We start from the raw sequence: 57154 nt of genomic DNA on the forward strand, positions 1-57154 counted from the left end.
TCGTCACCGACTCTCCGAGCGAGTTGAACCAATCTATACCCGTGAGCGAAGACAGCGCAGTGCCTATATCGCCAAGACGATTTTCCAGCGCCACGATAATGAATGCGCCGAGCAAAGGCCCGAACATGGTGCTCATGCCGCCCACCAGGGTCATTAGTACGACCAGGCCGGACATGGTCCAGTAGGCGTCACCGAGTGTCTCGAAGCCGAGCACCAGCGTTTGAAGCGCGCCGGCCAGCCCCGCCAATCCCGCCGACAACACAAACGCCAGCAGCTTGAAACGTGACGTGTCGTACCCCAGCGAGATCGCGCGCGGCTCATTCTCCTTGATCGCGATCAGCACTTGCCCGAACGGCGAATGCACCACGCGCACGATAAAACCAAACGCCAGCACCATCACCACGAGCACGACGTAATAGAGCGTCAGGTCGGAACTGAGGCTGATTGCGCCGAACAGTTTGCCGCGCGGCACGCCTTGCATACCGTCTTCGCCGTGTGTGAACGGCGCCTGAAGGAACACGAAATAGACCATCTGCGCGAGCGCCAGCGTGACCATTGCGAAGTAGATGCCTTGGCGCCGGATCGCGAACAAGCCGACCACGAGGCCCAATAACGTCGCTATCGCCGTGCCCGCAATCACGCCGAGTTCCGGCGTAAAACCGAGCGTCTGGATCGCATAACCAGCGGAATAACCGGCACTGGCGAGGAACATTGCGTGGCCGAACGAAAGCAGGCCCGTATAGCCGATCAACAAATTGAAGGCGGCCGCCAGCAGCGCGAAACACAGCACTTTCATCATGAAAACCGGGTACACGCCGAGGAACGGCGCCGCGATCAGGCCGGCAAGCAACACGCCGTAGAGCACTTTCCTAACCATCATTTTTCCTTGCCGAAAAGTCCCGCCGGGCGCACGAGCAGCACCAGCGCCATGATCACGAAAACGACGGTCGCAGAGGCTTCGGGATAGAACACGCGCGTCAGGCCTTCAATCACGCCGAGCCCGAGGCCGGTCAGGATCGATCCCATGATCGATCCCATTCCGCCGATAACAACCACCGCGAAAACCGTGATGATCATCGATTGCCCCATCAGCGGCGACACCTGGATCACCGGCGCGGCAAGCACGCCCGCGAATGCCGCGAGCGCCACGCCGAACCCGTAGGTGAGCGTGACCATCAACGGCACGTTGATGCCGAACGCCTCGACCATCTTCGGGTTCTCGGTGCCCGCGCGAAGATACGCCCCCAGCCGCGTTTTCTCGATCACGAACCACGTCGCAAAACACACGACCAGCGACGCCAGCACCACCCAGGCGCGATAATTCGGCAGGTACATGAAGCCGAGATTCGTTGCGCCGGACAGCAGTTCGGGGACGTCGTAGGGCTGGCCGGATGAACCATAGATAGAGCGGAACACGCCTTCAATCACAAGCGTCAAGCCGAACGTCAGCAGCAAGCCATACAGATGATCGAGCTTGTAGAGCCAGCGCAACATCGTCCGTTCGATCACGATGCCGAACACGCCCACGATCAGCGGCGCGAGCACGAGCATGGCCCAGTACGGCACATTGAAATACGAAAAACCCATCCATGTGAGCATCGCGCCCAGCATGAACAACGCGCCGTGGGCGAAGTTGATCACGTTGAGCAGGCCGAAAATCACCGCGAGGCCAAGGCTCAGGATGGCGTAGAACGATCCGTTCACCAGCCCGAGCAGCAACTGGCTCATCATCGCCGCGAGCGGAATGCCGAAAATTTCCATTGAATCTGCCGTCAGAGTAGTTTCGACGCATGCCGCCTGGCTCAAGATGAGCAAGCCGTCATGCGTCGATCGATCATGCGGATCGTGTAGCGACGGGGAAGTCTCGAACCCGCGGCGTCACGCGCGCATCCGCTGTGCCGCTGTCAACCCGTCGCTTACTTCCACAACGCGCAGCGCGATTCAGCCTTGGTGGCGAAAGCCTGATCACCCGGGATGGTCGCCGTGATCTTGTAGTAGTCCCAAGGTTCCTTCGATTCCGCCGGCGTCTTCACCTGCATCAGGTACATGTCGTGGATCATGCTTCCGTCCGCACGGATGTAGCCATTTTGCGTGTAGAAGTCGTTGATCTTGATCTTGTGCAACTGGTCCATCACCTTGTCGCTATCCGTCGTGCCGGCCGCTTGTACCGCCTTCAGGTACGTGGTGACCGCGGAGTAATCAGCCGCGTGAAGACTCGTTGGCATCTTCTTCGTCTTGGCGAAGAAGCGCTGTGCCCAGGCGCGCGTTGTAGCGTCCTTGTTCCAGTACCAGCTATCGGTTGCGACCAGGCCTTGCGCGGTTTCGAGGCCGAGGCTGTGGATGTCCGAGAGGAAGATCAGGAGCGCCGCGACCTTCATCGTCTTGGTGATGCCGAATTCCTTCGCGGCCTTGATCGAGTTGATCGTGTCGCCGCCAGCGTTCGCCAGACCGAGCACCTGCGCTTTCGACGATTGCGCCTGCAACAGGAAGGACGAGAAGTCAGAGGCCGACAACGGATGACGGACCGCGCCGAGCACCTGGCCGCCGTTCGCCTTCACCACATCCGACGTGTTCTTTTCCAGCGCCTTGCCGAACGCATAATCGGCCGTCAGGAAGAACCACGTCTTGCCGCCCTGCTTCGTCACGGCCGATCCCGTGCCCTTGGCGAGCGCCATGGTGTCGTACGCGTAGTGAACCGTGTACGGCGTGCACTGCTCGTTGGTCAGGTTGTCCGCGCCCGCACCAATGTTGATGTAGGGGATATGCTTTTCGCCCGCGACTTGATTCGTCGACAGCGCGGTTGCCGAATTCGTACCGCCAATGATCACGTTCACGCCATCGCGGTCAATCCATTCACGCGCTCGCGATGCTGCAATATCCGCCTTGTTCTGGTGATCCGCGTAGACGAGTTCGATCGGCTTGCCGTTCACCTTGCCGCCGAAATCCGCAATTGCCATGCGGATGGCTTCGAGGCCACCCTGCCCGTCGATGTCCGCATACAGGCCGGACAAGTCCGTGATATAGCCGATCTTCACCGTGTCGCCCGGGGCCGCCTGGACGTTGCCCGCCATCAGCGAAGCTGTGGCCGTGGCAACCGCAAGGCAGAGTCCCGACAGGCGCGCGAGGGTCTTCTTCTTCATTACAGTCTCCGTTGAGTTGTTGTTCTTGCGGTTGGCCGCATGCTGATGCGTTGAACGTGCGTTGAGTGTGCGTTGAGCGTTTTCAAACCCCGAGCAGCTCGTGCAGCACCGGCATTTTCGTGTCGAGTTCGCCGGAGTCGAAATGCTCGACGATCTTCCCGTGCTCCATGACATAAAAGCGATCGGCGAGTGGTGCGGCAAAACGAAAATTCTGTTCGACCATCACGATGGTGTAGCCGCGCGCCTTCAGCATCATGATCATCCGCGCGAGCGTCTGAACGATGACAGGCGCAAGCCCTTCCGAAATTTCATCGAGCAGCAGCAGGTTCGCGCCGGTACGCAGGATGCGCGCGACCGCCAGCATCTGCTGTTCGCCGCCCGACAACCGCGTGCCCTGGCTGTTGCGACGTTCCTTGAGATTGGGGAACATCGAATAGATTTCATCGATCGACATGGCGTCTTTCGCCGGGCCTACAAGCGGCGGCAGAAGCAGGTTCTCTTCGCACGAGAGGCTTGAAAAGATGCCGCGTTCTTCCGGGCAATACCCCACGCCGTAGTGCGCGATCTTGTGCGTCGACATGCCGACCGTTTCATGTCCGCCGATACGAATCGACCCCGTGCGACGACCGGTCAGGCCCATGATGGCGCGCAGCGTTGTCGTGCGGCCTGCGCCGTTGCGTCCGAGCAGCGTGACAACTTCGCCTCGATGCACGGTCAGGTCCACGCCGTGCAGGATGTGCGATTCACCGTACCAGGCTTGCGTGCCGACGAGCTCCAGCGCCGGCTCCTGAGTCGATGCTTCGCGCGATTGTTCTGCGCGGCGTTCTTCCACGATCGTGCTCATGCGTGCGCTCCGGCGAGCGCTGCGTCGGCGCTGCCCATGTAGGCTTCCATCACCAGCGCGTTCTTCGATACCTCTGCATAGCTGCCCTCGGCCAGCACTTCGCCGCGTTGAAGGACGGTGATGGTGTCCGAGATGCCCGCGATCACGTTCATGTTGTGTTCGACCATGAGGATCGTGCGTCCCGCTGATACTTTCTTGATCAGCGCCGTCACACGGTCGACGTCTTCGTGACCCATGCCTTGCGTGGGTTCATCGAGGAGCATGAGTTCGGGTTCCATCGAAAGCGTGGTGGCGATTTCGAGTGCACGTTTGCGGCCATAGGAAAGTTCGACCGTAGTGGTATCGGCGAAATCGGTCAGGCCGACCTGGGTGAGGAGGTCCATGGCGCGGTCGTTGAGTGCGTCGAGGACGCGTTCGCTTTTCCAGAACTTAAACGATGTACCGAGTGAGCGTTGCAAACCGATGCGTACGTTCTGCATCACTGTCAGATGCGGGAATACAGCGGAAATCTGGAATGAGCGGATGACGCCGCGACGGGCGATTTGCGCGGGGCGTTCGCCGGTGATGTCGATGCCATTGAAGACGATTTGTCCTGCGGTGGGTTCGAGGAACTTGGTGAGCAGGTTGAAGCAGGTTGTTTTGCCCGCGCCGTTGGGGCCGATCAATGCGTGGATGGAGCCGCGCCGCACGCGCAGGTTCACGCCGTTGACGGCGGTGAAGCCTTTGAACTCTTTTGTCAGGCCGCGGGTTTCCAGAATCGTATCGCCGAGAATCATGTCCCCTTCCGTGCTTTGTTTGAGCCTTTGTTTCAGCTTCAGCTCGGCGCGCTTTTGGCGCATGCCCCGTGATTTTGCTGGCGGTATTGGTCTGGGTGATTGCGCTGGTGCTGTTGCACTTCTTGCGTGCTGCACAATGGTGATGCAGACCTGCGGTGCATCAAGCGCGCACGCCTTATTGTCGCGCCAATGATGCAGCGCAATCATCGGGATTTGCACTTAGTTTTAAGGAGGTTTTTTCGTTCGCACGGGGATTTCGTTCGCACCGGTGGACGGTTTTGGCGGTGTTTCGGGTTAGGGGGCCGGGGCGGCCGGGGTTGCTGAGTTAGCGGTTGGGGTTGGTCGGGGTTGGTCGGGGTTGCTGGGTTAGCGGTTGGAGTTGGTGCTGGGGTGCCAGGTTCCGGGGTTAGCGGTCAGGGTCTATGCTGGGTTGGTGCTTTCGGCCTTAGCGGTCTGCGAGAGTCGGATTTTCTCTTTATCACTATTAGCCACTGTGCGTGGCAGCACGTCATTTCTTTGTCCAAAGCGACAAAGAAACGAAGCAAAGAAAGCGCTTTAACCGCGCTACCCTAAGTGTCCACAGCGTGCAGTTTTCATTCATGGGTGCCCCAAAAGCACGGTGCTCGCCAGCACCACGGATGTGTGAAACCCTCCTTCTCGCGAATCCTGACACGAACACGCTTCGCCCCGTACGCTCTCGGGCAAGCACAATTGCCAATGAACCCGCACGGCCTCACACGCATTCGCTGCCGCGTTTCTTGGTGCGTTGGCCGAGCACGCGCTGCTTTTTTTGTGGGCTACACGGGCGAACGCATATTTACGGCTTCACGTCTTGTTGAGTTAGCGGCGCGGTCTGCGCGTTGTCTTCGTGGCTACGGCCCCATGCATCTTTGCGGCCGCGTTTCTTGGCGGGTTGGCGACGTGGTTCGGGGCGCGTACATATTTGGAGGGAGGTCGTCCGCGGATAGCGCGGGGTGCCCCTTGGGCAGGTTCAATCACTGGTGGCGAAGCGTGTGGGTATCCGTGTTCGGAGAAGGAGGGGTTCACACATCCGTGGCTCTGGCGAGCACCGTGCTTTTGGGGCACCTATGAATGAAAACTGCACGCTGTGGACACTTAGGGTAGAGCGGTTAAAGCGTTTTCTTTGCTTCGTTTCTTTGTCGCTTTGGACAAAGAAATGACGTGCCGCCACGCACAGTGGCTAACAGTGATAAAGAGAAAATCCGACTCTCGCAGACCACTAACACCGAAAGCAGCAACCCGGCATTGACCCCGACCGCTAACGCTAGAACCCACCACCCCAGCACTGACCCCGACCGCTAACCCAGCAACCTAACCCAGAAACACCCCAAAACCCCGTCCACCGGCGCGAGCGAAATCAACTAGACTATTCCGTCCACCGGCGCGAGCGAAAACAAAAACCGTCGATCGGCGCGAATCATCTCGCTAGCCCGCTCAGCGATCATCAACGTCGGGGAATTCGTGTTGCCAGAGGTAATCGTCGGCATCACCGATGCATCGACCACCCGCAACCCGCTCACCCCAATCACGCGCAACCGCCCATCAACAACGGCCGCCGGATCGTTATCCGCCCCCATCCGACACGTACCCACCGGATGAAAAATAGTCGTCCCGACTTTCCCCGCCGCAACAGCAAGCTCCGCGTCCGTCTGAAACGCCGTTCCCGGCAAAATCTCCTCCGGCGAATACTTCGCCAACGCCGGCGCGCTCACAATCCGCCGAGTCAAACGCAACGCATTGACCGCAACCTCACGATCACGATCAGTCGACAAATAATTAGGCGCAATCAAAGGCGCATCCCGCGCATCCGGCGTCGCAATATGAACACTCCCCCGCGACGTCGGCCGCAACGGACACACCGAAGCCGTGAACGCATTGAACGAATGCAACGGCTCCCCAAACCGGTCAAGCGACAACGGCTGCACGTGATACTCCACATCCGGCCGCGTAATGGTCAAATCATCCGGATTGGACTTCGCAAACGCCCCCAGTTGCGACGGCGCCATCGACATCGGCCCGCTTCGCGTCAACATGTACTGCAAGCCAATCCACGCCTTACCCCACCAATGCGCCGACAACGTGTTCAACGTCCGCACGCCATGCACTTTGTAAGCCATCCTAAGCTGTAGATGATCCTGCAAATTCTCCCCAACACCCCGCAGGTCCTGCACGACATCGATACCCAGTTGCTGCAGCCGCGCCCCATTCCCAATACCGGACAACTCCAGCAATTGCGGCGAATTCACCGCGCCCGCACTCAGAATCACTTCGCATCGCGACTTGGCCAGATAGTCGGTGTCGCCACCACGATATTCCACGCCCACGCAACGCTTGCCCTCCATCACCAGCCGCTGCGTATGAGCACCCGTGATGATGGTGAGATTGGGCCGCTTCATCGCCGGCCGCAAAAATGCCTTCGATGCATTCCACCGGATCCCGCTGCGCTGGTTCACATCGAAGTAACCAACACCCGTGTTGTCGCCACGATTGAAATCGTCAGTAGCAGGAAGACCGCTCTCCTGAGCCGCCTGCGCGAATGTTTCCAGCACCTTCCACTTCAACCGCTGTTTCTCGACACGCCATTCGCCCCCGGCGCCATGCCATTGATTCCCACCGCCGTGGTGATCTTCACTGCGCTTGAACACCGGCAACACCGAATCCCAGGACCAGTCGCGGTCCCCGGTAACGCGGGCCCAGTCGTCGTAATCCTCGCGCTGCCCACGCATGTAGATCATGCCGTTGATCGACGAACAACCGCCCAGCACGCGGCCTCGCGGATACGAAAGCGATCGCCCATCGAGTCCGGCTTCAGCCTGCGTCTTGTATAGCCAGTCGGTGCGCGGATTGCCAATGCAATACAGATATCCGACCGGCACGTGAATCCAGTGGTAGTTGTCCCTGCCGCCGGCTTCCAGCAGCAGCACACTCACATCGGCGTCTTCGGTCAGCCGATTGGCAAGCACGCACCCCGCCGTTCCCGCACCCACGATGATGTAATCAAATTCGCCTTCAAGCTTGCGCGCATCCTGTTTCATCTGTGTCTCCTGCCCAAGCCGCTTCAAACGGCTTCGCTCTATCCCAAACGCACAAAGTACTGCGGACGCAGTGCAGCAATCCAATCAGATATCTTCAACAGCTTTATAAGCTGGGCTAATATCAGGCATGGACCTGACTCTTCTCCGCGCTTTTGTCACCGTCGCCCGCGAAGGCAATCTCACGCGCGCGGCCGTGTTGTTGCACGTGTCGCAGCCCGCCGTCAGCTTGCAGATCAAGAACCTGCAGGAGACGCTGGGCGTCACGTTGTTCTCGCGAACGTCGCATGGCCTGATCCTCACGCGCGACGGTGAAGCCCTCCTGCCCCACGCGGAGCGAGCCCTGACGGCCGCAAGCGAGGTCCGGCGCGTGGCCGCCGCGCTTCGGCATGAGGTCAGTGGCCGCCTGACCATCGGGACGATCCTCGATCCCGAATTCCTGCGTCTGGGCGGCTTCTTGCGGGCGCTCGTGGAAACGTATCCGCGCATCGAAACCGCTTTGCGGCATGGCATGTCAGGCTGGGTGCTCGAGCGCATCAAGGCGCGCGATCTCGATGTGGGGTTTTATATCGGCGATCCTGCAATCGATGAACCCCGCGATCCGGAGCGCTTTCATGTCGTACAGTTGAAGCCGTATCTGTATCGCGTGCTGGCGCCGGCGGGCTGGAAGGAGCGCGTGAACCGGCCCGATCGCGCAGAAGGTGGGGCAATTGGCTGGGTGGCGCTGGCCCGGCTGCCCTGGATCTGGACGCCGGCGGAATCGGCTCATAACCGCTTGCTCACGCGGATCTTCGACGCCCACGGGGTCCAGCCGGTCAAAGTCGCGGAAGTGGACCAGGAGCCATCAATGCTCGATCTGGTCAAGTCGGGCGTGGGCCTGACACTCGTGCGCGATTCCATCGCGCTGGCTGAAGCGCATGCGCACGCGCTGACTATCGTGGAGGGCGTCACGGTGCCTACCCAGCTTTCGTTCATCGTGCTGGCGGAGCGCCGCGAGGAGCCGAGTATCGCGGCGGCGTTACGTCTGATTGAAGATCAATGGGCGACCTAGTCGCCTGAACAACCGTTATGAACGTCATGACCGGAAGCCGATGAATCTTCCGGTCATCAAATTTTGTTAGTCTGAGGGACGCGCATCTGGCGCCCACGTGAACAGGAAATCCAACATGGCACGCAATATCGAAATCAAGGCTCGCGCGCATCAGTTCGACCAGCTTCTGGCGCGCGCAGCAGCGCTGGCCAGCGAACCGCCGATGATCTACCGCCAGCAGGATTTTTTCTACGATGTGCCAAACGGCCGCCTCAAACTGCGTCAATTCGACGACAACACGCCGGCCGAACTGATTTTCTATCAACGCGACGACCGCGACGGCCCGAAGGTGTCGTATTACTCGCGCAGCCCGGTCACCAACCCCGAAGCTACCCACGCTCTGCTCGCACAGGCGCTGAACACGCGCGGCATCGTGAATAAGGAGCGGCATGTTTATATCGTCGGGCGCACACGGATTCATCTGGACCGCGTGGACGGACTGGGCGATTTCATCGAACTGGAAGTGCTGCTCGCCCAGGATGACGACGAAGCCGGCGGCGAAAAGGAAGCAGAGGAATTGTTTGCGAAGCTTGGCGTGTCGGCGAGCGACCTTGTGCCGGTCGCGTATGTCGATCTGCTGAGCGAGCCGGCTTAATCGGCGGAATCGGGCGGAGTGGCTGCGAGATGTCCCAGCGGCAGCGGCCCGTTGCGCTTGAATGTGGTCAGCACGATATTGGAGCGCACGCTGTCCACTCCAGGAACTCGCATCAGTTTTTTCATGACGAACGTTGACAGCGCGTTCAAATCCGGCGCGACGATTCGCAACAGGTAATCTGCGTCGCCAACCGTCGCATGGCATTCGAGCACTTCGGGCAGCGCCTCGATCTGCTGCTGGAACTGGTCGATAGCGGTATCGCCGTGATGCTTCAGCTTAAGGCTCGTGAAAGCGGTCACGCCGAGGCCGAGTTTTTCGGGACGCAGCACAACCCGGTAACCATCGATCACGCCGGTCGCCTCCAGCCGTTGCAGGCGGCGACCTATCTGCGATGGCGACAGCGGCACTTCCTCGCCGAGTTGTTGATGCGTCGCGCGGCCGAAGCGCTGAAGAACGTCGAGCAGCGCGAGATCAAAGTGATCGAGGTCGACCATGTGGATATCCTGCGTGAAAAGCCGAAAGACGCAAGCTTACCGCGTGTTCTCTTGGCCGCAGGCGTGGTCCTTGCGCCCAGAATAGCCATCGCTAATGCAAAGGCAAAGAGGTCCCGACATGATCAAGAAGCTTACAACCGACGAACTGCCCGAACTTCTTGCAGAGTTAAAGCACTGGCAACTCAGCCCGGACAACGACTCGATTCTCCGAAGTTTCAAGTTCGCTGATTTCAACGAGGCATTCGGTTTCATGACCCGCGTGGCAATAAAAGCGCAGGAAATGGATCACCATCCAGAATGGTCGAATGTGTACAACAAGGTGGAAATCACCCTCTCGACGCATACGGCAAAAGGTCTGACAGAACGCGATATAACGCTCGCGCGATTCATCGATTCCATAACCTGAAGCGCCTGAAATCCGCTTACCAACCTGACTACTGCGACAAATGCGTAACAGCCGTATTACAGACGATGACATTCAAAATCCGCAATAAGCGAGCTGGGAAAAGCCTGTACGGGACCAAAACTCACTTATTCGAAAGCAGAAACAAAGGTGTTTGCAAGTCTGCGGCAATGAAATCTTTCAACGAGAAAGAAAACCGCTCATACAGGCGTAAGCTTTCACAAGGCCTTATGCGTTCTGACGACTCCAGTCCATCGGCGGCACAGACCGACACTGTACAATCAGCAGCGCATACGGTTTGGACAGTCCGTTTATCTCTTTCAACGACCGAATTCGTCGCCACGGGGACCAAGCGGACGTGCTGGAAACCGGCCGCGGGGTGGCGTCCGCGAAGCAGGGAATTCCGGCGTATCCGGCCGCAGGAGAATCGCTGCACAGTGAGGCGCGTGCAGCGTTTGGCGTAAAAAGATTGCTGATATAACTCGGACGGCGCCGCGGTAAAGAAAGGTAGGCAATTCCGGCTGGCGGCCGCGACGCACAATCGAGCCCAACCCATCGTATAAGAGCGACTTCCATGCGAATCCTTCTGATCGAAGACGACCGCCCCATCGCGCGCGGCATTCAAAGTAGCCTTGAACAAGCCGGCTTTACCGTCGATATGGTCCACGACGGCATTTTCGCGGAGCAGGCGCTCACGCAAAATCGCCATGAATTGGTGATTCTCGATCTCGGCTTGCCGGGTATCGACGGCATGACGCTGTTGTCACGTTTCCGCCAGGGCAATCGTCATACGCCAGTGATTATCCTGACCGCGCGTGACGAACTGCATGACCGCGTCCAGGGCCTGAACAGCGGCGCCGACGACTACATGCTCAAACCGTTTGAACCCGCCGAACTCGAAGCGCGCATTCGTGCCGTGATGCGCCGCAGCGGCCCGCATGGCGATGTACCGCGTCCGGAAGTATCGCTGGGCGGCTTGCGCCTGTCGGGTGTGGATCGCCGCATTTTCAACGACGAAAAACCGCTGGAATTGTCGCCGCGTGAATTCGCCGTGCTCGAAATGCTGTTGCTGCGACACGGCCGTGTGGTCAGCAAAGCGCAGTTGCAGGATCACCTGACGCACTTCGGCGGCGATCTCGGCGACACCGCCATTGAAGTCTACGTGCACCGGGTTCGCAAGAAACTCGAAAACTGCCGCGTGGAAATCGTGACGGTGCGAGGTTTCGGCTACTTGCTGCAGGAAATCCGGCAGGCCGCGTAAGCGGTTTGTCGATGGCATAACCAGCCTGACGAGCGGTAACCAGCACCTTGCGATTCCCTCCCCGGCGCACGCCCGACGAACGTTTCGACCGCGCCGACTGGCTGCACCTGGCGCGCTCGGCAACCCCGTCTGCGAGCGTGCCGCCCAGCCTGCGCCGCTCGCTGTTGCGCCGCCTTGCCGCGCCGCTGTCGCTGCTCGCGTTAATGAGCGGATTGATGGCGTACTGGCTTGCGTGGCAATACACGCAGCACGTGGTCGACCGCTCGCTGGCCGATCTCGCCACGGCTATCTCCAAGCAAATCCAGCTAGCGGGCGTCGACGCACCGCTCACGGTGCCGCCGCTCGCCCGCGCGATGTTCTCCGATCCCGTTGAACAACTGATCTACCGGATCAGCGACGGCGATAGCGAGATCGCCGGCGAACCCGATCTGCCGCTGACCGGTACGAACGTGCGCCGGATTCACTACGCCTATGTCTTTGAGACGAACTTCCAGGGCACGAGCGTGCGTGCGGCGCAGGTGCGTGTGGACCAGACGCACGGCAATCCGATCGTTGTGGAAGTGGCGCAGCGCGTGGGCTCGCGGTATCGGATAGCGGTCGAGTTCATGGTCGCGATCATGATGCCGCTGCTGCTCCTGCTGCTGGCCGGCTGGGTGATCGTATGGCGCGTGGTGAACCAGCAGCTCAACCCGCTGACCGATCTCGCCGATACCCTCAACCGGCAGACCCATATGTCGCTGGAACCGGTCGACGAATCTTTTGTTCCCATCGAAATTCGTCCTTTGACGAGCGCGATGAACGCCCTGCTCGACCGCCTGAAAACGGCGCTGGACGGACAGCGCAAATTTATCGCCGATGCCGCCCATCAGTTGCGTACGCCGCTCACCGCCGTGAAGCTGCACGCCGAGCAGGCGGCGAGCGCCAAGGACCCGGCGAAGGTGCTGGAAGCGGTCAAGGAACTGCGGGCATCGGCGGATCGGGCTGTGCGTTTGTCGAATCAGCTGCTCTCGCTCGCCCGCGCCGAGCCGGGTGAACAAGCGGCGCGTTTCACCGACTTCGATTACGCCACGCTCGCGTTCGAAACCGGCGCCGAATGGGTGCCGCGCGCGCTGGCTGTGCGTGTCGACATGGGCTTCCAGCGTCTCGACGATCCCGATAACGAACATCCCCTGATCGTGCGCGGCAATCTCGTGCTGGTGCGCGAGGTGATCGGCAATCTCATCGATAACGCGCTGAAATACGTGCCCACCTCGCGGGCCGAAGGCGCGCGCGTGACCGTTACGGTGACGCAGACTGTCGAAGAAACCGGCCGGAGGATGGGCGAAATCGTGGTGGAAGATAACGGCCCGGGCGTGCCTCTGGAACAGCAGCCGGATCTGTTCAAGCGCTTTTTTCGCGGCGATGGCCACGGCGTGGAAGGCGGCGCCGGACTGGGTCTCGCGATCGTCCACGACATCATGGTCCTGCACAATGGCAGTGTGCATTACGAAGATGCTCCAGCGCCCGAAGGCGGCGCGCGCTTCATCGTACGGATGCCTTTGAAAACGGCATAGAAAAACGCCACGGAGGAAACCTGCCGTGGCGTTTTTTTTGCTGACACGCTCTACGAAAGCCCTACTTTTTCTTCTTCAACGCCAGCATGGTGCCGCGACACTTTTTGGCGCCGCAGCGGCATTCGTATTCCTGCTTGAGCTTCTTCGTGATGCGACCGTCGATGACGAGACCGTAGTCGTAGTACAGCTCTTCATCTTCCTTGATCGCACGCAGCGCGTGGATGAACACGCGCCCTTCCTTCTCTTCGGCTTCGCAATTCGGCGCGCACGAATGGTTGATGTAGCGTGCGCTGTTGCCGTCGACCTTGCCGTCAATCACTTTGCCGTTTTCGAGCGCGAAATAGAACGTATGGTTCGGCTCGTCCGGGTTGTGCGGATGACGGCGCAACGCCTCTTTCCACGAAATGCGTTCGCCTTTGTACTCGATTATCCGTTCGCCTTTGGCGAGCGGCATCGCGGCGAACACGCCCTTGCCGTGTATGCCCGAACGGCGGACGGCGACCCTCCGTGAACTCATCGAATGAATCCTTTAAAACGAATCGGTTTGGCTTAGCAGACGCTTGAACTTCGCCTCGTCCCGGTTTCACGCGAACGGTGACGAACCGGAACGTGGATTAAAAAAACGCGGCGGCCTGAATGCGAGGCGCCGCCGCGTTGCTGTCCTTCTCATTGCGCTGGTTGCTTCGGTTGCTTCATGTGCTGCAATTCACTGTCCTTCGCCGCCCGCGTGAGGGTGAAACCATGCGGGCGAACAACGGCATCGTACACGTTAGGCGCGCACGAGTTCAACCGCTCCATAAATTCGAGCCGCGAGTTTCAGCGCTGACCGAACGAGATATCGCCGAACAACGCTTTTTGTTCGCGCGGCTGCGAGCGCCAGTATTGCGGCGGCGCTTCGACGGTCGCACCCAGTTGCGCGGCCGCGTGCCACGGCCAGCGCGGATTGTAGAGCAGCGCACGCGCCAACGCGACGAGATCCGCCTCGCCCGACTCAATAATTTCTTCGGCATGCTGCGGGTCGGTGATAAGACCCACGCCCATGGTATTCACGCCCGTCGCTTCCTTGATGGCCTTTGCGAACGGCAGCTGATAACCCGGCGACAGCGGAATTTTTTGCAGCGGTGAAACACCACCCGACGACACATCGATCCAGTCCACCTTGTGTTTCTGCAACTCCTTCACGAACACGATGGTCTGCTCGATATCCCAGCCGCCTTCCACCCAATCCGATGCCGACACACGCAGGCCGACGGGTTTATCGGCGGGAAAAGCGGCGCGCACGGCGTCGAAGACTTCGAGCGGAAAACGCATGCGGTTTTCGAGCGAGCCGCCGTATTCATCGGTGCGCTGGTTGGCGAGCGGTGAGAGAAACTGATGCAGCAGATAACCGTGGGCCGCGTGCACTTCGAGTGCGTCCAGGCCCAGGCGCGCGGCGCGCTTCGCTGTCGCCACGAAGGCTTCGCGTATGCGGATCAGGCCGGCTGCGTCGAGGGCTAGCGGCGGTGTTTCGCCTTCCTTATGCGGAATCGCCGATGGGGCCGAGGGCATCCAGCCGCCTTCTGACACGGGGATCAGTTGACCGCCTTCCCAAGGCACCGCGCTCGACGCTTTGCGGCCCGCGTGGCCGAGTTGCATCGTGATGGCGATGTGTGAATATTTTCGAATGGCGTCGATGACGGGTTTGAGCGCGGCTTCAGTCACGTCGTCCCAGAGGCCGAGGTCGCCGGGGGTGATGCGGCCATCGGGTTCGACTGCGGTTGCTTCGAGGCAGAGCATGCCGGCGCCCGAGAGCGCGAGGTGTCCGAGGTGGATCATGTGCCATGCGGTGGCTTCGCCGCGTTCGGCAGAGTATTGGCACATCGGTGAGACCACGATGCGGTTCGGAAGCGTCACGCCTCGCAGCGTGAAGGGCGAAAACAGAGCGCTCATGGGAGGGTTTCCGGAGGAAAAGGGCGTTTCAGAATAGCACTTTGAGGGCGGGCCGTTCGCACTCGGGGTTTTGGTTTTGGGGGCGTGTTCTGTTCTGGGGGTTGGTGGTCAGGGGTCAGGGTGCTTGGCTCTGGGGGTAGTGGTCGGGGTCAATGCCGGGTTGGTGCTTTCGGCGTTAGTGGTCTGCGAGAGTCGGATATTCTCTTTATCACTATTAGCCACTGTGCGTGGCGGCACGTCATTTCTTTGTCCAAAGCGACAAAGAAACGAAGCAAAGAAAACGCTTTTACAACCCGCTACCCTAAGTGTCCACAGCGTGCAGTTTTCATTCATAGGTGCCCCAAAAGCACGGTGCTCGCCAGAGCCACGGATGTGTGAAACCCTCCTTCTCGCGAATCCTGACACGAACACGCTTCGCCCCGTACGCTCTCGGGCAAGCACCATTGCCAAGGAACCCGCGCGGCCTCACGCGTTCTGGCTGCCGCGCTCTTCGCGTGTCAGCTACGTGGTCTGACGGTTATGTCCGTAGGTCACGGCACCACGCGTGTTGCTGCTCCAGTTTTGGTGAGTTACCCGCGTGGTCACCACAGTTATTTGCGTGGGGACGGCCTTACGCATCTTCGCGACCTCGTTTCCAGCAGGGTTGGCGACATGGTTCGAGGCGTGTACACATTTGGAGGGAGGTTATCCGCGGATAGCGCGGGGTGCTCCTTGGGCAGGTTCAATCACTGGTGGCGAAGCGTGTGGGTATCCGTGTTCGGAGAAGGAGGGGTTCACACATCCTCCGCTCTGGCGAGCACCGTGCTTTTGGGGCACCTATGAATCAAAACTGCACGCTGTGGACACTTAGGGTAGCGTGGTTTAAAAGCGCTTTCTTTGCTTCGTTTCTTTGTCGCTTTGGACAAAGAAATGACGTGCCGCCACGCACAGTGGCTAACAGTGATAAAGAGAAAATCCGACTCTCGCAGACCACTAACGCCGAAAGCAGCAACCCGGCATTGACTCCGACCACTAACGCCAGAACCGACCACCCCAGCACCAACCCCGACCACTACCCCCAAAACCTAACACCCGTCCACCAGCGTGAGCGAAAACCTCTATTTCGCTGGCTCAAAGCGGTCCAGCCATTCGCCAAAAATCTTCCGCGCGGCGCGCTCCAACGCCGGTCCATGCCGAACCGTATCGGCGCGTAAGGCGGTCACCGTCGTCCCGCATTCCGCCACTTCACCCGGATACGCGACAAGCCAACTTTCAAACCGGTCGACCAGGATTTCCGGATGGCATTGCAAGCCCAGAACGTGATCGCCCCAACTGAAAGCCTGATTCTCGCAAACATCTGTAGATGCAAGCCGCGTAGCGCCATCGGGAAGATCAAAGGTATCGCCATGCCAATGGAGAACCGGTGTCGGCTGATCATCCACATCGAAATGCCGCAAAGCAGAAGCCCGTCCCGCTTCGGTCAACGTCAACGCCTTCCAGCCGAGTTCCTTTTGCGCCGCCGGATAAACCTTCGCCCCGAGCGCCCGGGCAATCAACTGCGCACCCAGGCAGATGCCAATAGTCGGCAACCCCGCCGCAATGCGCTTTTCCAGCATCGCGAGCAACGGATTCAAATGGGGAAACAGCGCGTCGTCGTAAGCGCCGATCGGGCCGCCAAGGACGACCATTAACGATGTATCGAGCGGATTAGGAGCGTCGATGCGAGCGCGCCCCACATCGAGATAACGTACCAGTTGGCCACGATCGCCCAGCACCAGTTCCAGGCTGCCAAGATCTTCGAAATAGACGTGGCGTATCGCCAGGACTTCACGTTTCATCGGCGGTCATCCAGGAGAGCGGGCAAGCTGGGATCAGTACGCGCGGCATCCGGCCGCGCACAAGGGAGAGGCGCAGTCGAGCAGCCAGCGCACCGCCAACGGGCGCGCGGCTCGAATAGTCTAACCGAGACCGGCGTGCTTCGCGCTCAGGGCGCGAAGCACGGACGGCGAACGTGAAGCTTCAGGCAGCGACGCTTACGCGACCTGCGCGAAGATCTTCCAGTTCTTCTTCTGCTTGGCGAGATCGCCTTCTTCGTATACCGAACAATCGAGACGCAGGTCGGTATCGGCCATGTCGATGTTCAGCAACGCGCAGTGATGCGGCGTCTTCTTCGGGTTCTTGCTCGCTTCGAGGTGCGTGCAGCTCAGGCACATGCGGTGCGGCGGAATCTGCTGCACCACTTCGAGCTGTCGAATGGTCTTGAGCAAGCTGCGGTACAACTGCGACTGCTCATCGACTTTCAACGTGCCGACCGCCTTCGACAAGAACTCCGGCCATACCAGCGCCTTCTTGGCTGCCGTCTTTCCGCGTGCGGTCAGGCGTACTGCCAGCGCGCGCCCGTCGTCCAGCGCGCGGCGCTTTTCGACCAGACCCTTGCCTTCCAGCGTGCTGACGGCATCGCTCGTGGTCGCGGCGGTCAACGCCGTTTCCCGTGCGATCTCGCCAAGCCGCATTGGACCGCGCCGCTGCATCAGCAACACGAGAATTTCGCCCTGGGTCGGCGTCAAGCCCGCACCCTCAGCCCATTCCCACGCCTGGCTACGCATCGCCGTGCTCAACCGCAGCAAACCATGGGTCACCCGCCCTGTGGCCTGCTCTCCATATACGCCTTCGCTCATAGTCGTTCGCTTCGTCTTTCTTGATGCTTATCTGATGGTTCGGCAACGGCTCGAAACCGGTAAAACGTCAGACCCCGCTCGTTTTACCCAAGCCGCTGCAGGCTCAATCGCCGGCATATCCGACCGGCGAATCCTTTCGTATCAACTACCGTCTCAAAATTCGGGCGATCAAACCGATACAGCTAGTTCGTCGTCCGGATAAGGACATCTATGTTTCTTCGCGGCGCCTGTTCTAGACCGTCCAGCGCTTCATTTGTTTCACCGGCCGTGCTTCCCCCTACCGGTAAAACCGACATTCTAAGCGACTGGAACCAAACGTACACCTTAGTTATTCACAAAACACTGTGGATAACACCGTGGATAACCACATTATTCGATGTGCGCCGATTCTTGATAACCCCCCGGCGTGCAAATCCGCCAAATTGTTATCCCTCGAAACCCCGTTCGATGCAAGGCTCCACACCGTAGTTATGCGCACTCCAAACTGTTGAGTTTGTGGAGATTTTATCGGTTGTCCACAGAATTGCACGATGCTTGTTAACTACTATTACGTATGTATACGAACTCATGACAGTAAACCTTGGAGGTAGCTTATCGGCATCGGCCTGAAAGAAAATGACGAAAAAAAACCTGCCGGGGAGCAGGTTTTTTTTCGGGAGGCGATCAAGGCCGCTGGAACCAAGGGCGATCGATCACTCGCGCCACTGCAGACATTGCTGGCGCACAGCTTCGTGCAGCGACCGCTCGCGATCGAAAACACCGCGCAACCAGGTTGCGTCGTTCATGTTGCTGCGGGCGATATCGCCGACCTGACGCAGCGCTTCGTTCGAACCAAGCGCGTCAGCGTGAGGCGCGATCACGTCAAGCGTAGCCAGGATGTCTTCGGCAATCGTGCGGCGCTCGCCCGTTTGCGGATCGATGCAACTGCCCTCCAGGCCGAAGCGGCAAGCCTCGAACCGGTTGAACGTGTAGACGAGATAGTCGTCCTCTTTCAGCGTCAGGGGTTTATCGAGCAGCAGGTAGCGCGCGAGCGTCTGGATGTAGCAGGCAATGGCCGCTGCGCGATCAACCGACAACGGCGTGTCCATCACCCGGACTTCGATCGTGCCAAAACCCGGCTTCGGCCGGATGTCCCAGTAGAAATCTTTCATGCTGTTGACCACGCCGGTGCTCACCATCTTTGAGAAATATTCCTCGAAGCTGTCCCACGTGAGCGTGAACGGCGCGCGCCCGGACAGCGGAAATGCAAAGACAGAATTGAGGCGAGCGGAATGAAAGCCGGTATCGACGCCCTGCACGTACGGCGACGAAGCCGACAACGCAATGAAGTGCGGAATAAAGCGCGACATGGAATGCAGCAGGAACAACGCACTGTCCGGGTCCGGGCAGCCAATGTGCACATGCTGGCCGAATACCGTGAACTGCTTCGCGAGGTAACCGTAGAGCTCGGAAAGGTACTGAAAGCGCGGGGTATCGAAGATCTGGCGGTCGCTCCACTGCTGGAAGGCGTGCGTGCCACCGCCACACAGCCCGACGTTGAGGTGGTCAGCAGCGGCCACCAGGGTGTCACGGATGGCACGGAGGTCCGTTACGGCCTGTTCATGCGTCGTACAGATGCCCGTGGACAACTCGATCATGCTTTCCGTGATCTCCGGCGTGATGCTGCCAGGGATCTTTTCGTCCTTGACGAGCCGCATGAGATCGGAGGCGGCCTTGGTCAGGTCGTAGTCGTGCGTGTTGACGACCTGGATCTCGAGTTCGACGCCGAAGGTGAACGGCTCCGAGTTGATGAAAGGTTCGAGTGACATGGTGCCTCTTGATTGACAAAGCCTGGGGCGCCGGCCGACACCTTATCGGCACGACGCGCCCGATAAGCCGGGTAACGTGCTCAAGCGCTCAAAGACCCGTTCAATGACACGCCGGCGACCCGATAAAAATGAGAAAAAGACAGGATAAAACGCTGCTTAGCCCTTGCTTGAACGCTACTCGCGCCGTTCGCCGATCGCCGACAAACTGCGATACACGAGAAACGGCGTAACAATTTGCAGCACGACGATCGAGCACATGACGATTGCCCGCAGCGTCGGGTCGTAGTCGGGATACAGCACGTACATATCGTCGACGAGCAGGTACGCGAGCGCCGACATCGGCGTCAACGCGACCCCGAGCGCCGCGCCCTGTTTCCAGTTGAGACCGCTTGGTTTGGCGAAGATCAATACGCCGACCAGCTTGCCAACGAAACGCGCCACGATCAGCGCCAGCGCAGCCAGACCGCCCAGCGCGATATCGCGCCATTCGAACGATGTCAACGTCAACGCGAACAAAATCACCGTCAGCAACCAGCCTGCCGTGCCGAAATGTGTCGGCCAGAGTTGCGGCCGCTCGTTCGAATTCTTCACGATGATGCCAGCCGCCAGCAGCGCAAGAATGGTCGACAGCTTGAACACATGCGCGATCGCGATCGCGAGCAACACGAGACCGAATAGCGCGACGAACGAGTGCTCGTCGTTGGTATTCAGCCGCCGGTACAGCAGATTGCAGGCCAGCGCGAGCAGCAGCGCGAGCAAAAGCGAACCGAGCAACAGATAAAGCGGCTGGACGATCGTCGCGAGCGTGTTGCCGTAGATCTCTTGGTGCAGCACGCCGGCCGCGAGTTTTTCGACGATCACCGCGTACATGCTGTTGAGCGCGGTCAGCGTGAGCAATCGTTGTGTGACCTGGCCTTCCGCGCGTAGTTCGGTACGCAGTTGAATGACCATGGCCGGTGACGTTGCCATGGCAATTGCGGCAATTACAACTGACGGCATGGTCGGCACTTTGCACAGCGTCAGCGCGATCAATACGAAACCGAACGTGAGCGTGCTTTCCGCAATGCTCGACAAGATCAGATAAGGATTGCGGCGAATCCAGCGCAAGTCGAGCCGGCTGCCGAGTTCGAACAGGAGCAGGCCAAGCGCGACGTCGAGCAACGGTCGCGAGATTCCTGCCGAACTGACATCGATCACACCAAAACCTGCGTTGCCCGCGATCAGGCCAATGACGGCGTAGCCCGTGATGCGCGGCAAACGCCAGGCGCGCCAGAGCAATTCACCACAGAGGCCCGCGGCAACCAGTGCAAGACCAGCCCAAAAAATGGCGTCGGGTGTGAGTGGCCAAACCGGTAAGAATGAAAAGGCCGACTTCATCGTGAGGATTTCTCCTTCGCAGCTAGTGCGGATAGACAGTGAATGGGCAGGTGATGCGCGGCAACAGTGCGCGTTGCCGGAAAGGTTCGTTGCCCGGTGATTCTTCAGGCTCCGTCAAGCCCCGTTGGGACTCGTCGGCCGATTGACAGCCGATTCGCTGGTTGGCCAGTCGGTCCGTTGCTGTCATGGCAACGGTTGCAGCGTTTTTTTCAATCCACGTTGCTCGCGAAGAGCCCGGTTTGAAGCGATAAGCCGGCAAGGCGGCCGAACGAAAGAACGGGGATTGTGCCATAGCTCCCGGCAGCACTTGTTCAACCCCTGCGCTAGTTGGAACCGAGCGGTAACAATGGGTTTCAGTGTCTCGACATAAGGAAAAATTTACCTTCAAGAGGGTCGGATTTTATTGTTGTTTCGTCTGAGACAAGGCGGTTTTTCCACTTTGAGTGCTGCCGATGACGCTTGTTTTAAGGTTTACAAGTTTTGTTTATATATACGTAGTAGTAGTTAACAAGGCCGCACGATTTCTGTGGATAACTCCATTTTCATCAGCGTTTACAAGCGCTTGAAGGACGCATAAGCAGATAGTGAACGTGTGGGCGTCCGAGGGTGAACTCCGAACAACTTCGGGCGAATTCGCGGTGCGACGAAGTTGTCCCGTTTACGCCCACAGCGAGTACACAGGTCATTCGCGCGAAATTCGCCGGGTTATCCACAGGCTGCGGTGGATAGTTTGCCGACCAATGTTTTTAGCCGAGTTCGCCTTGTCGCAATGCCCGCAGAAGGTAGCGCGCGGGGTCGATGGCGTCAGCCAGTTCACGTTCGATCGGCCACGGCTCGCCTTCGATTTGCGCCGCGATCAGCTCGGCGGCCAGTGTCGACCACACCAGTCCGCGCGAACCGAAAGCAAACGCGCCGTATAAGCCGGGCATGCGCGGCAAATCGAGCGGCCATGCGCCGGAAAGACGGGGGGCATCGGCACGGGCGGCGGTTTCATCGGCGAGGGAGCCGATCATCGGCATGCGATCGCTCGTCACCGATCGAAATGCCACGCGGCCTTCCAGCGTTTCTCGCGTTGGTTTGAACCCGGCGAGGGCCGGCAACATCATCGCGACGCGGTCCAGGTTTTCGATATGACCGGCGGCCTGGATTTGCGTATCGATGTCGTCGATATCGTAGGTCGCGCCGGTTAGCGTTCGATGCGCGCCGAGCGGCACGGCGTAGCCATCGCCGACGATGGGTACGCGCAGGCCGTCGAGCGGACTCGAGTCCAATAGCGTTAGCTGGCCGCGTACGCCGCGCGTCGGAAGGCCGTGGAGCCCGGCGAGGCGTTGCGCATCGCCGGCGTTGGCAAGGATCAAGACGGGGGCTTGGGCGAGGGTGCGGCCGGTGATGTCGAAGGCAGTCCACGTGCCGTTTTCCCGATCGATCCGCGCGACTTCCGTGCCGAAACGAGTCGTCAGTAAATCGCCCGCAACCGCACATTGCGCGGCGCATATCGCGGCTGGGGAAATCCAGCCGCCGTGAGGGAAAAACCATCCGGGGCGCGCGACGGGCTGGCCGGCCAGGCGGGTGGCTTCGTGTTCATCGACGGGTATTACATAGGACGGCGGCAAGCCGAAGCGCTTGATCGCGGATGCAATTGCGCGTGCATCGTCCGTGGAATCTGCTATTTGCAGCAATCCCTGATGGCTGCGGTTCAGGGTGTGGCCGGCGCGTTCGAGCTCGGACCAGCGGTGCAGCGCGTAGAGAAATCCAGCGCGTGTCAGGCGGGCAGCGATGCTGTCGTCACGCCAGACGATCGGGTGGAAGACGCCGGCGGGGTTGCCCGACGCATCGCGGGCAAGATCGTCGTGACGCTCGATCAGGCTGACTCGCCATCCCCGCGAGGCAAGGCGCTCGGTGATCGCACAGCCGGCAAGGCCAGCCCCGATGACGATTGCATGGCGCAGTCCTTGACGCGAGGAAGCTGATACCGCGTCCGTCGAAAGCACTGCTGATGGAGTGGCGCCCTCAATTGCTAACGCACGCGGCGGTTCGTGACGTCGCACACGCCAGCGTGGCGCGAAGCGCGCTTTCACAAAAGCGCCGTGCGGGGTTTCATCGCAGATAAAGCCTGCGTCTTTGAGCGCTTGGGGAAGGAGGGGATGCGCTTGGGCACATAACGTCGCTTGATCCCCGGCGACGCGGGCCAGCGCTTTGGCGATGTAGGCCAGCTTCGCATCGACCTGCGATAGCCGCAGATAAAAGGCATCGGCACGCAGCCAGATTTTTGGCAGCATGCTTTCCAGCTCGCCGATAGCCAGCGTCAGCACCACGCGTCCGTTTTCAAACTCGAGCCTGTGCAGCCCGGCCACCTGCATGGGCCAGGCATCGATCAGTAATTGGGAGAGGGCGGGCTCCTTGGTGATTACGTCGGGGAGATCCATCGATGTTAGCGGCCCGACCGCCACGAAATGCAGGCGCTCGCAGCGCTGCGGATCTGCGCGCCAAGCGGCCCATGCTTCGATAAAGAGCTGCCCGGCGTCGAATTCCGCCTGTAGGACCGTGAAGTTTCGCTTCCGGGCCCAGCGCGCGCGATCGCCAAGCACGTTTGCACAAAAAAAGGAATGGGTCATCGGAAAGGTTTGAAAGCAGACTGATGATATGGCCTTCGCAGTGCATTTCCGGGGTTGCGCTGCGTTCCCTTAAAGCTAATAGGGGTAAGGCTTAGCGCTTGATACACCGGATCGTGCGTCAACCGTTGGCAAAAACCAACGGAGGGTGAAACGAACAGTACGAAAGGATTGCTTGCAGGAAAAGGGCGGTGGAAAGGGTTTTCACTTGCGTCCGATCATGCGTAAATCTTCGAAACCCTTGTCCTGCTTGGGTTTGCGCTGCGTTATGATAACAACCGCCGAGTAAGGAGGAGGCCCGGCGACCGGGGTGTGAGGGTTTGCCGGAATAGTGGGCCAGGGGGCTGGACCCGCGCCAGTACTCGACTGCAAGGCCCGCGCACGTATAATCGGCGCGTTCGCGCTGTTCGTGTCAACCTAAACTGATAAAGGAACCTTAATGAATAAACAGGAACTGATCGACGCCGTGGCCGCTCAGACCGGCGCCAGCAAGGCTCAAACCGGCGAAACGCTGGACACGTTGCTCGAAGTGGTCAAGAAGGCCGTCTCGAAGGGTGACGCCGTGCAGTTGATTGGCTTCGGAAGCTTTGGTTCGGGCAAGCGCGCAGCGCGCACCGGCCGTAACCCGAAGACCGGCGAATCCATTAAGATTCCGGCCGCCAAGACCGTCAAGTTCACGGCTGGCAAGGCATTCAAGGACGCAGTGAACAAGCGGTAAGTTGTAGCCGGTTGTCAGTATGGAACCCGCCATCGGCGGGTTTTTTTTTGCTCGCGCCGGTGGACGGGGTTGGGGGTTGGCGGTTTCTGCGTTAGTGGTCGGGGTCAATGTCGGGGTGGTGGGTTCTAGCGTTAGCGGTCGGGGTCAATGCTGGGTTGATGCTTTCGGCCTTAGCGGTCTGCGAGAGTCGGATTTTCTCTTTATCACTATTAGCCACTGTGCGTGGCGGCACGTCATTTCTTTGTCCAAAGCGACAAAGAAACGAAGCAAAGAAAGCGCTTTCAAACACGCTACCCTAAGTGTCCACAGCGTGCAGTTTTCATTCATAGGTGCCCCAAAAGCACGGTGCTCGCCAGAGCTCCGGATGTGTGAACCCCTCCTTCTCCGAACACCGATACCCACACGCTTCGCCACCAGTGATTGAACCTGCCCAAGGAGCACCCCGCGCTATCCGCGGACGACCGACCACCAAATTTGTACGCGCCTCGAACCTCGTCGCCAACCCTGCTGGAAACGAGGTCGCGAAGATGCGGGCGGCCGTAACCGACGAAGATAGCTGTACAGAACGCGCAGCCAATTCACAAAAACTGAAGCAGTAAACACAAACACGCATGAAGCTCTAGCCAAATGAATACGGTCGCACAGACTAGGTAGCTAACCTGTCAAAAAGCCGCAGCCGTAAATATCTGTAAGGCCGTGCGGGTTCATTGGCAATGGTGCTTGCCCGAGAGCGTACGGGGCGAAGCGTGTTCGTGTCAGGATTCGCGAGAAGGAGGGGTTCACACATCCTTCGCTCTGGCGAGCACCGTGCTTTTGGGGCACCTATGAATCAAAACTGCACGCTGTGGACACTTAGGGTAGCGTGGTTGAAAGCGTTTTCTTTGCTTCGTTTCTTTGTCGCTTTGGACAAAGAAATGACGTGCCGCCACGCACAGCGGCTAACAGTGATAAAGAGAAAATCCGACTCTCGCAGACCACCACGGCCGAAAGCACCAACCCAGCAATAGACCCCGACCGCTAACGCAGAAACCACCGCCCCCCCAACACAGACCCCCGACCACCCCAAAACCCCAACCCCGTCCACCGGCGCGAGCGAAAACCTAATGGGCTCCACAATCGCAATCATCATCATGATGATCGTGGTCATGCTCATCTTCATCCATCTCCCACGACGGGAACGGATCGGCCAACAATCCCTCCGTCGCTTGCGACCATTCCTCATCGGTGACAAGACACGCGTCAAAAGCCCCCCGCCAATGCGACTCGTCCAGGTCAGTTCCGATCATCGCCAGTTCCTGTCGCCGGTCGCCGATAGTCATATCGTCCGCATCGCCGTACCAGTCTGCGGCAATTTCAGCCTCCAGCTCAGCATCGCCCGTCGGCCATTCGCTGCGCTCCTGCGCCGCCCACCACATCCCCGCAGGACCATGCCGCAGCGCCCCCCCCGCTTGCGACAACAAACCGCCAATATCGCTGCGTGTCGACAGCCAGAAAAAACCCTTGCAACGCAATACACCCGGCCATTCCTGATGCACCAGCGCCCACAGCCGCCCGGGATGAAACGGCCGGCGCGCCCGATAAACAAATCCACCAACGCCCAAGTCGTCGGCCGCCAACTCCGATGCTGACTCCGGATCGGCGTTCAGCATCGCCAGCCAGCCGGGCGCGCTCGAGGTCGCGTCAAAGTCGAAGCGGTCTGTGTTCAACAACTCGCTCGCCGCGACCGCGCCTTGCCGCGCATCGATAAGTTCGGCGCGCGGATTCAGCGCATGCAGCACGCGCCGGAGTTTGGTGAGCGCGTCGGTACTGACGAGATCCGTCTTGTTGATCACGATCACATCGCAGAACTCGATCTGCGCGATCAGCGCTTCCACGACCGTGCGGTCGTCGTGGCCATCGTGGTCCTGGCTTGCCATCCCGCGCTCGCTGAGCGAATCCGTCGACGCATATTCGCGCGAAAAACTCTCCGCATCGACGACGGTCACGATCGTATCAAGGTGCGCGATGTCGTTATCGAAGACCAGGCTCTCGGCGATCACCTGCGGGTCGTCGGTGCCGGACGCTTCCACCACGATCGCGTCGAAGCGGCCTTCCGCGGCAGCACTGTTGATTTCACTCGATAGATCGTCGATCCGGCCGCGAACAACCGCGATGGACATGCCGGCATGATGCGCGAGCAAATGGTCGAGCAGCGTGGTCTTGCCTACGCCTGGCAAACCGGCAAGCACGGTAACGGGCAGGGGCTGATTCATCGCGTTTGGCATCGAAAGAGGGCGCGAAACTCGCGCGCGCAGCCGCTGAAAACGGTGGCGCTTTCAAGAAAACCCGCCTCGAATAGCGGCGAGCTGGAACGCGGAATTGTGCATCAAACGCGGCTGGAACGCCGCGCCATGCGATGAAAAACAGAAGAAGCTGAACGAAACAAACGAAGCGAACCTGAATCAGCGCGATGCCGTCAGCAGCTTCCACTTACCCAGGATATTGATGATCTGCTTCGAGTACTGATCTCGCAGCGACGGCGTTTCCGAATGGTAAGCGCCGACCGCTTGCCACGTGTTGCCATACTTGTTCATCTTCTGGCGTAAATGCCACGCGGCGATATAGACCGACTTGCACGGCTGCATCAGCGTGGTGGTCGAAATTCCGTACTGCGCGAGCTGCGTCAGATGCACCGAATTGATCTGCATCAGACCGTAGTCGATGGAACCGTTCGCGTTCTTGTTCATAGCGTCCGGCTGGTTGTGCGACTCTTGCCACGCGATCGCCCGCAGGATCAGCGGGTTGACCTTCTGATACTTGGCGGCTTCATCGAAACAGTCGGCGTGCGCGGGCGCGGCTGCCAATAAGGCGCCGAAACCGATCGCAAAGAGTCGCAAAAATATTTTCATCATGTTGGGTACCACCTGATCGACTGTGTGCCTTGCACTCGCGAACTGCTGCAGTGAAGGCGCCGCTTTATCGGCAAAAACCGGGTAACACCCGGTAAAACAAGGTAAGACGCGGTAAACACGGGAAAACCCGCCCGCACATTGCGCATCCAGCGCGCCGAAGCGCTCGTATCATACCGGCAGACTATGGCGTTTTAAATTTGGCCATCCGACATAGCCAAGGCATGTGACGCCAATTTTTATGAAAGCTATCCGAAAGTTTAGTTAATCGGCCGCGTTTGTCTTTATAGGCGCATGAAATCCGAACTGCTCTACTGCACGGGGGAAAGCGAACAAATATGACAATTTCAACCTCTTTCTTATGTGCAAAGGGCTAGTAAGGGTCAAGACGAACAGAGTTTTATCAGAAGGTTTTTTTGAGATTTGTGACGCTTTACTATTTGACGATCGTCGGCCAAGGATTAGTACTTTTGTGACAAACCTGACATGAAAAGCTGCTATGGTTCACGTTTTTGGGATATGGCATTGCCCGGGCATCGGCCCTGGAAACGTCTGTTTTAAGCCTTCGTGGTGTTAAAAGCGTCGAAAGACGCGTAACACGACTGGTTTTCAGCGACGGGATCAGCAGGTCTAGACATCACACTCCATGAGAAGAAAACGTATGGCATTGCGTCGCGCCGCGACGGCTTTGCTGGTGGCCGGTCTCGTCACCACGCAAATTGCGCACGCACAGGTGACACTGAATTTCGTCAATGCGGATATCGATCAGGTGGCGAAAGCGATCGGTGCCGCGACTGGGAAGACGATCATCGTCGACCCGCGGGTCAAAGGGCAATTGAATCTCGTATCGGAAAATCCGGTGCCAGAGGATCAGGCTTTGAAAACGCTGCAGTCGGCATTGAGAATGCAGGGCTTCGCACTCGTGCAAGATCACGGTGTGCTCAAAGTCGTGCCGGAAGCCGACGCCAAGCTGCAGGGCGTGCCGACCTACGTCGGCAACGCGCCCACCGCGCGGGGCGATCAGGTGATCACCCAGGTGTTCGAGCTGCACAACGAATCGGCCAACAACGTGTTGCCGGTCCTGCGTCCGCTGATCTCGCCGAACAACACGATCGCCGCCTACCCGGCCAACAACACGCTGGTCGTCACCGACTATGCCGACAACGTGCGGCGCATCGCGAGCATCATCGCGGGCATCGATACAGCGGCGGGCCGGCAGGTCGAGGTGGTGCCGCTGAAGAACGCGAACGCGCTCGACGTTGCCGAACAGCTCAACAAGCTGCTCGATCCAGGCTCGATAGGCAGCACCGACGCTACGCTGAAAGTTACCGTCACCGCCGACCCGCGCACGAACTCGCTGCTGCTGCGCGCGTCCAGCAGCGCACGGCTCGCGGCGGCCAAGCAGCTTGCGCGCAGTCTCGACGCGGCCACCACGCAGCCGGGCAATATGCACGTAGTCGCACTGCGTAACGCCGATGCCTCGCGCCTCGCCAAAACCCTGAGCGCGATGATGGGCAAGGGCAACGGGAATTCGTCTTCGTCGTCATCGTCGGGATCGGGTTCGTCGAGCGGTTCGGGCGCGTTTGGCGCAGGCGGTTCCGGTTCGTCGACCGGCACGAGCGGCTTGCCGCCGCTGCCGGGTGGACTCGGCAGCAGCAGTTCGTCGTCGGGAAGCAATCCGATGGGGGGCGGCGGCCAGAGCAAGGACTCCGGCTTCGGCAACAACAACGACAACAGCAGTTCCAGCGATCAACCCGGCAACGGCATGATCCAGGCCGACACGGCCACCAACTCGCTGATCATTACCGCGTCCGATCCGGTGTATCGCAACTTGCGTGCGGTCATCGACCAGCTCGATGCACGCCGTGCGCAGGTCTACATTGAAGCGCTGATAGTTGAACTGTCAGCGACAACGGGCGCGAATCTCGGCATTCAGTGGCAGGGCGCGCTGCTTTCAAACAGCGGCAACAACGGCATTTACGGCAGCACGAACCTGGGCTCGGGCACGTCGAGCATTGTCGATTTGACGGCGGCCGGAGCCGCGGTCGCGAGCAATCCGTCGTCGCTGGCAGGTCAGACGAACATCCTCTCGCAGGGCCTGAACATCGGCCTGCTGCACAAGTTCGGCAACTTCTTCGGCCTGGGCGGTTTGCTCCAGGCGCTGTCGACGTCGTCGGATGCGAACATCTTGTCTACGCCTAACCTCATCACGCTCGATAACGAGGAAGCGAAGATCGTGGTCGGCCAGAACGTGCCGGTGGTAACCGGTTCGTACGCCACGCCGACCGCCAATACGGGCACGTCGGTCTCCGCGTTCAATACGTTCGACCGGCGCGACGTGGGCGTGACGCTGCATGTGAAACCGCAGATCACGACGGGCGGCATCCTGAAGCTCCAGCTCTATCAGGAAGATTCCAGCGTCGATACCACCACGACCAATAATCCGGGCGGCGTGACGATCAACACGCGCTCGATCCAGTCGACCATCCTGGCGGACGATGGTGAAATCGTCGTGCTCGGCGGCTTGATGCAGGACCAGTATTCGACGAGCAACAGCAAAGTGCCGCTGCTCGGCGATATCCCCTGGATCGGCCAGTTGTTCCGCAGCGAAGCGAAGACGCGGACGAAGACCAACCTGATGGTGTTCCTGCGCCCGGTGATCGTGCGTGATCAGGCGACCAGCTCGCAGATTTCGAACGATCGCTACGAATATCTGCGTCAGCAACAGTACAACTCCACCTCCGATAACCGCATCGAAAAGGATAAGGACGTACCGGTTCTGCCACCGGCGCCGATCGGCCCGAGCCAGGGCGGAATCCCGTCGCAGAATCTGTTCGACTTGAACAACATGTCACGTTCGCCGGCGGAGGGCGGCAGTACGACGTTGCCGCAGGCGCCGCCGCCGAAGATGCAGGATCAGCAAGGGCAGTATCAAGGCCAGCAGCAGTACAAGACCGCGCAGCCGCCGGGCCAGTATCAGGGGCAAGGGCAAGCGCAAGGGCAGCCGCTGAACGTGAACAGTTACGCTGTGCCGAATAACCCGGCGCCGGGTGTGCCGCTCAACGGCGACGCGGGAGCGAAGCCGTGAGCACGCTGAGCGCGTCCGTCGCGAACGTTGCCACGAGCACGCCGTCGCCGCTCGCGGCACGGCTGATCCCGTACGCGTTCGCGCGGACCGGACAGATCCTGGTGGCGCACCAGCACGCGGACAGCATCGAAGTGTGGATCAGCGATAAAACCAGCGACGCCGCACTCGCCGAAGTCGCGCGAAACTTCGGCGCGCTTTCCATCGTACGTTTGCCGGTGGCCGAGCTTTCGGCTGCAATCAACTCGGCGTACTCGCGCAATGACGGCAGCGCGGCGCAGGTCGTGGGCGAAGTGGAAGGCGAAGTCGATCTGTCGCGGCTGATGCAGGACATTCCCGAAATCGAGGATTTGCTCGAATCGGAAGACGACGCGCCGATCATCCGCATGATCAACGCGCTGCTGACGCAGGCAGCGCGCGAACAGGCATCGGATATTCATATCGAACCGTTCGAGACGTCTTCGGTAGTGCGCTTTCGTGTCGATGGCACCTTGCGCGACGTCGTGCGCCCGAAGAAGGCGCTGCATGGCGCGCTGATCTCGCGGATCAAGATCATGGCGCAACTCGATATTGCGGAAAAGCGCCTGCCGCAGGATGGCCGCATCACGCTGCGCGTAGGCGGCAGGCCAGTGGACGTGCGCGTTTCAACGCTGCCGACCGGTCATGGCGAACGCGCGGTGCTGCGTCTGCTGGAAAAAGATGCACAACGGCTGAACCTCGAAACGCTGGGCATGGCGCGCGACACGCTGGTTCATTTCGACAAGCTGATCGGCCGTCCGCACGGCATCGTGCTGGTCACCGGTCCGACGGGTTCCGGCAAGACCACCACGCTTTATGCCGCGATGTCGCGGCTCGAAACCGCCACCACCAACATCATGACGGTGGAAGATCCTATCGAATATGACCTCGGCGGGATCGGTCAGACGCAAGTGAACGAGCGCATTGGCATGACCTTCGCGCGCGCGTTGCGATCGATTCTGCGGCAGGACCCGGACATCATCATGATCGGGGAAATTCGCGATCTGGAAACGGCGCAGATTGCGGTGCAGGCATCGTTGACCGGTCACCTCGTGCTGGCCACGCTGCACACGAATGACGCAGCGTCCGCTGTCACGCGTCTTACCGATATGGGCGTCGAGCCGTATCTGCTGGCGTCGTCGTTGCTCGGCGTGCTGGCGCAGCGGCTGGTGCGGCAGTTGTGTCCGGTGTGCAAGGCAGAGACCTCGGAAGACGGGCACATTCATTGGCATGCAGTCGGCTGCGATAAATGCGGCAACTCGGGTTATGCGGGACGTCGTGGCGTGTACGAACTGCTGCTGCTTGACGATCCTCTTCGCGCGCTGATTCATCGAAATGCATCGGATGCCGAAATTTTGGCGGCCGGCCGCGCGCAAGGAATGCGCACGCTGCGCGAGGATGCAAACCGGTGGCTCGCGACCGGCGCAACGTCGCTGGAAGAAGTGCTGCGTGTGACGGGCGGAGATTAAACATCCATGCCGGCGTTTCGTTTCGAGGCAATCGATCAGGCGGGCAAGTCGCAGACAGGCGTACTCGATGCCGACAGCGCCCGTGCCGCGCGTAGCCAACTCAGGACGCAGGGGCTGACGCCTCTGGTGGTCGAGGCTGCGGGTACTCGCACGCGGGGTGAGCGCAAACAGCGGTTATCGATGGGAAAACGCTTGTCGCAACGCGAGCAGGCCATTCTCACGCGACAAATCGCCAGCCTGTTGACAGCGGGTCTGCCGCTCGGCGAAACGCTGTCGGTGCTGACCGAGCAATCGGAGCGCGATTACGTTCGCGAGTTGATGGCCGCCATTCGCGGCGAAGTGCTCGGCGGCCATTCGTTCGCGAACGCATTGGCGGAACATCCGCGTGATTTCCCCGAGATTTATCGCGCGCTGGTGGCGGCCGGTGAACATACCGGCAAGCTTGGACTGGTGTTGTCGCGGCTCGCGGATTACATCGAGCAACGCAATGCGCTCAAGCAGAAGATCGTGCTCGCGTTCACCTATCCCGCGATCGTCACGCTGATCGCATTCGGGATCGTCACGTTCCTGCTGAGTTACGTGGTGCCGCAAGTGGTGAACGTGTTCGCGAGCACGAAGCAAGCGCTGCCGTTCCTCACCATTGCGATGATGGCGCTCTCCGGTTTCGTGCGGAACTGGTGGTGGGCCGGGCTGATCGGCGTGGCGTTGCTGAGCTGGTTCATCAAGAACCTGCTCGCGCGGCCGGGGCCGCGCATGGCATTCGACCGCTGGCTGCTCACCGCGCCGTTGCTCGGCAAACTCGTGCGAGGTTATAACACCGTGCGTTTTGCCAGCACGCTCGCGATCCTGACCGCGGCCGGCGTGCCGATCCTGCGGGCGTTGCAAGCCGCGGGCGAAACCCTGAGCAACCGCGCGATGAGCGCGAACGTTGAAGACGCGATCATTCGCGTGCGTGAAGGCACGTCGCTGTCGCGCGCGCTTGGCAACACCCGGACGTTTCCGCCCGTGCTGGTGCATCTGATCCGCTCGGGCGAAGCCACCGGCGACGTCACCACCATGCTCGACCGGGCATCCGAAGGCGAATCGCGCGAACTCGAACGCCGCACGATGTTTCTGACGAGCCTGCTGGAGCCGCTGCTGATCCTCGCGATGGGCGGCGTCGTGCTGGTGATCGTGCTGGCGGTGATGTTGCCGATCATCGAATTGAATAATCTGGTGCAGTGAAGAAGCCCATCCCATGAATGCATTTCAGACCCGCCTGCTATCGCTCATCGCGCTCGCCATTTTTTGCGCGACGCTGACGTGGTGGGTCATCACGCTGACCACGCACCAGAGCGCGCCGTTGCCTGCAGCGGCCGCGGGGCGCGCGCCCTCGGTGGAGCAGGCCGCTACGTTGTTCGGCGGGAAACTGCAGCATCAGGAAAACCAGGACGTACACCTGTTCGGGATTCTCTCGCTGCAACACGGCGCGGCGGCGATCGTAAGCTACGGCGGCGAACCGGCACGCGCGATCTCGCTGGGCGGGCCGCTGACGCCGGGCGTGACGATCAAGGAAGTGCGGGCGCGCTCGATCATCATCGATAGAAAGGGCACACGCTCCGAAGTGTTCCTGCCGCCGAACGCGCCCGGCCCGACCATTTATGTGCGCTGAAGCCGCCCAGGATCAAACGGATCGGACGGCCGCTGCTTACGAAGTGAAATCCGCGCAAGCGGGACCTATAGAATGCAAGCCTGCCCGCGACGATCGTTGATTATTCAGATGAATAATCCAGGTCCGGTTAAGGGCGGCGAACGGGCGTCGAACATCATGTCGGGCCTGAGCGCTGTAACGACACCAATTGGAAAGGAAGATGAAGTCATGCAAATGTGGATGAAGCGCCGCTACGAACTCCAGACAGCGCAAGGTACTCAGCAATCGCGTCGCCAGCGCGGTTTTACGCTGATCGAAATCATGGTCGTGATCGCCATTCTCGGCATTCTCGCCGCGTTGATCGTGCCCAAGATCATGAGCCGCCCGGACGAGGCGCGTCGCGTCGCGGCGAAAGCGGATATTGGCTCGATCATGCAGTCGCTGAATCTTTATCGACTCGATAACGGCCGCTATCCGACCCAGGAGCAGGGTCTGCGTGCGCTGGTCGAGAAGCCGACCACCGAGCCGATCCCGAACAACTGGAAAGGCGGTGGTTATATGGATCGCGTTCCGGTCGACCCGTGGGGCAAGGAATATCAATACCTGAACCCGGGCGTGCACGGTGAGGTGGACATATTCAGCTATGGCGCCGACAGCAAACCGGGCGGCGATGGCAACGACGCCGACATCGGCTCCTGGCAATAGCCTTTTAGCCTCCCCTTGCCCCTTAACAGCAGCCAATCGACGTGAACATGCAGCACAAGCCGGACTGTTCAGCACCCGAGGCGCCGCGCCGCGCGAAGGTGCGGCCGCAGGCCGGCTTTACGCTGCTGGAAATGCTGATCGTGCTGGTGATCGCGGGATTGCTGGTGTCGCTGGCGTCGGTGAAGCTCACGCGCAATCCGCGCACGGACCTGAACGAGGAAGCGCAGCGTCTCGCGCTCCTGTTCGAATCCGCCGGCGACGAAGCGCAGGTGCGGGCAAGGCCTATCGCGTGGTTGCCGCTCGACGGCGGTTTTCGCTTCGATATCCGCACGGAAGACGGCTGGCGTCCGTTACGCGACGACCTGCTGCGCCAGCGCCGCTGGGAAGGCGGCGTGACCGGCGTGACGATCCAGTACGCCGGTACCGATCAGTCCGCGGAGCGAGTGGTGTTCGGCACTGAAGCTATCGATACCCCGATTGAAGTGACGCTCGTCTCGGCGTCGGGCAGCGTGACGATCGTCGGCACCGGCAACGGCCGTTATCAGGTGCGCTGATGCCAACGCTCGCGCCCGGCCCTCGTCATGGCCTTAAACATAAGCTCCAACACAAACGCACGCGCGGTTTCACCATGATCGAAGTGCTCGTCGCGCTGGCGATCATCGCGGTGGCGCTGGCGGCGTCGCTGCGGGCCGTGGGCGCGATGGCGACCGGCGAGGCGGACTTGCATCGGCGGCTCTTGGCCGGCTGGAGCGCTGATAACGAACTCGCGCAACTGCGGCTCACGCATACGTGGCCGGATATTGGTACACGTACGTTCGATTGCTCGCAGGGCAATCTCAAGCTGATTTGCACGGACCGCGTGTCGACGACGCCGAATCCGATTTTCCGGCGGGTGGAAGTTATCGTGGAGTCGCCTGGCATCTCCGGCAATCTCGCGCAAATGGTCATGGTGGTGGCGAATGAAACCAACCGTTCGCTCTAGGCGGGACGTTCGCGGCGTTCGCGGCGATAGTGGCTTTACGCTGATCGAGATGCTGGTCGCCATCGCGATCCTCGCGGTGATCGCGGTGCTGTCGTGGCGTGGCCTCGACCAGATCATGCGCGGCCGCACGACCATTACGAACGCGATGGAAGATGAACGCGTGGTGGCGCAATTGTTCGACCAGATGCGTATCGATGCCCGCCAGGCCGCCACCGACGACGAAGCCGGCCAGGCCGCGGTGGCTATCGGCGGGAACGCGCTGCAGATTGTTCGCGGTCTCTATGCACAAGGCGTGGCGCCGCGCTTGCAGGTCGTGCGCTACCGGCTGGTCGACGGCGGCCGGGTGGTGCGCTTTGCGTCGCCGCCGCTCGGTAACGTGGGTGACGTCCGGCGGGCGTTATCGGCTTCAGACAACTCCGACGGCTGGACCGCGATCCCGCTAATGGGCGGCGTCTCGACCTTCGCCACGCGCGCCTACGTGCCCAAGACCGGCTGGACAATGCGCATGGGCGACGTGGCCGCGCAAATCACGCAGAACGATAACAACCTGAAAGTGCCGCAGCTCGGCAACGCGCCGTTGCCGCGCGCGGTGACGGGCATTCAGATCGCGGTCGGCGCGCACAATCTGGCGCTGCCGATCACGCGCGTGTTTCTGATCGGAGAATGACCATGCGTTCTTCATCGGTTCAGGCAAAACGGCTCAGGTCATCGAGGGCTTCCAGGCATCTGAAACAGCGCGGCGTCGCGATCATCAGCGCGCTGCTGGTCGTCGCGTTGTCGGCGATCATCGTGTCGGGATTGTTGTGGCGCCAGCAAGTGCAGGTCCGCCGGATCGAGAACCAGCGGCTGCTCGCGCAGGCGCAATGGATCTCGCGCAGCGCGCTCGACTGGACGCGGCTAATCCTGCGTTCCGAAGCCGATTCCGCGCCGGACGTCACGTATCTCGGCGGCGTGTGGGGTGTGCCGATCGCGAAAACGCGGCTGTCGGACTTTCTCGGACAAATTGGCGACGTGCGGGCGCAGCAGGGCGCATCGACGTATTTGTCGGGATCGATTGAAGACGCGCAGGCCAAGTTCAACCTGCGCAACCTGGTTTCCACGCCCACGCCCGGCTTGCTGATCATCAACGTGCAGGAGATCGCGTCGTTCCAGCGGTTGCTGACGTTGCTCGGGCTTGATGCGTCGCTGGCGAAGAACGTCGCGTTGCAGATTCGCGCGGGGCTGGCGCAATCGGCGACGCGGTTCCAGACGCAATCGACCACTGCCGCCGCGACCAGTACGCCCGCCTCCACACTGGCCGCGATTGCGCAGGGCGGCGGAACGGGCGGCGGCAATTTCACCGACGACCCCGGTCTCGCCGATGCCGACAGCAACGCGCCCGTCGCGCCGCTGCAGATGATCAATGTGGAATCGCTGCTCGATGTCCCCGGGTTTTCGCCGGAAGCCGTGGAGAAATTGCGGCCGTTCGTGACGGTGCTGCCGACCACGACGTCGGTGAACATGAATACCGCAACGGCTGAAGTGATTGCGGCGACGGTGCCCGGCATGACGCTTTCGCAGGCGCAGGCGTTTGTCGCGCGCCGCGAGACCGTGTTTTTCCACGATGTCGGCAACGTGCAGCTCGCGCTGACCGGCACGGGCGTGCAAGGTAGTGCCGTCGATCCAAACCAGATGGACGTGACCACGAAGTATTTCCTGATCCACGGCCGCGTGCAGCACGAGCGGGCGGAAGTGGACCGGACGACCTTGCTGTATCGCGATCCGGCGACGCATACCACGCGTATTGTCTATGTTCGCGACCAGCCTTGATGCGTTTGGACGGGTTTCATCGGAACGATGTCGGTGTCGTAATACACGCAGTACAGTAAATAACTTTCGATTCAGAAAACAAGAGAGCGGCCTTTGAGCACATTGATCGTCCTACTGCCGCCGCGCGATCCGGCGGTGCGCTCCGAAGAGTGGAATTTGCCGGAGCTGCCGTTTCTGCTGCTCGACAAGCGCAATGTCACGCAGCGGGCCGGCCGCGCCGCGCTTTCGTTGCTGCCGCGTGCGAGCGCGACAGTGCTGATTGTCGCCGCGCGCGACCTGTTGCTGACCGCCGCGCAAATGCCGCCGCTGAAAGGGCCGCGTTTGCGCCAGGCCTTGCCCAACGTGGTCGAGGATCAGTTGATCCAGGACCCGCAGACGTGCCATATCGCCGTCGATCCGGTTGCGCTCGCGAGTGGCCGGCGGGTGCTGGCGGTGATCGATCGCGGCTGGTTCCGCTTCGTGCTCGAGGCGTTTGCGAACGCGGGGCATCGGAATGTGAAGGCCGTGCCCGCCATGCGCTGCCTGCCGCTGCATGAAACCACCGCCGATACCCCCAATCCGTTCGTCGCGGGCATCCTGGGTGACGTGCTGGCGACTGCCCCGCTTTTGCTCGGCGGCGATACGCTCCGGCCGCCCGAGAGCGCTACGACGCGTGTAGAGATTGCGATTGCGCGCGGCGAGCACGCGGCGCTGGGCGAAGGCCTGGCCATTCCCGCCGATGCCGTGACCTCCACGCTCAGCGCGCTTGCGGGCGCCCAGCCGGCCACGCTGTACACCCTGCGCGACGTTCCCGGCGCCGAGCCGCGCCTGGCGCCGGCGCGGCCCGCGATTCCCGGCGCTGAGCCGCTGACGTTCGAAACCCTCGCGCGCAACGCGCTCGCGAACCACTTCGACTTGTGCCAGTTCGAATTCGCCGCGCAGCCGTGGCGGCTCGACCGCGCAACCATGCGGCGCCTGAAGCTGCCGGTGGCGCTGCTGGCCGGGGCGCTGGTGGTATCGATGATCGGTATCAATATTCAATGGCTGCAGCTTGCCCGGCAACGCGACGCGATCACTGCGCAGATGACCGAAACGCTCCTCAACACGTTCCCGAAAACCACGGTCGTACTCGATGCCCCCGACCAGATGTCGCGTCAACTCGACCGTTTGCGGCTGGTTTCCGGGCAACTGTCGCCATCTGATTTCCTCTCTCTCTCCGATGCCCTTGCTCGCGCGCTTGGGCCCATTCCGGTGAATGGCATTGCGGGGCTGGATTACCACGACCGAAGCCTCGAGGTGACTTTCAAACCGGAAACCAAGGTCGATCCGGGTTTGCAGAGACGATTGGCGGCGAACGGGCTGGCCGGTGGTATCGATAGTAATACCGGCAAGTGGACCATCAGGAGCGCCCAATGAAACAAGTCATCATCGACACCTGGGGCGAATTCTGGAACGCGCGCACCCAGCGCGAAAAAACCATCCTGATGTGGGGTGGTCTCGTGGCGGCCATTGCTTTGGTTTATCTCGTGCTGTGGGCGCCCGCGTATGAAGGGCGCGCGCGGTTGCGCGACACGCTGCCCGCCATGCAGCGCCAGCTCGCGCAGATGACCGCGCAAGCCAACGAGGCGCGCTCGCTGGCAGGCGGCGGGCAGGGCGTCACACCGACTGGCGGCGCGTTGCGCGACGCACTGGCGAAGTCTCTCGCCGATAACAACATGCCCCCCGCGCAGGTCCAGGTGGTCGGCGCGGGTGTGCAGATCCAGTTGAAGAACGCGTCGTTCCCGGAATGGACGGTGTGGCTCGACAGCGTCAGGAAGCAGTTCAAGGTGCAGGTCAGCGAGGCGCATATCACGGCGCTGAAACCCGACGGCCAGGTGGATCTGACGGCATCGGTGCAACCGGCCCAGGTGCAATGAACTACGGCATGCGGCGGCTTCTCGCGGCTTGGCCGTGGTTCGTGGTGGCGGGGGTATCGGTGGTCGTGACGCTGGCCGTCATGCTGCCGGCGGCCTGGATCGTGCCGCAATTCGCAAAGGCGACGGACGGCCATGTGAATCTCGTCGATCCGGCCGGTTCGCTCTGGAAGGGCTCGGCCACGTTGATGCTGGCGACCGGCGGCGGTACGGGCAGCGCGGATGGTGCGACGCTGCTGCCGGGACGCATCGAATGGCATACGGCCTTCTGGCCCTTGTTCACCGGCCGCGTGCGCATGGAGATGCGCCAGACGGAGGCCATGCCGGATTCGGTTTTCGTCGATGCGGGTTTTTCCGGTTCGACAATTTCGCCGGGCGCGATTGCCGTGCCGGCGAGCCTGCTCTCGGGCCTGGGCGCACCGTTCAACACGCTCAACATGGAAGGCAATGTGCGGCTGACCTGGACCGAATGGCGGATGCTTGGGCACAACACGTACGGGCAGGCGATCGTGACGCTCGACGACATGGCGTCCAGCGTGTCGCGCGTGAAGCCGCTGGGGTCGTATCGCGTAGTGTTTCAGGCGGAAGGCCAGGCGGACACGATCAACCTGACGACGACATCGAATGGGCCGTTGCTGCTGAGCGGACAAGGGACGGTGTCGAAGACATCGAGCGCGTTCAACGGTGTGGCGACGGCCACGCCGGAGGCACGGGAAAACCTGGCGGGATTGTTGAACCTGCTCGGACGGCACACGGGACCGGATACCGTCGAGCTAACCTTCGTTCGATAGAGCTCGGCGCTTCGTTACCGCTTTCAGGGCCGTGCTAGTCGGCATCGGGATGGCGAGGGGCAGCGGTTGCGAACGTGTGATTTCATTCAGTGCGAACGTGCCGAGCATCCTTTCGCCCTCGCGTGAAATTACGACGAGCGTGGACACAAAGACCGCGGGGTATCCTCGCCCCGGCGCGTCTTATTCTTTAACCGTACCGCCGTTGGTGACCGCAACGGTCGACGAACCCGGCGCCGAATTCACCGCAGCATTCGTCCTCTTCACCGCAACGCCGCTCGCCGGCGTCGCTACGTCAGGCGCCGCTGCGCTGCCGGTTTCCTGATCCATTTGCGCCGTGTCCCAGCCGCCGCCGAGCGCCTTGATCAACCCCACCGACGACACCATCCGTTCCCCGGCGATACTCGCCAGCTTCTGCTCGGCCGTGAACGCCGTGGTCTGCGCGGTGAGCACGTTGATGAACCCGACCGTACCCGACTTGTACTGATTGGTCACAATAGCCAGCGCCTGCTGCGCCGACGCTACCGCTTGCTGCTGGATCCCGATCTCGTTCGCGAGAATTCTCTGCGACGCCAGGTTGTCCTCGACGTCCTGGAACGCGGTCAGCACCGCTTGCCGATAAGTCGCCACGGCCGAGTCATACGACGCGCGCGCCGCTTCGGTCTGCGCGGCTCGCAAGCCGCCATCGAAAATGGTCGCCGCGAGATCCGGCCCGAGCGTCCAGAAGCGCGACGGCGCGGTCAGCAATTGCGAAAATATTGAGCTTTGGAAACCGCCGCTTGCCGACAACGTCAGCGTGGGGAAAAACGCCGCGATTGCCACGCCGATCTGTTCGTTCGCCTGCGCCGCCTTGCGTTCGGCCGACGCGATATCGGGCCGCCGTTCGAGGATGGCAGATGGCAGTTGCAGCGGCACGTCGGGCGGCGTGGCGTCGAGCGGCGATGAGGCGATGGAGAACGTCGACGCCGGCTCGCCGACCAGCACGGCGATCGCGTGTTCGTATTGCGCGCGGGCGACGCCGTTATCGATAGCCGACGCTTGCGCCGATTGCAATTGCGTCTGCGCCTGGATCACATCCGAGCGGGCGGCCGTGCCTTGCGCGTACTGGTTCTGCGTGAGTTGCAGCGTGCGTTGATAAGCGGCGACGGTGTCGTCGAGGAGCTTTTGCTGTGCGTCCAGCGAACGCAACTGGAAGTAGGTTTGCGCCAGCGTGCCCTGCGCCGAGAGCCGTGCATTGGCGAGATCGGCCGCGGCGCTTTGCTCACCGGCGCGCTGCGCGCCGACCGTCCGGCTGACGGTGCCCCACAGGTCCGGTTCCCACGATGCATCGAGGGAAAGATCGTAGTTATTGTTGATTGAGCTGCCGCTGGAAATCGAACCGCTTGAGCGGCTGGAGGAACCTGCCCGCGAACCCGTCGCCGATAACCCCAGCGTAGGGAAATACGCCGCGCGCGCTTCTGAAACCAGCGCCCGGGCCTGCCGATAAGCCGCCGCGTATTGCGCGATAGTCTGATTCGACGCGTTCAACCGCGTTTCAAGGTCATTCAGCTGCGGGTCGTTATAAATCGCCCACCAGTTTCCACGATCCACCCGGTCCGAAGGCTGCGCGACTTTCCAGCCCTCCGGCGCTTCTTTATATGACGCGGGAATGGCGGTGTCGGGGCGTTGATAGTTCGGACCGACGGCACAACCGGCCATTGTCAGGGCCAGTGCGAGGACGATAGCGGACTTGCGAGGAAAGACGGGTATTCGGGTGAACGGCATCTGCTCTGGATTCCTGTCGGAGGTTGCGCGCGCTTCAACGCAATGCGGCGCGAAGCATTTCGCGCAACCGGTCCGAAATGGTAACTGAACGCGCGCGAAGGGCGGGCGTCGGGCAGGCGTTAGGGTAACAACTTGAAAGGAAGCCGGGTGTTACCCGCCGCGCGGATTCGGTTACGGGTCGTTACGCAACACGCATGCATTCACGCAGCATTGCGTGAGTAGCATAACAACGCGCCGGGAACGGCGGCGAGGGTATCAGGCGTCGCAGTGTTTCGGACCACAGAGGCGCGGAGTCTTGACGGGCGCCGGGTCCGCGGCTTTGCGCGCGCGGCGGTTTTCGAGCCACACGGCACCCAGTACGACAAACGAGCCGCCCGGCAGCAAAAACACGATCACGTACAACCCCAGCTTCCACGAGCTCATATTAGGCGGCAGGACGTGCAGCAAGGCGGCGGTTATCGATTGGCCGAAGCGTCGGCCGAGGAGGCGGGTGGTTTGGGCAGCGCGGTTCATCGGGTAAATCCATTTGCGCATCGAATGGTTCGATGCTTTCAGTCGGTCAGAACATGGTCTCGGGTGGCGCCGCAGCGCGTAACTCGTTGCTTAGAATAATATTGACTATGCAATCGATTTTCAAGATGGGAACCTTAGCAAATTTTCGCAGTGTTGTTTTTAAGTCCGGGATCTTGGGCCTGAGGGATGCGGGCGGCCGTCGTCTGGAAGCATAGGGCGCTTGGTTCCTGGCTTGAGCCCTTCGCCGATGACGCGGAGTGAATGTTCAAGGCCGCTTCGGCTTGCATTCAACTGGCTGGTTTGCGCGGGTATCTCGGGGCGATGGCGCTCCGGCGATTGCCCGAACAGGCGAAGGTACAGGCCATTCCCTCGTCGGATTTAAACAATGCCTATGCAAGGGTTTTAGCTATCGAACCGATAGTAACCAGCCTGTCGATGCATTAAATAGTATGTAGCCGCCACATTTTCGTCGATTGCCGCCGTTTCCCCGATTGGATGTGCAAAGGCCGCGCCTGACGGGAACGCGGCCTTCTGTAATTAACAACGGACAACGGTGGAGACCTACTGCGGCGTCAGGTCCTGGCCCGATTGTCCCGGCTGATTCTCGAGCGTTGATGGCATCGGATGAACGGGAAGGTTTTGCTGCATCGGCTGCAATGGCGGCGCGGGAGAAACCGGCGGCAACGCATTGCCGGACGCCGTCGCGCCTCCCGGCGTGCCCATCTGCGATGGCCCGCCGCGCACGAACTGCTTGAAGTCCGCGCCGGCCTTCCACGGGTTCGGGTCGCAGCCGAGCATATTGTCGCAATGGGCGGCGAAACCAATTGTTGCCGTCCCTTCATTGCTCGGAGTCTTGGTGATCTGGTATGCCAGTGCGCGTTTGCCGCCTGACGGCCCATCGGTCTGGATGATCGAATTCGTAACGGTCTGCAGCTTGTATTCGGAGTGGTTGCTCACCCAAACCTGCGCACGCGCCCACCACGCGTCACATTCGGCCTTGTTCGTACACGTGAGCGGCGCCGTGGCCTGCTCCATGGTTTCACCGGCAATCTGGCCGGTCGTCGAGCAGCCGGCCAGCAGAGCGATTGCCCCCACCACCGTACTCAATACTGCCGCCTTAGCCAGGTTCGCGCTTCCCAACAGGTTTTTTCTCATTTTTCTTCCTCTCCTTGATGTGTGTCCAGGCCGGCCGATCGTGTCCGGCCCGCCGTCAATCAGTCCGGTTTAGCTGATACGTCGCTATTTTCAGACCTGACCTGCGGACGAGCGTTTCCACGCGTTGCGCACTGTTGCAAAACAAGTAAGGGTTGCCGCTGCTGAGGCAGTGCGGCGAGGGAAAAGCTGCTGGATTGCCGGGCGTCGACTTGAGCGTCGGCTTTGAAGCCGGCGCCCAGCCGTTTCAAACGCTAATGCGGTTCAACGTGTAAGCACGATAAGCGCCGACGAAGGCATCGAACGAACCGACTTCTTCACGCTCGATTCTTGCCTGATCGTCCAGCGACTTTGCAGCAAGCGCCGCCATTTCACGCTCGGCCTTGGCGCTGAGCGGACGGCCACGGAAGTAATCGGCATGCTTTGCGCTCAGTTCCAGCGCAAATTCGTTGAAGCTTTGATGCCGCTCGCGCATGGTTTCGAGCACGCGGGCGGACGGTGTCAGCGAGACATCGGCCAATCGTGCGCGCTGGGCCTTCAAGGCGGTCATGTGTTCATCAATGCCATGCAGCGCGTCGAGCGCCTGCGCGACCGGTTCAATGGCGTCGAGCAACGAGTCCGCCCAGCCTTGCATGGGGACTTCGCGGCCATCGCGCGCCAGCGTCAGGCCGGGCTTACGCCCTTCCTTCGTGATGCGCGCGAAGTTCTCGTTGGCTTCCTCGTTGGCGGCGCGCGGTAAAAGCGGGCTGTCTTCGATCGCGCAATACAGCAGATACGCGTCCATGAAACGTGTAGTCTCAAGCGAAATTCCGGTCGGCTCGAACGGGTCGATATCGAGGCAACGCACTTCAATGTATTGCACTCCACGCGACGACAATGCATGCAACGGCCGCTCGCCAGGTTGCGTGATGCGCTTCGGCCGGATGGTCGAGTAGAACTCGTTCTCGATCTGCAGCACGTTCGTGTTGATCTGCACCCATTCGCCGTCACGCTGCGTGCCCATGGCTTCATACGCCGGATACGGCTCGCTGACCGCTTTCGCGAGCACGCTGAGGTAACCGTCGAGCGTGTCGTAGCTCGGCAGCAGCGCGGATTGCGCCGGGTTGTTCGTGTAGCCGAGATCGCTCATCCGCAGGCTGGTGGCGTACGGCAGATAACGCGTGGTGGCGTCGAAGGTCTCGAGCGTATTCGGGCGGCCGCGCAGGAACTGCTGGTTGAGCGCCGGCGATGCGCCGAACAAATACATCAGCAGCCAGCTTGTCCGGCGGAAATTCCGGATCAGCGCGAAATATCGTTCTGACTGGAAATCGACGACTGGCACGGCGCTGCGGTTATCGAGCGCGGCCCACGTGCGCCACACGTCTTCGTGCAGCGAATAGTTATAGTGAATCCCGGCGATGCATTGCATGGTGCGGCCGTATCGCAGCGACAAACCGCGCCGGTACACGTGCTTCAACATGCCTATATTCGATGTCCCATACCAGCCGATCGGGATGTCCTGATCGGCGGGAAGCACGCCCGGCATGGAGTCGTTCCAGAGCAATTCGCTGCCGAGATGCGCATAGGCGAAGCGATGCAAGTCGTCCAGTTGCTCGAGCGTGCGCGCGACGTCGTGCTCGGCTGGCGTAATCAGTTCAATCAGCGCTTCGGAATAGTCGGTGGTGATGAGCGGATGCGTGAGCGCCGAGCCGAATGTGCGCGGATGCGGCGTGGTGGCAAGCGTTCCCTCGCGCGTCACCCGCAGGCTTTCCTTCTCGATGCCGCGCAGCCCCTGGCGCAACGCAGCGCCGTGCGGGCCGCTGGTCAGCGCGGATAAGCGGCGCAGGAAAGCGCTGTTGGACGGAGATGAGAAATTCGTATTTGCCATTGCTGCGACGGTTGCGTGTCTGACGCCGAACGGAATGCGCCGAACCAGATTTTTGGGTAGCGGGCACTTTAACATCTCAGTGTAAGACGTGCTTGAACCCTTGTCGGATAAGGGTTTGCGCGAATTCAAGCGGTTTGCAGCGCGAGTGGCAGCGGCAGGTTTTTCCGATGAGCGATGCGGGCTGCCGATTCGGCCGTGAATTCGATAGTGGGCGGGGGCCGCGTTTCAGGATCCGCTTCGAGCCCACGTAGCGACGCAGCGTGTCACCCGCCCTTCGCCGATCCCGCCCGGTCCGCTATTTCATTCCACACATGCAGGGCAGCATACGCACGATACGGCCGCCAGGCCTCAGCGCGGGCGCGCAGCGCCGCCGCTTTCGCCATTGATGGATCGCGTGCCACTAACGCCTGCATCAGGATCAGGTCGGTGCCGGGCCACGCGTCGGCGTCGCGTAGCGCGCGCATCGCGACATATTCCACTGTCCACGGTCCGATACCCGGCATAGCCAGCAACGCCGTCCGCAGTTCGGCGCGGTCCGCATGGGGATCGTCGAGAGGCAGCGCGCCCGCCGCGACCTCGCGTGCGAACCCCTGCAATGCGGCCACGCGTTTGCCCGGCATGCCGATCTTTTCCAGATCGACCTCGGCCAGCGCGGCGGGCGTCGGGAAACGCCAGGCGGTGCCGGCATGCGGATGATCGGTCAGCGGCGTACCGGCGCGTTCGACGAGCCTTCCCACAATGGTCGATGCCGCTTTCACGCTGACCTGCTGGCCGACTATCGCGCGCACGACCAGCTCGAAGCCCGACCACGCGCCGGGTACGCGCAACCCGGGCACGGCTTGGGTCAGCGGCGCGAACCACGGGTCGCGGGCGAGATGAGCGGCGATAGCCGGCGCGTCGGCCTGAAGATCGAACATGCGCGTCAGATGCTCGCCGATCGCTTTCGCATGGCGGCCCGCCGCGCCTTCCAGCGTCGCAACGAGACAAGGTTTGCTGACGTGCTTTGTCACGCTGAGCGTGCCCGAATCGCCGAGCCATTCAATTGCACGGCGATACGAACCGTCCTCCACCGCTTCGACGCCAAGCGTCGCGCGCCCCGCAAAAAATCGCAGGACGCGGGGCCAATCGTAGGGTTCGACGTAGGGTAACTGGATGCGAGTGGGTTTGGTTCGGGGCAATTTAAGCACGGTCGAAAGCAGGGAGGATTGGGATGCTAATGGGCATCGTATCGTTCAACGTGATTCAGGAGATGTTGAAAGCCCGTGAGCCAGCGGCGCGCCATCAATCCAGATCCTCCGCGCCAACCGTTTCGAGTGGCACGGCGACCCGATGCTCCTTTTCTGCCGACAGCAACGCGACCTTGCGCGCCGTGCCCCATCGATACCCCGCCAGCGCGCCATCCTTATGCACTACGCGATGACACGGAATGGCAAGCGCCACTGGGTTCGACGCGCACGCATTCGCCACCGCCCGCACTGCCCGCGGCGACCCAAGCGTTTCGGCGATATCGGTATAACTGCGCGTCTGGCCGTATGGAATCCTTTGCAACGCATCCCATACGCGCTGTTGAAAAGCCGTTGCGCTGATGTCCAGCGGCAGGTCGAAATGCTCTCGCGTGCCGCGCAAATAAGCGTCGATCTGCACGATAAACGGTGCGAGCCGCGCCTTGTCTTCGATCCGTTCTGCGTCCGACAACTCTTGCGCCAATTCGGCTTCGAGCGCGGCCGGGTTATCGCCGAAAGCGATCTTGCAGATACCCTTGGGCGTTGCTGCGACCAGCACGATCCCGAGCGCCGTTTGCGCGGTAGCGAAATGCACGACCAGACCTGCTCCCTTGCGTCGATAAGTCGACGGCGTCATCCCCAGTTCGGCGGGCGCCGCGTCATACATCCGCGATGTCGAACCGAAGCCGGCGTCATGCATGGCGCGGGTCACGTCGTCGCCGCGTTGAAGCGCACCGCGCAATGCATCCGCGCGACGGGCGGCCTGGTATTGCCGCGGCGACACGCCGACCACGCGTGAAAACAGCCGCTGCAAATGAAACGCGCTGACATGCACGGCGCGGCTCAACTCCGCGAGCGTCACGCGTTGCTGCGGGTCGGCGTCGAGCACCTTGCACGCGCGCTCCACGATAGCGAGTTCCCGCGACAGACTGCCCGGCTGACACCGTTTGCATGCCCGATAACCGGCGGCTTCGGCTTGCTGCGGGGTATCGAAGAATTCGACGTTTTCACGCCGCGGCTGCCGCGATGCACACGATGGGCGGCAGAACACGCCGGTCGTACGAACGGCGTAGAAGAACTCGCCGTCGGCGCTTGAGTCGCGGCTCGACAGGGCGTTCCAACGGGTTTCATCGTTGGAAAAAGCAGCGGTGCTTGATTCGGTTTTCATCACAATCCTCGGTTTGCGAAGGGTACGTGACTACTTTAGAGGCGCGCGTCTATAGGTACTCGCCGGATCTTGCTCTGTCATTTCTTCCTTGGATGACGGGACTGTGAACGCATGGACAAATGACGCACAGATGCGACACATCCCCACCATAGGGGTTTTTACTACGATAAGTGTTGCATCGACCCTATCGGCTGTGTAATATTGGAGCTGTCTCCTCCATGTCTCCTCCTGATATGGATTCAGCCCGCTCCGCAACGAGCGGGCTTTTTTTCGTCCATACGCTTTGTAGCCTTTATAGCCGTGCTGTTTCGCAACACTTGCTAAACTTAAAGCTGGCTCTTTTCGCCAGTTTACTGGCTATAACAACGCTAGAACGGAGACACACGATGCACATACCTATCCGCGAGATTGATCACGTCGTGATTCGCTGTGCGAACCTTGATGCCATGGTCGATTTTTACAGGACGGTGCTGGGTTGTCCGGTAGAGAAGGAGCAACGCGAGCTTGGGTTGGTTCAGATGCGCGCGGGGCGCTCGCTGATCGATCTGCTGGCGGTGGGCTCGAAGATTGACCGGCCGGAAAGCGGCACGCCCGGCGCGGGCAACAACATGGATCACTTGTGCTTGCGCGTGGAACCGTTCGATTCCGCCGCGTTGCGTGCGCATCTGCTTGAGAACGGCGTGCGCCTGGGGGACGAAGCCCGTCGATACGGTGCTGAAGGCTTCGGCCCGTCGCTCTATTTCTTTGATCTGGAAGGCAATCTGGTCGAGCTGAAAGGGCCACCGGAGGTGTGACCGGCGGCGCGTCCGATCATCCGGTCAGCGCGGCTTTCCCTTGAACACCGTCCAGTCGATAGCAACCGGATCGACCGTGGCGCTGCCCAGCGATGCTTCGCCATCCTGCACCGTGCATTGAAGCCGCATGGTCCGTTCGGCCAACGCGCCGAGCGCTGCGGCCACCCCATCGGTGAGCGACCATACGGTCACGTTTTGCATCCGTTCGACCTTCGCTTTGACGCCCTGCCACCAGATCTCGGAGGTGCGGCCGCCATACGCGATCACGATCACGCGGTCCGCGCGTCCGCTCGCCTTTGCGATGCGACGTTCTTCCGGCTGACCCACTTCAATCCATGTTTCGATTTGTCCGGTCAGATCCTTTTGCCAGAGATCGGGTTCGTCGGTGTCGGACAGCCCTTTGGTGAATTCGAGGCGTTCGCTTGCGAATAACGCGAACGCGGCGACGCGCACCATCATCCGGTCGTCAGTCTCCGACGGATGTCGGGCGATGGTCAGCGCGTGGTCGCCGTAGTAGTGCCGATCCATGTCGGCGATTTGCAGTTCAGCTTTGTAGATTGTGGATTTAAGGGCCATGCAACACCGGAAAGCCTGTTTGAGAGGCCAGAAAAAAGGGGAATCGGAACGGATATTTCGGGCGGAACCGCTGCGTGCCGACGCGTTCCGAATCACATTCGACGACGTTCGACGCGTGATGATACCGAACGCATTCGATCGTTGCGGGGAATCGCTCAAGGAGGGGAGGGTGTCGCTGGAAAAAGGAAGTTGACGTATGCCGTTGCCGACGCCGCGTGAGAGTGTCCTGCGAGGACGCGTAGCCAACGCAGCAGGTGAATAAATTCACTCCGCGAGTAATCACACGATTAGATAACGGCGGCTTTTACGTCGCCGTTATTCTTTTAAACCGTGATCTGTAGGTGATTAATTCACTGCTTGATAAATCGGTCTGCGGTCCATAAGCCTTGTGTATCGCTGTTTGCCGCATTCACAAATTCGACATCATGGCCGACAACTTGCACTACCCGGAAATGAGCGCCTTCGGGTGTGGGTACGCATTGAAATCCCGCGAAGAATTCCTGCATTTTCTGTTGCTCGCCGGCCTGAGCGTGTTGATCGGCGGAATCGAATTTGTCCTTCGATAAACAGCCGTACGCGTTAGGCATGAAACTGAACGTTTGTTGCGGCTGGATCACCTTGTCCTGGGCTTGAACCGAGGTGATCGCGCCCAATAAGCCGATCATCGCAAAACCAGCAATGGCGCGCTTTTTCATCGATAGCCTCCATGCAACTCTTTAGCGGGGATTTAGCTATGTATTCAGTGACTAGTTATTAATCTGCAGCGTTTATCCTAGATGAGAATTTGCAAGAGGCAAGCACAACTTGTGTGCGTTCGCAACAAGACGGATTGTCGCAGAAGGGCGTTGTGGATTAAGCGGCTTTAAGCGCGCGGCGCTGTAATCAAAAATCGCGATTGATGCGGCGCAAATAGAAAAGGCAATAAAAGATGCCCGGTTCGCTGGAACCGGGAATTAACCTCAACGAAGTGAGGAGGAGACACTAGAAATTACCGGGCCTGATCGCTGGTCAAAGCCCGTTTAATGCCACGCAGAATTTGTGCCGAACGGGGAAATTGAACACAGAAAAGCGATTCTGCAGATGAAGCTGTTTCAAGTCAGATACTTGGGTGTGACAGGCTGCCCTCGGCGGGGGCGACGTGCTCCGGGTCGTGTCGTGGTTCCTGCCGTTTTTTACAAGGCGCCTTGTCAGACACGGATCTTCGTGGATTAATCGATGTTTCCTACAGGAGCTTCCATGACCCTTGCCCAATGGCTGCCGTTCGCAATCGCCTCCGCCATCCTTGTTGCCATTCCCGGACCGACCGTGTTGCTGGTGGTTTCCTATGCGCTCGGCCACGGCCGCAAATACGCGCTTGCTACGACGGCTGGCGTTGCGTTGGGTGACCTTACGTCGATGACCGCTTCCATGCTCGGGCTTGGCGTGTTGCTCGCGGCATCGGCGGAACTGTTCATGGTCCTGAAATGGGTGGGCGCGGCTTATCTCGTTTATCTGGGCATCAAGTTGTGGCGCGCGCCGGTAATGGACGCCGATGCGGTCAGCGCGCCTGGCGAGTTGCGCACACGGCGGATCGTCGCTCACGCATACGCGGTGACCACGCTCAATCCGAAGAGCATCATTTTCTTCATTGCGTTCTTGCCGCAATTCATCGATCCACACGTGGCGAGCATTTCGCAGATTGCGATCATGGAGGCGACGTTTGTCGGGTTGGCTGCGGCGAATGCGTTTGCTTATGCAATGCTCGCTTCGGTCGCGCGACGGGCAATTCGGCGGCCTGGCGTGCAGCGGACGGTGAATCGAACCGGCGGCGCGCTGTTGATGGGGGCGGGGGTGTTTGCTGCGGTTTGGAAGAAGGCGGTTTGAGGTTTGGGTGAGCGGCGCTGGGGAGAACCGTGTAGTCGGTTATCGCGCGCTTCGCTCTGACCCGAATAGGACCATTTTGGTGGCTTCGCCGAAATGGTCCTCACCTGACGGGCTGGGCGTTGGCAAGCAACCCTCGCGTTTTCAACTGGTTGTCTCAATCTACCCCTCTAAGAAGTCAGAGCACAGATTCCAAAAATCTCGATGCGCTCAACCGCGTATGCCGCCCTGCGGTAGATGATTTTGCCGCAGATCGTATGGGCGAACGCTCGCTCGCGTTGGAAAGAGCGCGGGTCGTTCGCCCTTGATCGATGCACAGGCCCTCTGGTGCTATGGTCGCGCGCGAAACACTCGATGGATCGCGACCTTTTGTTAGCCTTAGGACGCGTCACTCCCGCTGTTCTTCATAGTCAACCTGCGCTCTACCTCTTCCAACTCCTCGAGATCCTGCGCGTCGGCCTGCAATACCTCGACCCCTCGTCGCTGCTCATCGAATTGCTCGTAGCGGTCGTGCGCAATCTCTACCATTTTGTCGTGACTCATTCGTCCGTTTCCCTTTAGTAACGGGCTTTCATTGAATTCGATAAACGTATCGACGTAATTACGCCAATCGGCCATGCGCAAATCCTTGCGCTTTGCCGCGCGCAATTCGGCAAAGTCCAGAAACAGCATAACAATGCGGTTGAGGAGTTTAATTTCATCCGCGTTCAGATAGTTCTTGGCGACGATTACGTCTGACTTGCGCACTCGTCCGGTTTTCCACGCGGTGAGTGCCATAATTGGTTGACTCGGATCAGCACGTTTTACTACGATTTCTGCGGCCGTTTGCTGTGTGACCGCGTAGAACATCTTGTTTTGAACTTCGGCAAAGAATTGTCCGGCCGCTGCGGAATCGTCGCGATAGTCGACCGACAGGGCAAACAAATCTCGCACCTTCTGATAAAAACGCTTCTCGGACGCCCGTATGTCGCGAATGCGCTGTAGCAGTTCGTCGAAATAGTCCCATCCGGTCGGATCCTTGAGTCGGGCGTCGTCCATGACGAAACCCTTGACGAGGTATTCCTTCAAATGCGCGGTCGCCCATTGGCGGAATTGCGTGCCGCGAGCAGAGTTGACGCGATAGCCGACAGCCAAAATCATCTGCAAGTCGTAGAACTTGACAGGCCGTTTTACTCGCCGATTCCCCTCGGTTCGAACTATTAAGTCTTCTTTAATAGTTGCCTCAGAGCTTAATTCGCCTTCGGCCAAGATATTCTTGATATGGATGTTGACGTTCGGGATCGAGGTCTGAAATAACGCGGCCAGCTCGAGTTGACTCAGCCAAACGGTGCCGCCTTCCGCACGCAAGAAAAATTGCGCGGTTCCGTCGTCCGTCGCATAGAGCACGACCTCGCCCTTATCCGACGATTTGTCAGTCATGTTCATACTGCAGTTCCCTCAGATAGCCGGCCCTTTGCTTTTCGAATTGCACCAACAGTGGCTCTCGCTCGTCCCCTTGGAACATTAGAGGCACTTCGTACATCGATCTCACGCCTACTTCCCAATACAAAACCGGCTGAAAATCACGCCCAGCAGATCATCGGAAGTGAACTCGCCGGTGATCGAATTCAACTGATCCTGTGCGAGCCGCAGCTCCTCGGCAAACAAATCGAGCGCTTGCGAATTCTGGTCCGCATGGTCCGCGGCAATCGCCAGATGTTCGCGCGCAGCGCGCAGCGCAATCAGATGCCGTTCGCGCGCCAGATAGATACTCTCCGCGCCCGCCTGCCACCCTGCAATCTTGAGCAATTCGCTACGCAATATCGCGATTCCCTCACCCGTTTTCGCCGATAAACGCACGTCGCGCACGCCATCACCGGCCGTTTCCGCCGATGCCTCAACACCCGCCAGATCCGCCTTGTTCAGCACGCGCACGACCGGCACGCTCACCGGAAAACGCGCCGAGATTGCTGCATCCTCGGTACTCAGCGCCTCGCGTGCGTCCAGCAGATGCAGCACGACATCCGCGCGGCCGATTTCCCCCCAAGTCCGTTCGATACCAATCCGCTCCACCTCGTCCTGCGTTTCGCGCAGGCCGGCGGTATCGATGACATGCAGTGGAATGCCTTCAATCTGAATAGTCTGCGTGACCTTGTCGCGCGTGGTGCCGGCAATCGGCGTGACGATGGCGAGTTCCGCGCCGGCCAGCGCATTCAGCAACGACGATTTGCCTACGTTCGGCTGCCCCGCGAGCACAACCGATAGCCCCTCGCGCAGTAGCGCGCCCTGTCGAGCATCGGCGAGCACTTTGTCGAGCAGGGCACGGATGCGCGCGAGCTTGCCGCGGGCATCGGCGGCTTCCAGGAAATCGATCTCCTCCTCGGGGAAATCGAGCGTCGCTTCGACCAGCATCCGCAACGTGATCACGTCTTCCACGAGCGCATGGATTTCGCGCGAGAACGCGCCATCGAGCGAGCGGCCCGCCGAGCGCGCCGCGGCTTCCGTACTCGCCTCGATCAAATCCGCGACAGCCTCGGCCTGCGCCAGGTCGAGCTTGTCGTTGAGAAACGCGCGACGCGTGAACTCACCGGGTTCGGCCAGCCGCACGCCGAATTCGCGACCGGTATCGACAGCTCGCTGCAACAGCAGTTGCAGCACGATCGGACCACCGTGTCCCTGCAATTCGAGCACGTGTTCGCCGGTATAGGAATGCGGTGCGGGGAAATACAGTGCAATGCCGCGATCGATCGCTTCGCCGCGCGCATCAATGAACGGCACATAGCTCGCGTGCCGCGCGTCGAGCAACTGGCCGCATAGCGCAAGCATCGCGTGCTTCGCCGCTGCTTCGCCCGCCCGCCCAAACGACAGCCGGATTACGCCGATACCCCCACGCCCCGGCGCGGTGGCGATCGCGACAATCGGATCGGTGTCGTTATTGGACATGGTTTTTTCCAGCGGAACGCGCGTGAACGAGTGGCGGCATTGTAGCGCGGTGCTCTCGTTTCGCTGCGTGGCACGAGCCGTTAGGACGATTCTCAATTTATCTTACGTGAGATATGATGAAGCATCGGACTGGCTGTTGGCGCGCATCGTTTCGTTGGCTGAAAATGTGGTTGTTATTGGGTCATGCCTATCAATCAACCATTGCAGCATTCTGATGTTGTTTTTCCTGAACGCGCTAAAAATTAGAAAGATGCGCCATATCTAGCGTAGGCGGTTGACTTCCCCACTGCGTTTGCCTCGCACAATCGCGACCATGCCAACACCCAAAGAGAAAACCGATTTTTCGGATCGGCTCAAATTTTCAATGACACGCGCGCCCGAGAAAATGCGCGGTGCGACCGATCTCGCTTTGCATTTCAATTTGCGATATCACGGTGAACCCGTTTCGCCGCAAACCACGCACAAGTGGCTGACCGCGCGTTCAATTCCCACGACCGACAAACTGGCGACGCTCGCCGAGTGGTTCAAGGTCGAACAGCACTGGCTTCACTACGGACCGCCGCCAAGCGGGAATCCGCAAGGCGCACCGAAGCCGATCACACATGATGAGAAATACCCGGCTTCGGAGGAGACCCTTGAACTGGCTTCGAAGATCGAGGCGCTATCGTCGCATCACCGGTATTTGCTGGAAGAACTGGTCGATCAGTTTTATGGGACGGGTGGGAAACGATAAAACGCATACGCAAACAGTTCATAGAAACGAAAACGCCCGGCATAAGCCGGGCGTTTTCAATTCAGCCAAAGACCAAACTTTAAGCCTTCGCCACCTTCTTCTGCCCCATCATGCGCGTGATGTAATACTGCTGCGCGATGGAAAGCACATTATTCACGACGTAATACAGCACCAGTCCTGACGGGAAGAAGAAGAACATGACCGAGAAAGCCAGCGGCATGAACATCATCATCTTTGCCTGAACCGGATCCGGCGGCGTGGGATTCAACCGCGTTTGCAGGAACATGGAAACGGCCATCATCACCGGCAGGATGTAGAACGGATCGGCCTGTGACAAGTCGTGAATCCACAAGACCCACGGCGCACCGCGCATTTCCACCGACGACAGCAACACCCAGTACAGCGAGATAAACACCGGAATCTGTACAACGACCGGCAGACAGCCGCCGAACGGATTCACCTTCTCGGTTTTATAGAGCGCCATCAGCTCCGAGTTCATCTTCTGCGGATCGCCCTTATACCGTTCACGCAATTGCGTCATACGCGGCGTGATGGTCTTCATGCGAGCCATCGACTTGTAGCTTGCCGCCGACAACGGGAAGAACACCGCCTTGATCAACAACGTGAGCAGGATGATCGACCAGCCCCAGTTGCCCACATAGCTATGGATCTTCTCGAGCAGCCAGAACAGCGGCTTCGCGATGATCGTCACCATGCCGTAGTCTTTCACCAACTCAAGACCCGGTGCGATGCCTTCCAGCATCCGCTCTTCTTCAGGACCAGCAAAAAGCCGCGCCTGCACGTCGACGGTCTGCCCTGGCGCGATGGTCTGCAACGGCTGCTGCACGCCTACGCGATACAGCGCGGGATCGATCTTCTGCACGTAGATATCGCGCTTCACGCCCTGCTGCGGAATCCACGCCGACGCAAAGTAATGCTGCACCATAGCGACCCAGCCGTTATCGGCGGAGGGCGCAAAATCTTCCTTGCCCTTGTCGATGTCGCTGAACGTCATCTTCTGGAAGTGATGCTGCTCGGTATAAACAGCCGGCCCGATGAACGTATGCGAGAAGCGCGGCGTTTCCACCGGCGAATCGTCGCGCACGAGTTCCATGTACAGGCGCGGCGTGACCGGCGCAGTGCCGACGTTCTGCACCTTCGTGTCGACACCGATCACATAGCTGCCGCGCGTGAACGTGTAGGTCTTGATGACCTTTACGCCACCCTTGACCGGCGACTCGAACGCGATTGACAACGTGTTGCCGCCGTCCATCGACGTCTGGCTGCCCGGTACGAGCGTGAAGACGTCGTTGTGGTTCGGGAAGTCGCCGCCGAGCAGGCCCGTGCGCGCAAGATACGTGTGCGTCGCGGTGTGATCGAAGAGCGTGATGTACAGATCCGGCTGCTTGCCGTCACCTTCCTTCACGAGCGACAGCTTCGACAGCGTGCCGCCGCGCGTATCGATCTGACCGGAATAGACGTCCGTGGAGAAATTCACGAGCTGGTCTGCGGCGCTCGAAGCGGGTGCATTCGAACCCGGCGCGACCGGTGCGCCTGGTACGCCAGGGGTAGACGGCAAATCGGCGGCTTGCGTGCCCGGCGTCGTGGTTCCCGGTGCAGCGCTGCCGACCGTCTTGGTCGGGACGGCGCTCGGGAAGAACATCGACGGGCGCCCATGGTCACGTTGCCAGTTGTCGTACAGCATGACAGCCGACATGAAAAAGATGACCCATAGGACGGTACGTTTGATATCCATGCGTTGTCTCAGTGTCGATCGAAGAGCGCGTTATTGGCGCCGTGGTGGTTTGAACTCACTGAATTTGCCGGATCTGGCGAATTCGATGAGCTCGGGGCAGAGTCGTCGACTGGGTCGGCCGCTGACGCGCCATCCTGCTGAACGCAGCCGGCGGCGGACGGAGGCACGGGGACCAGATCGATGCCGCCAGCCGAAAACGGATGGCAGCGGCACAGACGTTTTGCTGCGAGGAATGAGCCACGCGCGGCGCCATGATACTGGATTGCTTCGCGCGCGTAGTCAGAACACGATGGGTAAAAGCGGCACCGGTTGCCGAGCATGGGGCTCACCGCAACCTTGTAGAAGCGTAATAAGGCAATCAACGCCCTTTCTGCCATTCGTGCCGTCTGCATAAAATTCGCGCTCGGGTCGACGCCGGACCAAGCCGGCGTGCGCCTGAAGCGGCTCATGAGCCCGCAGGCGCGGGTGGGTCACTGACGATAGTCGATGCACCCGGCTCTCCCATACGCCGCGCGGCTTCGCGCACTGCACGGTCAAGCAGGCCGTCGATCTCCTCGCGAAACAACGTACGCAGCGGCGGCGATTTCGCGCTCGGCATGGCCTTGCGGTCAATCTTCGCATGCAGCCGCAGCAGGATGTCCCATCCGCCAAGCTCCGCGCGCCGAAGCCGGAATGCCTCGCGCGCCAACCGCTTGATCAGATTGCGCGTCACCGCGCGCGGCGCAAACTTCTTGCCGATAACCAAACCCAGTCGCGCCTCGTTGCCTGTCGGCTTGCCATACAGGACAAAGTGCGGGGACCGGCGCCAGGGGCGCAAACGAAAAACGGATGAGTATTCATCCGTTTTCAGCAGCCTTGCGGCCTTGGGGAACGCGGCACGCGCTCGCAACTGACTGGTTTCCTGTCCGGAGCTTGTCGTGCTGCGCACCTGGCCGTCGCACGCGTCTGGGCGAGTGCCGGGGCGCGCCGTCAAAAGCGACCTTATACAGCCAGGCGCTTGCGGCCCTTCGCGCGACGTGCGTTGATCACCTTGCGGCCGCCGGCCGTCTTCATACGGACGCGAAAGCCGTGGGTACGCTTGCGGCGGGTAACGGAAGGTTGGTAAGTGCGTTTCATGTTGGTCTCACTTGGGTAAAAACGGACCGCGCGGCTAGAGGTAAGCGACGTAAAAAGCGACGCACCGGCCGGTGGTACAGGAATTCGGGTTTTGCGGAACCCGCTATTTAAACCGTTTTCCTATTGACCGTCAA

53 protein-coding genes (1 of these 53 running past the window's edge) are annotated in these 57154 nt (G+C 60.3%); 22 read left to right on the forward strand and 31 right to left on the reverse strand.

The genetic code is table 11. The features are described from left to right. From HB376_RS18030 to HB376_RS18055, 6 genes are all read right to left on the reverse strand, one after another. Nucleotides 1-877: the 5' portion of a branched-chain amino acid ABC transporter permease gene (locus HB376_RS18030; RefSeq protein ID WP_213765032.1), read on the reverse strand. It extends 95 nt beyond the left edge of the window; the window shows 877 of its 972 coding nt (coding positions 1-877); the start codon lies at nt 875-877; its stop codon lies off the left edge, out of view. Further along, nucleotides 877-1761: a branched-chain amino acid ABC transporter permease gene (locus tag HB376_RS18035; RefSeq protein ID WP_213765033.1), complete on the reverse strand. Its 885-nt coding sequence runs from the start codon at nt 1759-1761 to the stop codon at nt 877-879. The genes HB376_RS18030 and HB376_RS18035 overlap by 1 nt, the downstream gene beginning before the upstream one ends. Nucleotides 1762-1916: 155 nt before the next feature. Beyond that, nucleotides 1917-3140, reverse strand: a complete 1224-nt coding sequence (locus HB376_RS18040) for an ABC transporter substrate-binding protein (protein WP_213765034.1) — start codon at nt 3138-3140, stop codon at nt 1917-1919. 82 nt (nt 3141-3222) lie between these two features. Beyond that, nucleotides 3223-3984, reverse strand: coding sequence for an ABC transporter ATP-binding protein (locus HB376_RS18045; RefSeq protein ID WP_213765035.1), 762 nt, complete (start codon nt 3982-3984; stop codon nt 3223-3225). Next, nucleotides 3981-4760: an ABC transporter ATP-binding protein gene (locus tag HB376_RS18050; RefSeq protein ID WP_213765128.1), complete on the reverse strand. Its 780-nt coding sequence runs from the start codon at nt 4758-4760 to the stop codon at nt 3981-3983. The genes HB376_RS18045 and HB376_RS18050 overlap by 4 nt, the downstream gene beginning before the upstream one ends. A 1382-nt stretch (nt 4761-6142) precedes the next feature. Then, nucleotides 6143-7816 carry a GMC family oxidoreductase N-terminal domain-containing protein gene (locus tag HB376_RS18055; protein WP_213765036.1) on the reverse strand — a complete coding sequence of 558 codons (1674 nt, stop codon included), beginning with the start codon at nt 7814-7816 and terminating at the stop codon, nt 6143-6145. Between the two features lie 127 nt (nt 7817-7943). On the opposite strand from HB376_RS18055, the gene HB376_RS18060 reads away from it, so the two are divergent. Both HB376_RS18060 and HB376_RS18065 read left to right on the forward strand, forming a co-directional pair. Further along, complete coding sequence (locus tag HB376_RS18060; RefSeq protein WP_213765037.1) at nt 7944-8864, forward strand: LysR family transcriptional regulator; 921 nt, start codon at nt 7944-7946, stop codon at nt 8862-8864. Between the two features lie 115 nt (nt 8865-8979). After that, complete coding sequence (locus HB376_RS18065) at nt 8980-9498, forward strand: class IV adenylate cyclase (protein WP_213765038.1); 519 nt, start codon at nt 8980-8982, stop codon at nt 9496-9498. On the opposite strand, the gene HB376_RS18070 is transcribed toward HB376_RS18065, so the two are convergent. Continuing rightward, a complete protein-coding gene (locus tag HB376_RS18070; protein WP_213765039.1) occupies nt 9495-9992 on the reverse strand; it encodes an Lrp/AsnC family transcriptional regulator in 498 nt (165 codons plus the stop codon). The two genes, HB376_RS18065 and HB376_RS18070, sit on opposite strands and share 4 nt — an antisense overlap. Before the next feature lie 94 nt (nt 9993-10086). On the opposite strand from HB376_RS18070, the gene HB376_RS18075 reads away from it, so the two are divergent. The 3 genes from HB376_RS18075 to HB376_RS18085 all read left to right on the forward strand — a co-directional run bounded on the left by HB376_RS18075 (nt 10087) and on the right by HB376_RS18085 (nt 13209). After that, entirely contained in the window at nt 10087-10398 is a 312-nt protein-coding gene (locus tag HB376_RS18075) for a 4a-hydroxytetrahydrobiopterin dehydratase (protein WP_213765040.1), read from the forward strand. Nucleotides 10399-10969: 571 nt separating this feature from the next. Next, entirely contained in the window at nt 10970-11656 is a 687-nt protein-coding gene (locus HB376_RS18080; RefSeq protein ID WP_047895218.1) for a response regulator transcription factor, read from the forward strand. 107 nt (nt 11657-11763) lie between these two features. Further along, nucleotides 11764-13209: a sensor histidine kinase gene (locus tag HB376_RS18085; RefSeq protein ID WP_255631422.1), complete on the forward strand. Its 1446-nt coding sequence runs from the start codon at nt 11764-11766 to the stop codon at nt 13207-13209. A gap of 61 nt (nt 13210-13270) precedes the next feature. Here HB376_RS18085 and HB376_RS18090 read toward each other — a convergent pair whose 3' ends face one another. The 7 genes from HB376_RS18090 to mnmC form a co-directional block, all read right to left on the reverse strand. Then, nucleotides 13271-13726 carry an SET domain-containing protein-lysine N-methyltransferase gene (locus HB376_RS18090; protein ID WP_213765042.1) on the reverse strand — a complete coding sequence of 152 codons (456 nt, stop codon included), beginning with the start codon at nt 13724-13726 and terminating at the stop codon, nt 13271-13273. 299 nt (nt 13727-14025) lie between these two features. Further along, nucleotides 14026-15138 (reverse strand): NADH:flavin oxidoreductase/NADH oxidase, encoded by a 1113-nt coding sequence (locus tag HB376_RS18095; protein ID WP_213765043.1) that lies wholly within the window; start codon nt 15136-15138, stop codon nt 14026-14028. Nucleotides 15139-16235: 1097 nt separating this feature from the next. Beyond that, nucleotides 16236-16955 carry a glutamine amidotransferase gene (locus HB376_RS18100; protein WP_213765044.1) on the reverse strand — a complete coding sequence of 240 codons (720 nt, stop codon included), beginning with the start codon at nt 16953-16955 and terminating at the stop codon, nt 16236-16238. Nucleotides 16956-17150: 195 nt separating this feature from the next. After that, the gene (locus tag HB376_RS18105; RefSeq protein ID WP_213765045.1) at nt 17151-17795 is read right to left on the reverse strand and encodes a MarR family winged helix-turn-helix transcriptional regulator; all 645 of its coding nucleotides are present in this window, start codon (nt 17793-17795) and stop codon (nt 17151-17153) included. A 692-nt stretch (nt 17796-18487) separates the two neighbouring features. Then, nucleotides 18488-19603: a YbdK family carboxylate-amine ligase gene (locus tag HB376_RS18110; protein ID WP_213765046.1), complete on the reverse strand. Its 1116-nt coding sequence runs from the start codon at nt 19601-19603 to the stop codon at nt 18488-18490. 174 nt (nt 19604-19777) lie between these two features. Further along, nucleotides 19778-20980 carry a cation:proton antiporter gene (locus tag HB376_RS18115; RefSeq protein WP_213765047.1) on the reverse strand — a complete coding sequence of 401 codons (1203 nt, stop codon included), beginning with the start codon at nt 20978-20980 and terminating at the stop codon, nt 19778-19780. Between the two features lie 746 nt (nt 20981-21726). Next, on the reverse strand, nt 21727-23595 hold the full coding sequence (gene mnmC / locus HB376_RS18120) for a bifunctional tRNA (5-methylaminomethyl-2-thiouridine)(34)-methyltransferase MnmD/FAD-dependent 5-carboxymethylaminomethyl-2-thiouridine(34) oxidoreductase MnmC (RefSeq protein WP_213765048.1): 1869 nt from the start codon (nt 23593-23595) through the stop codon (nt 21727-21729). A gap of 436 nt (nt 23596-24031) precedes the next feature. Here mnmC and HB376_RS18125 point away from each other — a divergent pair, with 436 nt between their 5' ends. After that, nucleotides 24032-24310, forward strand: coding sequence for an HU family DNA-binding protein (locus tag HB376_RS18125; protein ID WP_031364544.1), 279 nt, complete (start codon nt 24032-24034; stop codon nt 24308-24310). A gap of 829 nt (nt 24311-25139) precedes the next feature. On the opposite strand, the gene HB376_RS18130 is transcribed toward HB376_RS18125, so the two are convergent. From HB376_RS18130 to HB376_RS18140, 3 genes are all read right to left on the reverse strand, one after another. After that, nucleotides 25140-25457 carry a hypothetical protein gene (locus HB376_RS18130; protein ID WP_213765143.1) on the reverse strand — a complete coding sequence of 106 codons (318 nt, stop codon included), beginning with the start codon at nt 25455-25457 and terminating at the stop codon, nt 25140-25142. Beyond that, nucleotides 25411-26562, reverse strand: a complete 1152-nt coding sequence (locus HB376_RS18135; protein WP_213765049.1) for a GTP-binding protein — start codon at nt 26560-26562, stop codon at nt 25411-25413. The genes HB376_RS18130 and HB376_RS18135 overlap by 47 nt, the downstream gene beginning before the upstream one ends. A 189-nt stretch (nt 26563-26751) precedes the next feature. After that, nucleotides 26752-27198, reverse strand: coding sequence for a lytic transglycosylase domain-containing protein (locus HB376_RS18140; RefSeq protein WP_213765129.1), 447 nt, complete (start codon nt 27196-27198; stop codon nt 26752-26754). A gap of 661 nt (nt 27199-27859) precedes the next feature. On the opposite strand from HB376_RS18140, the gene gspD reads away from it, so the two are divergent. The 12 genes from gspD to HB376_RS18200 all read left to right on the forward strand — a co-directional run bounded on the left by gspD (nt 27860) and on the right by HB376_RS18200 (nt 39579). Beyond that, nucleotides 27860-30286 (forward strand): type II secretion system secretin GspD, encoded by a 2427-nt coding sequence (gene gspD, locus HB376_RS18145; RefSeq protein ID WP_213765050.1) that lies wholly within the window; start codon nt 27860-27862, stop codon nt 30284-30286. Then, nucleotides 30283-31770: a type II secretion system ATPase GspE gene (gspE, locus tag HB376_RS18150; protein WP_346730521.1), complete on the forward strand. Its 1488-nt coding sequence runs from the start codon at nt 30283-30285 to the stop codon at nt 31768-31770. The genes gspD and gspE overlap by 4 nt, the downstream gene beginning before the upstream one ends. 6 nt (nt 31771-31776) lie before the next feature. Then, the gene (gspF, locus tag HB376_RS18155; protein ID WP_213765051.1) at nt 31777-32994 is read left to right on the forward strand and encodes a type II secretion system inner membrane protein GspF; all 1218 of its coding nucleotides are present in this window, start codon (nt 31777-31779) and stop codon (nt 32992-32994) included. A gap of 13 nt (nt 32995-33007) precedes the next feature. Then, nucleotides 33008-33421: a type II secretion system protein N gene (locus HB376_RS18160; protein WP_213765052.1), complete on the forward strand. Its 414-nt coding sequence runs from the start codon at nt 33008-33010 to the stop codon at nt 33419-33421. A gap of 207 nt (nt 33422-33628) precedes the next feature. After that, nucleotides 33629-34105 carry a type II secretion system major pseudopilin GspG gene (gene gspG / locus HB376_RS18165; protein WP_213765131.1) on the forward strand — a complete coding sequence of 159 codons (477 nt, stop codon included), beginning with the start codon at nt 33629-33631 and terminating at the stop codon, nt 34103-34105. A gap of 47 nt (nt 34106-34152) precedes the next feature. Continuing rightward, entirely contained in the window at nt 34153-34659 is a 507-nt protein-coding gene (locus HB376_RS18170; protein ID WP_213765053.1) for a GspH/FimT family pseudopilin, read from the forward strand. After that, nucleotides 34659-35087 (forward strand): type II secretion system minor pseudopilin GspI, encoded by a 429-nt coding sequence (gene gspI / locus HB376_RS18175; RefSeq protein ID WP_213765054.1) that lies wholly within the window; start codon nt 34659-34661, stop codon nt 35085-35087. Before HB376_RS18170 ends, gspI begins: the two co-directional genes overlap by 1 nt. Then, complete coding sequence (locus tag HB376_RS18180) at nt 35065-35754, forward strand: prepilin-type N-terminal cleavage/methylation domain-containing protein (protein WP_213765055.1); 690 nt, start codon at nt 35065-35067, stop codon at nt 35752-35754. The genes gspI and HB376_RS18180 overlap by 23 nt, the downstream gene beginning before the upstream one ends. Nucleotides 35755-35756: 2 nt before the next feature. Then, nucleotides 35757-36896, forward strand: a complete 1140-nt coding sequence (gene gspK, locus HB376_RS18185) for a type II secretion system minor pseudopilin GspK (protein WP_255631414.1) — start codon at nt 35757-35759, stop codon at nt 36894-36896. A gap of 93 nt (nt 36897-36989) precedes the next feature. Further along, nucleotides 36990-38291 carry a type II secretion system protein GspL gene (gene gspL / locus HB376_RS18190; RefSeq protein WP_213765057.1) on the forward strand — a complete coding sequence of 434 codons (1302 nt, stop codon included), beginning with the start codon at nt 36990-36992 and terminating at the stop codon, nt 38289-38291. After that, nucleotides 38288-38791 carry a type II secretion system protein M gene (locus HB376_RS18195; RefSeq protein ID WP_213765058.1) on the forward strand — a complete coding sequence of 168 codons (504 nt, stop codon included), beginning with the start codon at nt 38288-38290 and terminating at the stop codon, nt 38789-38791. The genes gspL and HB376_RS18195 overlap by 4 nt, the downstream gene beginning before the upstream one ends. After that, nucleotides 38788-39579 carry a type II secretion system protein N gene (locus HB376_RS18200; protein ID WP_213765059.1) on the forward strand — a complete coding sequence of 264 codons (792 nt, stop codon included), beginning with the start codon at nt 38788-38790 and terminating at the stop codon, nt 39577-39579. The genes HB376_RS18195 and HB376_RS18200 overlap by 4 nt, the downstream gene beginning before the upstream one ends. A gap of 180 nt (nt 39580-39759) precedes the next feature. Here HB376_RS18200 and HB376_RS18205 read toward each other — a convergent pair whose 3' ends face one another. Both HB376_RS18205 and HB376_RS18210 read right to left on the reverse strand, forming a co-directional pair. Beyond that, nucleotides 39760-41340, reverse strand: a complete 1581-nt coding sequence (locus HB376_RS18205) for an efflux transporter outer membrane subunit (protein WP_213765060.1) — start codon at nt 41338-41340, stop codon at nt 39760-39762. 255 nt (nt 41341-41595) lie between these two features. Continuing rightward, nucleotides 41596-41853, reverse strand: coding sequence for a hypothetical protein (locus tag HB376_RS18210; RefSeq protein WP_213765061.1), 258 nt, complete (start codon nt 41851-41853; stop codon nt 41596-41598). A gap of 261 nt (nt 41854-42114) precedes the next feature. On the opposite strand from HB376_RS18210, the gene HB376_RS18215 reads away from it, so the two are divergent. Beyond that, a complete protein-coding gene (locus HB376_RS18215; RefSeq protein WP_213765062.1) occupies nt 42115-42297 on the forward strand; it encodes a hypothetical protein in 183 nt (60 codons plus the stop codon). Between the two features lie 117 nt (nt 42298-42414). Here the strand turns inward: HB376_RS18215 and HB376_RS18220 are convergent, their stop codons facing one another. The 4 genes from HB376_RS18220 to ada form a co-directional block, all read right to left on the reverse strand. Further along, on the reverse strand, nt 42415-43008 hold the full coding sequence (locus HB376_RS18220; protein ID WP_213765063.1) for a hypothetical protein: 594 nt from the start codon (nt 43006-43008) through the stop codon (nt 42415-42417). A gap of 244 nt (nt 43009-43252) precedes the next feature. Further along, on the reverse strand, nt 43253-44872 hold the full coding sequence (gene gshA / locus HB376_RS18225; protein ID WP_213765064.1) for a glutamate--cysteine ligase: 1620 nt from the start codon (nt 44870-44872) through the stop codon (nt 43253-43255). A gap of 263 nt (nt 44873-45135) precedes the next feature. Continuing rightward, nucleotides 45136-46050: an AlkA N-terminal domain-containing protein gene (locus HB376_RS18230; protein ID WP_213765065.1), complete on the reverse strand. Its 915-nt coding sequence runs from the start codon at nt 46048-46050 to the stop codon at nt 45136-45138. Between the two features lie 103 nt (nt 46051-46153). Next, nucleotides 46154-47263, reverse strand: coding sequence for a bifunctional DNA-binding transcriptional regulator/O6-methylguanine-DNA methyltransferase Ada (gene ada, locus HB376_RS18235; RefSeq protein WP_213765066.1), 1110 nt, complete (start codon nt 47261-47263; stop codon nt 46154-46156). Nucleotides 47264-47649: 386 nt separating this feature from the next. Between ada and HB376_RS18240 the strand changes: the two genes are divergently transcribed. After that, nucleotides 47650-48057, forward strand: coding sequence for a VOC family protein (locus HB376_RS18240; protein ID WP_213765067.1), 408 nt, complete (start codon nt 47650-47652; stop codon nt 48055-48057). Nucleotides 48058-48081: 24 nt separating this feature from the next. Here the strand turns inward: HB376_RS18240 and HB376_RS18245 are convergent, their stop codons facing one another. Then, on the reverse strand, nt 48082-48633 hold the full coding sequence (locus HB376_RS18245; protein ID WP_031360972.1) for a YaeQ family protein: 552 nt from the start codon (nt 48631-48633) through the stop codon (nt 48082-48084). Nucleotides 48634-48983: 350 nt separating this feature from the next. Next, complete coding sequence (locus tag HB376_RS18250) at nt 48984-49328, reverse strand: hypothetical protein (protein WP_213765068.1); 345 nt, start codon at nt 49326-49328, stop codon at nt 48984-48986. Nucleotides 49329-49869: 541 nt separating this feature from the next. Between HB376_RS18250 and HB376_RS18255 the strand changes: the two genes are divergently transcribed. Then, nucleotides 49870-50496 carry a LysE family translocator gene (locus tag HB376_RS18255; protein ID WP_213765069.1) on the forward strand — a complete coding sequence of 209 codons (627 nt, stop codon included), beginning with the start codon at nt 49870-49872 and terminating at the stop codon, nt 50494-50496. A 375-nt stretch (nt 50497-50871) separates the two neighbouring features. On the opposite strand, the gene HB376_RS18260 is transcribed toward HB376_RS18255, so the two are convergent. Beyond that, the gene (locus HB376_RS18260) at nt 50872-51918 is read right to left on the reverse strand and encodes a virulence RhuM family protein (RefSeq protein ID WP_255631415.1); all 1047 of its coding nucleotides are present in this window, start codon (nt 51916-51918) and stop codon (nt 50872-50874) included. Between the two features lie 108 nt (nt 51919-52026). Continuing rightward, nucleotides 52027-53415: a tRNA uridine-5-carboxymethylaminomethyl(34) synthesis GTPase MnmE gene (mnmE, locus tag HB376_RS18265; RefSeq protein ID WP_213765070.1), complete on the reverse strand. Its 1389-nt coding sequence runs from the start codon at nt 53413-53415 to the stop codon at nt 52027-52029. Nucleotides 53416-53728: 313 nt separating this feature from the next. On the opposite strand from mnmE, the gene HB376_RS18270 reads away from it, so the two are divergent. Continuing rightward, nucleotides 53729-54148 carry a transcriptional regulator gene (locus HB376_RS18270; protein WP_213765071.1) on the forward strand — a complete coding sequence of 140 codons (420 nt, stop codon included), beginning with the start codon at nt 53729-53731 and terminating at the stop codon, nt 54146-54148. 79 nt (nt 54149-54227) lie between these two features. On the opposite strand, the gene yidC is transcribed toward HB376_RS18270, so the two are convergent. From yidC to rpmH, 4 genes are all read right to left on the reverse strand, one after another. After that, a complete protein-coding gene (yidC, locus tag HB376_RS18275) occupies nt 54228-55904 on the reverse strand; it encodes a membrane protein insertase YidC (protein ID WP_213765072.1) in 1677 nt (558 codons plus the stop codon). Nucleotides 55905-55912: 8 nt separating this feature from the next. Then, nucleotides 55913-56281: a membrane protein insertion efficiency factor YidD gene (yidD, locus tag HB376_RS41045; RefSeq protein ID WP_255631416.1), complete on the reverse strand. Its 369-nt coding sequence runs from the start codon at nt 56279-56281 to the stop codon at nt 55913-55915. A gap of 68 nt (nt 56282-56349) precedes the next feature. Beyond that, nucleotides 56350-56832: a ribonuclease P protein component gene (gene rnpA / locus HB376_RS18285; RefSeq protein WP_213765073.1), complete on the reverse strand. Its 483-nt coding sequence runs from the start codon at nt 56830-56832 to the stop codon at nt 56350-56352. A gap of 53 nt (nt 56833-56885) precedes the next feature. Beyond that, the gene (gene rpmH / locus HB376_RS18290; RefSeq protein WP_006998755.1) at nt 56886-57020 is read right to left on the reverse strand and encodes a 50S ribosomal protein L34; all 135 of its coding nucleotides are present in this window, start codon (nt 57018-57020) and stop codon (nt 56886-56888) included. Between the last annotated feature and the right edge of the window lie 134 nt (nt 57021-57154).

It is taken from the genome of Caballeronia sp. dw_19, from assembly GCF_018449515.1.
GTDB lineage: Bacteria > Pseudomonadota > Gammaproteobacteria > Burkholderiales > Burkholderiaceae > Caballeronia.

What these genes read in the sequence shown, in the direction of transcription:
- HB376_RS18035 (WP_213765033.1), bottom strand. Translation starts at nt 1,761, where the DNA reads ATGGAAATTTTCGGCATTCCGCTCGCGGCGATGATGAGCCAGTTGCTG.
- HB376_RS18040 (WP_213765034.1), bottom strand. Translation starts at nt 3,140, where the DNA reads ATGAAGAAGAAGACCCTCGCGCGCCTGTCGGGACTCTGCCTTGCGGTT.
- HB376_RS18045 (WP_213765035.1), bottom strand. Translation starts at nt 3,984, where the DNA reads ATGAGCACGATCGTGGAAGAACGCCGCGCAGAACAATCGCGCGAAGCA.
- HB376_RS18050 (WP_213765128.1), bottom strand. Translation starts at nt 4,760, where the DNA reads ATGATTCTCGGCGATACGATTCTGGAAACCCGCGGCCTGACAAAAGAG.
- HB376_RS18055 (WP_213765036.1), bottom strand. Translation starts at nt 7,816, where the DNA reads ATGAAACAGGATGCGCGCAAGCTTGAAGGCGAATTTGATTACATCATC.
- HB376_RS18060 (WP_213765037.1), top strand. Translation starts at nt 7,944, where the DNA reads ATGGACCTGACTCTTCTCCGCGCTTTTGTCACCGTCGCCCGCGAAGGC.
- HB376_RS18065 (WP_213765038.1), top strand. Translation starts at nt 8,980, where the DNA reads ATGGCACGCAATATCGAAATCAAGGCTCGCGCGCATCAGTTCGACCAG.
- HB376_RS18070 (WP_213765039.1), bottom strand. Translation starts at nt 9,992, where the DNA reads ATGGTCGACCTCGATCACTTTGATCTCGCGCTGCTCGACGTTCTTCAG.
- HB376_RS18075 (WP_213765040.1), top strand. Translation starts at nt 10,087, where the DNA reads ATGCAAAGGCAAAGAGGTCCCGACATGATCAAGAAGCTTACAACCGAC.
- HB376_RS18080 (WP_047895218.1), top strand. Translation starts at nt 10,970, where the DNA reads ATGCGAATCCTTCTGATCGAAGACGACCGCCCCATCGCGCGCGGCATT.
- HB376_RS18090 (WP_213765042.1), bottom strand. Translation starts at nt 13,726, where the DNA reads ATGAGTTCACGGAGGGTCGCCGTCCGCCGTTCGGGCATACACGGCAAG.
- HB376_RS18095 (WP_213765043.1), bottom strand. Translation starts at nt 15,138, where the DNA reads ATGAGCGCTCTGTTTTCGCCCTTCACGCTGCGAGGCGTGACGCTTCCG.
- HB376_RS18100 (WP_213765044.1), bottom strand. Translation starts at nt 16,955, where the DNA reads ATGAAACGTGAAGTCCTGGCGATACGCCACGTCTATTTCGAAGATCTT.
- HB376_RS18105 (WP_213765045.1), bottom strand. Translation starts at nt 17,795, where the DNA reads ATGAGCGAAGGCGTATATGGAGAGCAGGCCACAGGGCGGGTGACCCAT.
- HB376_RS18110 (WP_213765046.1), bottom strand. Translation starts at nt 19,603, where the DNA reads ATGTCACTCGAACCTTTCATCAACTCGGAGCCGTTCACCTTCGGCGTC.
- HB376_RS18115 (WP_213765047.1), bottom strand. Translation starts at nt 20,980, where the DNA reads ATGAAGTCGGCCTTTTCATTCTTACCGGTTTGGCCACTCACACCCGAC.
- mnmC (WP_213765048.1), bottom strand. Translation starts at nt 23,595, where the DNA reads ATGACCCATTCCTTTTTTTGTGCAAACGTGCTTGGCGATCGCGCGCGC.
- HB376_RS18125 (WP_031364544.1), top strand. Translation starts at nt 24,032, where the DNA reads ATGAATAAACAGGAACTGATCGACGCCGTGGCCGCTCAGACCGGCGCC.
- HB376_RS18130 (WP_213765143.1), bottom strand. Translation starts at nt 25,457, where the DNA reads ATGACCACGATCATCATGATGATGATTGCGATTGTGGAGCCCATTAGG.
- HB376_RS18135 (WP_213765049.1), bottom strand. Translation starts at nt 26,562, where the DNA reads ATGAATCAGCCCCTGCCCGTTACCGTGCTTGCCGGTTTGCCAGGCGTA.
- HB376_RS18140 (WP_213765129.1), bottom strand. Translation starts at nt 27,198, where the DNA reads ATGAAAATATTTTTGCGACTCTTTGCGATCGGTTTCGGCGCCTTATTG.
- gspD (WP_213765050.1), top strand. Translation starts at nt 27,860, where the DNA reads ATGGCATTGCGTCGCGCCGCGACGGCTTTGCTGGTGGCCGGTCTCGTC.
- gspF (WP_213765051.1), top strand. Translation starts at nt 31,777, where the DNA reads ATGCCGGCGTTTCGTTTCGAGGCAATCGATCAGGCGGGCAAGTCGCAG.
- HB376_RS18160 (WP_213765052.1), top strand. Translation starts at nt 33,008, where the DNA reads ATGAATGCATTTCAGACCCGCCTGCTATCGCTCATCGCGCTCGCCATT.
- gspG (WP_213765131.1), top strand. Translation starts at nt 33,629, where the DNA reads ATGCAAATGTGGATGAAGCGCCGCTACGAACTCCAGACAGCGCAAGGT.
- HB376_RS18170 (WP_213765053.1), top strand. Translation starts at nt 34,153, where the DNA reads ATGCAGCACAAGCCGGACTGTTCAGCACCCGAGGCGCCGCGCCGCGCG.
- gspI (WP_213765054.1), top strand. Translation starts at nt 34,659, where the DNA reads ATGCCAACGCTCGCGCCCGGCCCTCGTCATGGCCTTAAACATAAGCTC.
- HB376_RS18180 (WP_213765055.1), top strand. Translation starts at nt 35,065, where the DNA reads ATGAAACCAACCGTTCGCTCTAGGCGGGACGTTCGCGGCGTTCGCGGC.
- gspK (WP_255631414.1), top strand. Translation starts at nt 35,757, where the DNA reads ATGCGTTCTTCATCGGTTCAGGCAAAACGGCTCAGGTCATCGAGGGCT.
- HB376_RS18195 (WP_213765058.1), top strand. Translation starts at nt 38,288, where the DNA reads ATGAAACAAGTCATCATCGACACCTGGGGCGAATTCTGGAACGCGCGC.
- HB376_RS18200 (WP_213765059.1), top strand. Translation starts at nt 38,788, where the DNA reads ATGAACTACGGCATGCGGCGGCTTCTCGCGGCTTGGCCGTGGTTCGTG.
- HB376_RS18205 (WP_213765060.1), bottom strand. Translation starts at nt 41,340, where the DNA reads ATGCCGTTCACCCGAATACCCGTCTTTCCTCGCAAGTCCGCTATCGTC.
- HB376_RS18210 (WP_213765061.1), bottom strand. Translation starts at nt 41,853, where the DNA reads ATGAACCGCGCTGCCCAAACCACCCGCCTCCTCGGCCGACGCTTCGGC.
- HB376_RS18215 (WP_213765062.1), top strand. Translation starts at nt 42,115, where the DNA reads ATGTTCAAGGCCGCTTCGGCTTGCATTCAACTGGCTGGTTTGCGCGGG.
- HB376_RS18220 (WP_213765063.1), bottom strand. Translation starts at nt 43,008, where the DNA reads ATGAGAAAAAACCTGTTGGGAAGCGCGAACCTGGCTAAGGCGGCAGTA.
- gshA (WP_213765064.1), bottom strand. Translation starts at nt 44,872, where the DNA reads ATGGCAAATACGAATTTCTCATCTCCGTCCAACAGCGCTTTCCTGCGC.
- ada (WP_213765066.1), bottom strand. Translation starts at nt 47,263, where the DNA reads ATGAAAACCGAATCAAGCACCGCTGCTTTTTCCAACGATGAAACCCGT.
- HB376_RS18240 (WP_213765067.1), top strand. Translation starts at nt 47,650, where the DNA reads ATGCACATACCTATCCGCGAGATTGATCACGTCGTGATTCGCTGTGCG.
- HB376_RS18245 (WP_031360972.1), bottom strand. Translation starts at nt 48,633, where the DNA reads ATGGCCCTTAAATCCACAATCTACAAAGCTGAACTGCAAATCGCCGAC.
- HB376_RS18250 (WP_213765068.1), bottom strand. Translation starts at nt 49,328, where the DNA reads ATGAAAAAGCGCGCCATTGCTGGTTTTGCGATGATCGGCTTATTGGGC.
- HB376_RS18255 (WP_213765069.1), top strand. Translation starts at nt 49,870, where the DNA reads ATGACCCTTGCCCAATGGCTGCCGTTCGCAATCGCCTCCGCCATCCTT.
- HB376_RS18260 (WP_255631415.1), bottom strand. Translation starts at nt 51,918, where the DNA reads ATGAACATGACTGACAAATCGTCGGATAAGGGCGAGGTCGTGCTCTAT.
- mnmE (WP_213765070.1), bottom strand. Translation starts at nt 53,415, where the DNA reads ATGTCCAATAACGACACCGATCCGATTGTCGCGATCGCCACCGCGCCG.
- HB376_RS18270 (WP_213765071.1), top strand. Translation starts at nt 53,729, where the DNA reads ATGCCAACACCCAAAGAGAAAACCGATTTTTCGGATCGGCTCAAATTT.
- yidC (WP_213765072.1), bottom strand. Translation starts at nt 55,904, where the DNA reads ATGGATATCAAACGTACCGTCCTATGGGTCATCTTTTTCATGTCGGCT.
- yidD (WP_255631416.1), bottom strand. Translation starts at nt 56,281, where the DNA reads ATGGCAGAAAGGGCGTTGATTGCCTTATTACGCTTCTACAAGGTTGCG.
- rpmH (WP_006998755.1), bottom strand. Translation starts at nt 57,020, where the DNA reads ATGAAACGCACTTACCAACCTTCCGTTACCCGCCGCAAGCGTACCCAC.